61 protein-coding genes, 1 tRNA gene and 1 pseudogene are annotated in these 49181 nt (G+C 59.8%); 52 read left to right on the top strand and 11 right to left on the bottom strand.

All coding sequences use genetic code 11. The features are described 5' to 3' along the window. Positions 1 to 24: 24 nt before the first annotated feature. From HMPREF2716_RS25325 to HMPREF2716_RS25335, 3 genes are read right to left on the bottom strand one after another with little or no spacing between them, the layout of a single operon-like run. Positions 25 to 393 carry a hypothetical protein gene (locus HMPREF2716_RS25325; RefSeq protein ID WP_003453779.1) on the bottom strand — a complete coding sequence of 123 codons (369 nt, stop codon included), beginning with the start codon at positions 391 to 393 and terminating at the stop codon, positions 25 to 27. 11 nt (positions 394 to 404) lie between these two features. Continuing rightward, a complete protein-coding gene (gene holC / locus HMPREF2716_RS25330; RefSeq protein ID WP_003100593.1) occupies positions 405 to 833 on the bottom strand; it encodes a DNA polymerase III subunit chi in 429 nt (142 codons plus the stop codon). Further along, a complete protein-coding gene (locus HMPREF2716_RS25335) occupies positions 830 to 2317 on the bottom strand; it encodes a leucyl aminopeptidase (RefSeq protein ID WP_070622041.1) in 1488 nt (495 codons plus the stop codon). The genes holC and HMPREF2716_RS25335 overlap by 4 nt, the downstream gene beginning before the upstream one ends. A gap of 336 nt (positions 2318 to 2653) precedes the next feature. On the opposite strand from HMPREF2716_RS25335, the gene HMPREF2716_RS25340 reads away from it, so the two are divergent. From HMPREF2716_RS25340 to lptG, 4 genes are all read left to right on the top strand, one after another. Then, complete coding sequence (locus tag HMPREF2716_RS25340) at positions 2654 to 3466, top strand: AraC family transcriptional regulator (RefSeq protein WP_003119285.1); 813 nt, start codon at positions 2654 to 2656, stop codon at positions 3464 to 3466. An 83-nt stretch (positions 3467 to 3549) separates the two neighbouring features. Beyond that, positions 3550 to 4473, top strand: a complete 924-nt coding sequence (locus HMPREF2716_RS25345; protein ID WP_023517986.1) for an alpha/beta hydrolase — start codon at positions 3550 to 3552, stop codon at positions 4471 to 4473. Between the two features lie 191 nt (positions 4474 to 4664). Further along, the gene (gene lptF / locus HMPREF2716_RS25350) at positions 4665 to 5783 is read left to right on the top strand and encodes an LPS export ABC transporter permease LptF (RefSeq protein ID WP_003092864.1); all 1119 of its coding nucleotides are present in this window, start codon (positions 4665 to 4667) and stop codon (positions 5781 to 5783) included. Beyond that, the gene (gene lptG, locus HMPREF2716_RS25355; RefSeq protein ID WP_003092863.1) at positions 5776 to 6843 is read left to right on the top strand and encodes an LPS export ABC transporter permease LptG; all 1068 of its coding nucleotides are present in this window, start codon (positions 5776 to 5778) and stop codon (positions 6841 to 6843) included. The genes lptF and lptG overlap by 8 nt, the downstream gene beginning before the upstream one ends. Positions 6844 to 6974: 131 nt before the next feature. Here the strand turns inward: lptG and HMPREF2716_RS25360 are convergent, their stop codons facing one another. Then, entirely contained in the window at positions 6975 to 7472 is a 498-nt protein-coding gene (locus HMPREF2716_RS25360; protein WP_023517985.1) for an RDD family protein, read from the bottom strand. A gap of 129 nt (positions 7473 to 7601) precedes the next feature. Here HMPREF2716_RS25360 and HMPREF2716_RS25365 point away from each other — a divergent pair, with 129 nt between their 5' ends. The 3 genes from HMPREF2716_RS25365 (at position 7602) to HMPREF2716_RS25370 (ending at position 10912) form a co-directional block, all read left to right on the top strand. Beyond that, positions 7602 to 9182 (top strand): EAL domain-containing protein, encoded by a 1581-nt coding sequence (locus tag HMPREF2716_RS25365; RefSeq protein ID WP_023517984.1) that lies wholly within the window; start codon positions 7602 to 7604, stop codon positions 9180 to 9182. A 646-nt stretch (positions 9183 to 9828) separates the two neighbouring features. Next, complete coding sequence (locus HMPREF2716_RS29915) at positions 9829 to 10014, top strand: DUF4236 domain-containing protein (RefSeq protein ID WP_071534032.1); 186 nt, start codon at positions 9829 to 9831, stop codon at positions 10012 to 10014. Between the two features lie 499 nt (positions 10015 to 10513). Continuing rightward, entirely contained in the window at positions 10514 to 10912 is a 399-nt protein-coding gene (locus HMPREF2716_RS25370) for a hypothetical protein (RefSeq protein WP_049859420.1), read from the top strand. A 72-nt stretch (positions 10913 to 10984) separates the two neighbouring features. On the opposite strand, the gene HMPREF2716_RS29495 is transcribed toward HMPREF2716_RS25370, so the two are convergent. The 3 genes from HMPREF2716_RS29495 to HMPREF2716_RS29220 form a co-directional block, all read right to left on the bottom strand. Further along, entirely contained in the window at positions 10985 to 11404 is a 420-nt protein-coding gene (locus tag HMPREF2716_RS29495) for a hypothetical protein (RefSeq protein ID WP_128623418.1), read from the bottom strand. Positions 11405 to 11445: 41 nt separating this feature from the next. After that, positions 11446 to 11943 (bottom strand): hypothetical protein, encoded by a 498-nt coding sequence (locus HMPREF2716_RS25375; protein ID WP_236079805.1) that lies wholly within the window; start codon positions 11941 to 11943, stop codon positions 11446 to 11448. 218 nt (positions 11944 to 12161) lie between these two features. Further along, positions 12162 to 12368, bottom strand: a complete 207-nt coding sequence (locus tag HMPREF2716_RS29220; protein WP_023120244.1) for a DUF4224 domain-containing protein — start codon at positions 12366 to 12368, stop codon at positions 12162 to 12164. Positions 12369 to 12915: 547 nt separating this feature from the next. Between HMPREF2716_RS29220 and HMPREF2716_RS29500 the strand changes: the two genes are divergently transcribed. Both HMPREF2716_RS29500 and HMPREF2716_RS29230 read left to right on the top strand, forming a co-directional pair. Then, positions 12916 to 13965, top strand: a complete 1050-nt coding sequence (locus tag HMPREF2716_RS29500; protein WP_023120245.1) for a hypothetical protein — start codon at positions 12916 to 12918, stop codon at positions 13963 to 13965. A 111-nt stretch (positions 13966 to 14076) separates the two neighbouring features. Then, a complete protein-coding gene (locus HMPREF2716_RS29230; RefSeq protein ID WP_031657137.1) occupies positions 14077 to 14301 on the top strand; it encodes a helix-turn-helix transcriptional regulator in 225 nt (74 codons plus the stop codon). Between the two features lie 635 nt (positions 14302 to 14936). Here HMPREF2716_RS29230 and HMPREF2716_RS25385 read toward each other — a convergent pair. Next, entirely contained in the window at positions 14937 to 15662 is a 726-nt protein-coding gene (locus HMPREF2716_RS25385) for an XRE family transcriptional regulator (protein ID WP_023120246.1), read from the bottom strand. A 628-nt stretch (positions 15663 to 16290) separates the two neighbouring features. Between HMPREF2716_RS25385 and HMPREF2716_RS25390 the strand changes: the two genes are divergently transcribed. The 36 genes from HMPREF2716_RS25390 (at position 16291) to HMPREF2716_RS29515 (ending at position 43478) form a co-directional block, all read left to right on the top strand. Further along, complete coding sequence (locus HMPREF2716_RS25390; protein WP_023120247.1) at positions 16291 to 16635, top strand: hypothetical protein; 345 nt, start codon at positions 16291 to 16293, stop codon at positions 16633 to 16635. Beyond that, positions 16632 to 16880 carry a hypothetical protein gene (locus tag HMPREF2716_RS25395; RefSeq protein ID WP_050573016.1) on the top strand — a complete coding sequence of 83 codons (249 nt, stop codon included), beginning with the start codon at positions 16632 to 16634 and terminating at the stop codon, positions 16878 to 16880. Before HMPREF2716_RS25390 ends, HMPREF2716_RS25395 begins: the two co-directional genes overlap by 4 nt. Next, positions 16877 to 17155, top strand: a complete 279-nt coding sequence (locus tag HMPREF2716_RS25400; protein WP_023120249.1) for a hypothetical protein — start codon at positions 16877 to 16879, stop codon at positions 17153 to 17155. The genes HMPREF2716_RS25395 and HMPREF2716_RS25400 overlap by 4 nt, the downstream gene beginning before the upstream one ends. Beyond that, positions 17148 to 17870: a Rha family transcriptional regulator gene (locus HMPREF2716_RS25405; protein ID WP_043494836.1), complete on the top strand. Its 723-nt coding sequence runs from the start codon at positions 17148 to 17150 to the stop codon at positions 17868 to 17870. Before HMPREF2716_RS25400 ends, HMPREF2716_RS25405 begins: the two co-directional genes overlap by 8 nt. Positions 17871 to 17979: 109 nt before the next feature. After that, complete coding sequence (locus tag HMPREF2716_RS29925) at positions 17980 to 18213, top strand: hypothetical protein (protein WP_043494838.1); 234 nt, start codon at positions 17980 to 17982, stop codon at positions 18211 to 18213. Next, a complete protein-coding gene (locus HMPREF2716_RS29510) occupies positions 18210 to 18515 on the top strand; it encodes a hypothetical protein (protein ID WP_070622043.1) in 306 nt (101 codons plus the stop codon). Before HMPREF2716_RS29925 ends, HMPREF2716_RS29510 begins: the two co-directional genes overlap by 4 nt. Next, the gene (locus tag HMPREF2716_RS29240; RefSeq protein ID WP_023120254.1) at positions 18472 to 19410 is read left to right on the top strand and encodes a hypothetical protein; all 939 of its coding nucleotides are present in this window, start codon (positions 18472 to 18474) and stop codon (positions 19408 to 19410) included. Before HMPREF2716_RS29510 ends, HMPREF2716_RS29240 begins: the two co-directional genes overlap by 44 nt. 8 nt (positions 19411 to 19418) lie before the next feature. Then, positions 19419 to 20207: an ATP-binding protein gene (locus tag HMPREF2716_RS25420; protein ID WP_043494851.1), complete on the top strand. Its 789-nt coding sequence runs from the start codon at positions 19419 to 19421 to the stop codon at positions 20205 to 20207. After that, positions 20204 to 21634 carry a replicative DNA helicase gene (locus tag HMPREF2716_RS25425; protein ID WP_051428827.1) on the top strand — a complete coding sequence of 477 codons (1431 nt, stop codon included), beginning with the start codon at positions 20204 to 20206 and terminating at the stop codon, positions 21632 to 21634. Before HMPREF2716_RS25420 ends, HMPREF2716_RS25425 begins: the two co-directional genes overlap by 4 nt. Beyond that, complete coding sequence (locus tag HMPREF2716_RS25430) at positions 21631 to 21915, top strand: hypothetical protein (protein ID WP_043494841.1); 285 nt, start codon at positions 21631 to 21633, stop codon at positions 21913 to 21915. Before HMPREF2716_RS25425 ends, HMPREF2716_RS25430 begins: the two co-directional genes overlap by 4 nt. Next, the gene (locus HMPREF2716_RS25435; protein ID WP_043494845.1) at positions 21912 to 22469 is read left to right on the top strand and encodes a hypothetical protein; all 558 of its coding nucleotides are present in this window, start codon (positions 21912 to 21914) and stop codon (positions 22467 to 22469) included. Before HMPREF2716_RS25430 ends, HMPREF2716_RS25435 begins: the two co-directional genes overlap by 4 nt. Before the next feature lie 554 nt (positions 22470 to 23023). Next, positions 23024 to 23117: transfer RNA gene (locus tag HMPREF2716_RS29640), tRNA-OTHER, on the top strand. Positions 23118 to 23178: 61 nt separating this feature from the next. Next, positions 23179 to 23514 (top strand): phage holin, lambda family, encoded by a 336-nt coding sequence (locus tag HMPREF2716_RS25445; RefSeq protein ID WP_033867904.1) that lies wholly within the window; start codon positions 23179 to 23181, stop codon positions 23512 to 23514. 60 nt (positions 23515 to 23574) lie between these two features. Continuing rightward, the gene (locus HMPREF2716_RS29930) at positions 23575 to 23922 is read left to right on the top strand and encodes a hypothetical protein (protein WP_227343401.1); all 348 of its coding nucleotides are present in this window, start codon (positions 23575 to 23577) and stop codon (positions 23920 to 23922) included. Continuing rightward, positions 23915 to 24223, top strand: a complete 309-nt coding sequence (locus HMPREF2716_RS25455; RefSeq protein WP_033953336.1) for an HNH endonuclease — start codon at positions 23915 to 23917, stop codon at positions 24221 to 24223. The genes HMPREF2716_RS29930 and HMPREF2716_RS25455 overlap by 8 nt, the downstream gene beginning before the upstream one ends. A gap of 147 nt (positions 24224 to 24370) precedes the next feature. After that, complete coding sequence (locus HMPREF2716_RS25460) at positions 24371 to 24859, top strand: terminase small subunit (RefSeq protein ID WP_043493842.1); 489 nt, start codon at positions 24371 to 24373, stop codon at positions 24857 to 24859. Between the two features lie 3 nt (positions 24860 to 24862). Then, positions 24863 to 26557, top strand: a complete 1695-nt coding sequence (locus HMPREF2716_RS25465) for a terminase large subunit (protein WP_070622044.1) — start codon at positions 24863 to 24865, stop codon at positions 26555 to 26557. Further along, positions 26554 to 27786, top strand: a complete 1233-nt coding sequence (locus HMPREF2716_RS25470; RefSeq protein WP_043493837.1) for a phage portal protein — start codon at positions 26554 to 26556, stop codon at positions 27784 to 27786. Before HMPREF2716_RS25465 ends, HMPREF2716_RS25470 begins: the two co-directional genes overlap by 4 nt. A gap of 15 nt (positions 27787 to 27801) precedes the next feature. Next, positions 27802 to 28659 carry a head maturation protease, ClpP-related gene (locus HMPREF2716_RS25475; RefSeq protein WP_033867899.1) on the top strand — a complete coding sequence of 286 codons (858 nt, stop codon included), beginning with the start codon at positions 27802 to 27804 and terminating at the stop codon, positions 28657 to 28659. Between the two features lie 5 nt (positions 28660 to 28664). Beyond that, the gene (locus HMPREF2716_RS25480; protein ID WP_043493834.1) at positions 28665 to 29873 is read left to right on the top strand and encodes a phage major capsid protein; all 1209 of its coding nucleotides are present in this window, start codon (positions 28665 to 28667) and stop codon (positions 29871 to 29873) included. Between the two features lie 44 nt (positions 29874 to 29917). Beyond that, positions 29918 to 30169, top strand: coding sequence for a hypothetical protein (locus HMPREF2716_RS25485; protein ID WP_024099806.1), 252 nt, complete (start codon positions 29918 to 29920; stop codon positions 30167 to 30169). A 53-nt stretch (positions 30170 to 30222) separates the two neighbouring features. After that, complete coding sequence (locus tag HMPREF2716_RS25490) at positions 30223 to 30609, top strand: hypothetical protein (RefSeq protein WP_034027010.1); 387 nt, start codon at positions 30223 to 30225, stop codon at positions 30607 to 30609. Further along, positions 30606 to 30938, top strand: coding sequence for a head-tail connector protein (locus HMPREF2716_RS25495; RefSeq protein ID WP_043495154.1), 333 nt, complete (start codon positions 30606 to 30608; stop codon positions 30936 to 30938). The genes HMPREF2716_RS25490 and HMPREF2716_RS25495 overlap by 4 nt, the downstream gene beginning before the upstream one ends. 1 nt (position 30939) lies before the next feature. Next, entirely contained in the window at positions 30940 to 31296 is a 357-nt protein-coding gene (locus HMPREF2716_RS25500) for a phage head closure protein (RefSeq protein WP_024099808.1), read from the top strand. After that, a complete protein-coding gene (locus HMPREF2716_RS25505; protein WP_043495158.1) occupies positions 31296 to 32138 on the top strand; it encodes a glycosyltransferase family protein in 843 nt (280 codons plus the stop codon). Before HMPREF2716_RS25500 ends, HMPREF2716_RS25505 begins: the two co-directional genes overlap by 1 nt. 31 nt (positions 32139 to 32169) lie before the next feature. Then, complete coding sequence (locus tag HMPREF2716_RS25510; protein WP_070622878.1) at positions 32170 to 32703, top strand: methyltransferase domain-containing protein; 534 nt, start codon at positions 32170 to 32172, stop codon at positions 32701 to 32703. Next, entirely contained in the window at positions 32696 to 33193 is a 498-nt protein-coding gene (locus HMPREF2716_RS25515; protein WP_033867892.1) for an HK97-gp10 family putative phage morphogenesis protein, read from the top strand. The genes HMPREF2716_RS25510 and HMPREF2716_RS25515 overlap by 8 nt, the downstream gene beginning before the upstream one ends. Next, a complete protein-coding gene (locus HMPREF2716_RS25520) occupies positions 33193 to 33558 on the top strand; it encodes a DUF3168 domain-containing protein (RefSeq protein WP_043495152.1) in 366 nt (121 codons plus the stop codon). Before HMPREF2716_RS25515 ends, HMPREF2716_RS25520 begins: the two co-directional genes overlap by 1 nt. Positions 33559 to 33630: 72 nt before the next feature. Beyond that, positions 33631 to 34146, top strand: a complete 516-nt coding sequence (locus HMPREF2716_RS25525; protein WP_024099812.1) for a phage tail tube protein — start codon at positions 33631 to 33633, stop codon at positions 34144 to 34146. Between the two features lie 2 nt (positions 34147 to 34148). Beyond that, on the top strand, positions 34149 to 34508 hold the full coding sequence (locus HMPREF2716_RS25530) for a phage tail assembly chaperone family protein, TAC (protein ID WP_033867890.1): 360 nt from the start codon (positions 34149 to 34151) through the stop codon (positions 34506 to 34508). Positions 34509 to 34902: 394 nt separating this feature from the next. Continuing rightward, positions 34903 to 37362 (top strand): phage tail tape measure protein, encoded by a 2460-nt coding sequence (locus HMPREF2716_RS25540; RefSeq protein WP_236079806.1) that lies wholly within the window; start codon positions 34903 to 34905, stop codon positions 37360 to 37362. Further along, complete coding sequence (locus HMPREF2716_RS25545; protein ID WP_043495145.1) at positions 37359 to 37838, top strand: hypothetical protein; 480 nt, start codon at positions 37359 to 37361, stop codon at positions 37836 to 37838. Before HMPREF2716_RS25540 ends, HMPREF2716_RS25545 begins: the two co-directional genes overlap by 4 nt. Next, complete coding sequence (locus tag HMPREF2716_RS25550; RefSeq protein ID WP_043495142.1) at positions 37822 to 38313, top strand: DUF1833 family protein; 492 nt, start codon at positions 37822 to 37824, stop codon at positions 38311 to 38313. The genes HMPREF2716_RS25545 and HMPREF2716_RS25550 overlap by 17 nt, the downstream gene beginning before the upstream one ends. 4 nt (positions 38314 to 38317) lie before the next feature. Then, positions 38318 to 38725 carry a C40 family peptidase gene (locus tag HMPREF2716_RS25555; RefSeq protein ID WP_023082970.1) on the top strand — a complete coding sequence of 136 codons (408 nt, stop codon included), beginning with the start codon at positions 38318 to 38320 and terminating at the stop codon, positions 38723 to 38725. After that, the gene (locus tag HMPREF2716_RS25560; RefSeq protein WP_043495139.1) at positions 38697 to 41426 is read left to right on the top strand and encodes a host specificity factor TipJ family phage tail protein; all 2730 of its coding nucleotides are present in this window, start codon (positions 38697 to 38699) and stop codon (positions 41424 to 41426) included. Before HMPREF2716_RS25555 ends, HMPREF2716_RS25560 begins: the two co-directional genes overlap by 29 nt. A gap of 60 nt (positions 41427 to 41486) precedes the next feature. Further along, positions 41487 to 43478: an SGNH/GDSL hydrolase family protein gene (locus HMPREF2716_RS29515; protein ID WP_079867251.1), complete on the top strand. Its 1992-nt coding sequence runs from the start codon at positions 41487 to 41489 to the stop codon at positions 43476 to 43478. Between the two features lie 195 nt (positions 43479 to 43673). On the opposite strand, the gene HMPREF2716_RS25565 is transcribed toward HMPREF2716_RS29515, so the two are convergent. Both HMPREF2716_RS25565 and HMPREF2716_RS29935 read right to left on the bottom strand, forming a co-directional pair. Further along, complete coding sequence (locus tag HMPREF2716_RS25565; RefSeq protein WP_033940983.1) at positions 43674 to 43952, bottom strand: helix-turn-helix domain-containing protein; 279 nt, start codon at positions 43950 to 43952, stop codon at positions 43674 to 43676. Beyond that, a pseudogene (locus tag HMPREF2716_RS29935) lies at positions 43945 to 44254 on the bottom strand (transcriptional regulator). Before HMPREF2716_RS29935 ends, HMPREF2716_RS25565 begins: the two are co-directional and overlap by 8 nt. A gap of 215 nt (positions 44255 to 44469) precedes the next feature. On the opposite strand from HMPREF2716_RS29935, the gene HMPREF2716_RS29520 reads away from it, so the two are divergent. The 7 genes from HMPREF2716_RS29520 (at position 44470) to HMPREF2716_RS25590 (ending at position 47582) form a co-directional block, all read left to right on the top strand. Continuing rightward, a complete protein-coding gene (locus HMPREF2716_RS29520; protein ID WP_126584612.1) occupies positions 44470 to 44862 on the top strand; it encodes a hypothetical protein in 393 nt (130 codons plus the stop codon). 58 nt (positions 44863 to 44920) lie between these two features. Next, positions 44921 to 45550 carry a glycoside hydrolase family 19 protein gene (locus HMPREF2716_RS25570; protein WP_033971240.1) on the top strand — a complete coding sequence of 210 codons (630 nt, stop codon included), beginning with the start codon at positions 44921 to 44923 and terminating at the stop codon, positions 45548 to 45550. After that, positions 45547 to 45915 (top strand): hypothetical protein, encoded by a 369-nt coding sequence (locus HMPREF2716_RS25575; protein WP_043495132.1) that lies wholly within the window; start codon positions 45547 to 45549, stop codon positions 45913 to 45915. The genes HMPREF2716_RS25570 and HMPREF2716_RS25575 overlap by 4 nt, the downstream gene beginning before the upstream one ends. Then, the gene (locus HMPREF2716_RS25580; protein ID WP_043495129.1) at positions 45912 to 46175 is read left to right on the top strand and encodes a hypothetical protein; all 264 of its coding nucleotides are present in this window, start codon (positions 45912 to 45914) and stop codon (positions 46173 to 46175) included. Before HMPREF2716_RS25575 ends, HMPREF2716_RS25580 begins: the two co-directional genes overlap by 4 nt. A 35-nt stretch (positions 46176 to 46210) precedes the next feature. Beyond that, a complete protein-coding gene (locus HMPREF2716_RS25585) occupies positions 46211 to 46483 on the top strand; it encodes a hypothetical protein (RefSeq protein WP_070622045.1) in 273 nt (90 codons plus the stop codon). Between the two features lie 393 nt (positions 46484 to 46876). Beyond that, the gene (locus HMPREF2716_RS29525) at positions 46877 to 47086 is read left to right on the top strand and encodes an AbrB/MazE/SpoVT family DNA-binding domain-containing protein (protein WP_124131947.1); all 210 of its coding nucleotides are present in this window, start codon (positions 46877 to 46879) and stop codon (positions 47084 to 47086) included. Positions 47087 to 47108: 22 nt separating this feature from the next. After that, the gene (locus HMPREF2716_RS25590) at positions 47109 to 47582 is read left to right on the top strand and encodes a type II toxin-antitoxin system YhaV family toxin (RefSeq protein WP_236079802.1); all 474 of its coding nucleotides are present in this window, start codon (positions 47109 to 47111) and stop codon (positions 47580 to 47582) included. Positions 47583 to 47839: 257 nt separating this feature from the next. Here HMPREF2716_RS25590 and HMPREF2716_RS25595 read toward each other — a convergent pair whose 3' ends face one another. After that, the gene (locus HMPREF2716_RS25595; RefSeq protein WP_070622047.1) at positions 47840 to 49042 is read right to left on the bottom strand and encodes a tyrosine-type recombinase/integrase; all 1203 of its coding nucleotides are present in this window, start codon (positions 49040 to 49042) and stop codon (positions 47840 to 47842) included. Between the last annotated feature and the right edge of the window lie 139 nt (positions 49043 to 49181).

The raw sequence follows: 49181 nt of genomic DNA on the forward strand, positions 1-49181 counted from the left end.
CGGCGGGCGCCCGCCGCGTCCGGATCAGCCGTTGCGTTGGCCGAGCAGGCGACCCAGGCGGGCTTGCAGGCGGCGGCGCAGTTCGGCTTCGATCTGCGGGGCGAAGTCGTCGATGACTTCCTGCAGGATCAGTTCGGCGGACGCTCGCAACTCGTCGTCCAGGCGCTCCTGTTCGGCGGGCGCCAGCCCTGCCGTGGTGGGTGCCGCGGTCTGCGGCTCTGGCGCGCGCGGGGCGGTACCGGGGGAGACGACGTCGGAGAGCAGGGGAATGTTGTCCGGCTCGAAGGATTCGGTCAGCAAGGGCGGCTCGTTCCGTTCGTAGAGCAGGTCGTGGATCGACTCCAGGTCATCGAGCAACTGCTCCGGGGGTTGTGTCGGTTTGTGGCTGTCCATGGTCGTGCACTTCAGATACGCGGCAGGCGATGGTCCTGTAGAGGATAGCCCTGCTCCCGGTAGAAGCGGAATTTATCCCGTGCCGCCTGGCGGATCGCCGGCTCCTCGACCACCAGTTCGGCCACCCGCGAAAAGTTCGGGACGAAGCCGGGGGCCTCGAGGGTCAGGTTGATCAGCAGGTCGCGATGGTTCCCCGGGGGCTCGCCCAGGCCCAGGGCGACGGGCGCCTCGGCGTCTTCCTCGGCCAGGCTGTGAGGAATGAAGGCCTCGCCGCGGAAGCTCCACAGGCGGCCGTCCAACTCGCTGCGCTGCGCCTCGTCGGCGCAATGCAGGTAGACCTGCATGCCCTGCCGCCAGGCCTTCTCGGCCAGGCGGCAGGCGACCTGCAGGCGCGCCGACGGATCGGCGCTGGGGATCACGTAGAAATCGACCCGGGTCACTTGGCCCGTTCCAGCAGGTACTGGGTCAACAACGGAACCGGGCGGCCGGTGGCGCCTTTGTCCTTGCCGCCGCTGATCCAGGCGGTGCCGGCGATGTCCAGGTGCGCCCAGTGGTATTTCTTGGCGAAGCGCGAGAGGAAGCAGCCGGCGGTGATGGTGCCGGCCTTCGGCCCGCCGATGTTGGCGATGTCGGCGAACGGGCTGTCCAGCTGTTCCTGGTATTCGTCGAACAGCGGCAATTGCCAGGCGCGGTCGTCGGCGAACTCGCCGGCCTTGAGCAGTTGCCTGACCAGCGCTTCGTTGTTGCCCATAAGGCCCGAGGTGTTGCTGCCCAGGGCGACGATGCAGGCGCCGGTGAGGGTGGCGATGTCGATCACCGACTGCGGCTTGAAGCGCTCGGCGTAGGTCAGTGCATCGCACAGCACCAGGCGCCCTTCGGCGTCGGTGTTGAGGATCTCGACGGTCTGCCCGCTCATGGTGGTGACGATGTCGCCCGGACGGGTGGCTCCGCCGCTGGGCATGTTCTCGGCGCAGGCCAGCAGGCCGACCAGGTTGATCGGCAACTGCAGTTCGAGCACCGCGCGGAAGGTGCCGAAGACGCTGGCGGCGCCGCACATGTCGAACTTCATCTCGTCCATGCCCAGGCCCGGCTTGAGGCTGATGCCGCCGGTGTCGAAGGGGATGCCCTTGCCGACCAGCACGTGCGGGGCCTGGTCCTTCTTCGCGCCGTTGTATTGCAGGACGATCAGCCGCGGCGGCTGGTCGCTGCCCTGGGCGACGGCGAGGAACGAGCCCATGCCCAGCTCGCGCAGTTTCTTCTCGTCGAGGACCTCGACCTTCAGGCCCTTGAACTCCTTGGCCAGGCCCTTGGCCTGCTCGCCGAGGAACGTCGGATGGCAGACGTTCGGCGGCAGGTTACCGAGATCGCGGGTCAGGGCCATGCCATTGGCGATGGCCTGAGCTTCCTTGCTGCCTTGCTCGACGGCGGCGCTGTCGGCCTTGTCGGCGAGCAGGGTCAGCTTCTTCAGTTTCAGCGGCTCGGCTTTCTGGCTCTTGTAGCGATCGAACACGTACAGGCCATCGGCCAGGGTTTCCACCAGCAGACGCGCCTTCGCGTGGGCATCGCGGCCTTTCACCGCGAGATCGCCGAGGGCCAGCGCGGCATCGGCGCCGGCCAGGCCCTTGAGGGTCGACAGCACGGCGGAGGCCAGCTTGCGGTACTGGCGGTCGCCCAGTTCGCGCTCCTTGCCGGCGCCGACCAGCAGCACGCGCTCGGCCTTGAGATTGGGCAGGCTCTGCAGGAGCAGGGTCTGGCCGACCTTGCCGGCCAGGTCGCCACGCTTGAGCACTGCGCTGATGGCGCCGCCGGTGGCGTCGTCGACCGCCTTGGCGCTGGCGCCGAGCTTGCGGCCTTCGCCTACGGCGAGCACCAGGGTGGCGGTTTTCAGGGTTTCCGGGCGTACGCTTTTAACAAGGAATTCCATGGAAGAGGTCCCCAATACAGACAGTCGGGATGGCGCAAGGGGCGGCATCCGTTAGCGGTAAGCGATTGTTCCGAGCACGATTCGTCCCGAGGACTGACGGTCGCCGCCGGGGCGGTGACGCAGGCAGCGACAGCTTAGTCGTTGCGGCGGGGGTCGTTCCATGCCGAGGATGGCAACCGAGGTTCTACAGCGCCGGAGCCGGGTTGGCGGTGCCTCCCGGCCGTTGCCGCACATGGTCGCACAACTGCGGCGTGTCTGGCACGACTGTGTACGCATGGGAACCCGCGGCCATGCCGCGTCCCTATAATGAACGTTTCGTTCCGCAGGAGTCGCACCGTGCCCGCCAGCAAACCAGTCGCGGATCCCGCCCGGAGTACCGACCCACGCGATTACCAGCGAGTCGGCCGGCCGCTCGGGGTCATGGCCAAGACCTTTCCGGCGGGGTTCGTGGTCGCCGAGCACCGGCACGAGCGGGCGCAGTTGATCCATGCCCTGTCGGGCGTGATCGAACTGCATGTCGGTCGCACGCTATGGCTGGTCCCGCCGCAGCGCGCGGTATGGATGCCGGCGGGGATGGCGCACGCGATGCTGGCGCGCGGCGAGGTCCGCTTGCACACTGTCTATGTCCGGCCGCAGTCCTGCCCGCCGGAATTCCCCCGGGTGCCGCGCGGAGTGATGGTCAGCCCATTGTTGCGCGAGTTGATCGTGCGCGCCGCCGGCCTGCCGTTGTTGTACGACGAGCGCGGCCGGGAGGGGCGGTTGATGGCGGTGCTGCTGGACGAACTGGAGTGGTCGCGGGAACAGCCCCTGGCCTTGCCCGACCCCGCAGACCGACGCCTGGGAAGAATCTGCCAGGCGCTGCTGGAGAACCCGGCCGACCCTCGCGGGCTGGAGGAGTGGGCGCGCTGCGTGGGGGCGTCCTCGCGGACCCTGGCACGGCTGTTTCTCTCCGAACTGGGAGTGACCTTCGTCCATTGGCGCCACCAGGTGCGCCTGGCCGCCGCCCTGCCACGCCTGGCGGCTGGCGAAGCGGTGGCGCGGATCGCCGTGGATCTCGGCTACCAGACGCCCAGCGCATTCAGTGCCATGTTCCGACGCCTGACCGGGAGCACGCCGAGCCGCTACTTCGCCTTGTCCGATTCGGCGTAGCCTTCGTCCGTTGGCGGACGGCGTCGACGCGGCAGGATTCCTATGCTGGGCCCGTTTCCAGACGACCGCCCCGGGAGGCAAGCATGCAACGACTGAACGTGGAATTCCGCTCCGAGGGTGTCGCCCTGCGCGGCTGGCTGTATTTGCCGGAAGCGCGTGCCGAGCGGCCGGCGATCGTCATGACGCACGGTTTTTCCGGGGTGAAGGAGCAGTACCTGGGCCGTTACGCCGAGGTATTCGCCGCCGCCGGCTTCGTCGTGCTCCTCTACGATCATCCGAACTTCGGCGACAGCGACGGCGAGCCGCGCCAGGAAATCGATCCGGTGATGCAGCGTCGCGGCTATCGCGACGCGATCACCTGGTTGGGCGCCCAGGCACGGGTCGACGCGAGGCGCATCGGCATCTGGGGAACCAGCTACAGCGGCGGACATGTGCTGGAAGTGGCCGCACTGGATCGGCGGGTGAAATGCGTGGTGGCGCAGGTGCCGACCGTCAGTGGCCATGCCTCGGCGTTGCGCCGGACCCGCGCCGAGCAGTTGCCGGCATTGCTGGCAAGCTTCGACGCGGACCGCCAGCGGCGCTTCGAGGGCTTGCCGCCGGCGCTGTTGCCGGCGGTCGCCGCGAGCCCCGACGAGCCTTGCGCGATGGCCGGCGCGGACGCCCACCGGTTCTTCACCGACAGCGCGGCGCTGGCACCGAACTGGTGCAACCGGGTGACCCTGCGTAGCGCCGAGCTGGCGCGAGAGAACGAGCCGGGCATTCACATTGGGCGGATCAGCCCCACGCCGCTGCTGATGATCGTCGCCGACCGGGACCTGCTTACGCCCACGGACCTTTGCCTGGAGGCCTACCAGCGGGCGTTGCCGCCCAAGCGGCTGCTGATGCTCGCCGGCGGCCATTTCACGCCGTACATCGAGCATTTCGACGCCACCAGCCAGGCTGCGGCAGACTGGTTCGTCCGTCATCTCGGAGAGGGCGGCGAGCAGCCAGCGACAGTCGTCGAATAAATCGGCAAGCGCTGAACGAGCGTTCGCCTCGACGGTCTATCGGGCTCTTGGTTCGGCCTGCGCAGTGACAGGCCCGCCGAATCGCAGGATAATGCCGGCTATTTTCTCCGCGCCATGCCGCCATGGCCGGAAACGCGTGATGACGGGGCCGACGGGCCCCGTCAGAGCCTGGCAACCCAGGAGTGTCCGGATTGATCGTTTTCCGTTATTTGTCCCGTGAAGTGCTGGTCACCATGAGCGCCGTCAGCGCCGTGCTGCTGGTGATCATCATGAGTGGCCGTTTCATCAAGTACCTGGCGCAAGCGGCGCAGGGGTTGCTCGACCCCGGTTCGCTGTTCCTGATCATGGCGTTCCGGATTCCCGGCTTCCTGCAGCTGATCCTGCCGCTTGGCCTGTTCCTCGGCATCCTGCTGGCCTACGGGCGACTCTATCTGGAAAGCGAGATGACCGTGCTCTCGGCGACCGGCATGAGTCAGAAGCGCCTGCTCGGCTATACCATGGCCCCGGCGCTGCTGGTGGCGATCCTGGTGGCCTGGCTGAGCCTGTTCCTGGCGCCCCAGGGCATCAACCAGTTCGCCCTGCTGTTGAACAAGCAGGATACCCTGACCGAGTTCGACACCCTGGTCCCGGGCCGTTTCCAGGCAATGCGCGACGGTACCCGGGTGACCTATACCGAGGAACTGTCGAAGGATCGCGGCGAACTGGCCGGCATCTTCATTTCGCAGAAGGACCTCAACAGCAGCAACCAGGAACGCGGCATCTCCATCCTGGTGGCGGAGAAGGGCACCCAGAACATCCAGGCGGATGGCAGCCGTTACCTGATCCTGCACAACGGCTACCGCTACGACGGCAATCCCGGGCAGGCCAACTACCGGGCGATCCAGTACGACACCTATGGCGTGATGCTGCCCAAGCCCGAGGCCAGCAGCGAGGTGAGCGAGCGTGACGCGGTGCCCACCGCCGACCTGTTCGGCAGCGACAACCCACGCTACCAGGCCGAATTGCAGTGGCGCCTGTCGACACCGCTGCTGGTATTCGTGGTGACCCTGCTGGCGGTGCCGCTGTCGCGGGTCAACCCACGCCAGGGGCGCTTCCTCAAGCTGCTGCCGGCGATCCTCCTTTATATGGGCTACCTGGCCCTGCTGATCGCTGTCCGTGGCCAGCTGGACAAAGGCAAGATCCCCATGGCCATCGGCCTGTGGTGGGTCCACGGACTATTCCTGGCGATCGGTCTTCTTCTGTTCTACTGGGAACCCTTGCGCCTGAAGCTGGCGTCCTCCCGTGCCGGTCGCGAGGTGGCGCATGGTTAAGCTCGATCGTTACATCGGTGTCACCGTCTTCGTCGCGATCCTCGCGGTGCTCGGGGTGATCCTCGGCCTGGCGCTGCTGTTCGCCTTCATCGACGAACTCAACGACATCAGCGCCAGCTACGGCATCGGCGACGCCCTGCGCTTCATCTTCCTCACCGCGCCACGGCGCGCCTACGACATGCTGCCGATGGCGGCGCTGATCGGCTGCCTGGTCGGCCTCGGCACCCTGGCCAGCAACAGCGAACTGACCATCATGCGCGCGGCCGGGGTATCCCTGTCGCGGATCGTCTGGGCGGTGATGAAACCGATGCTGGTGCTGATGCTGGCCGGCATCCTGGTTGGCGAGTACGTCGCGCCCTGGACCGAGAACATCGCCCAGAGCGGCCGCGCCCTGGCCCAGGGCGGCGGCGATTCGCAAAGCTCCAAGCGCGGTCTGTGGCATCGCCAGGGGCGCGAGTACATCCACATCAACGCGGTGCAGCCCAATGGCGTGCTGTACGGCGTGACCCGCTACCGCTTCGACGAGCAGCGTGGCCTGGAATCGGCCAGTTTCGCCAAGCGCGCGCGCTTCGAGACCGATCACTGGCAACTGGAAGAGGTCACCACCACCTTGCTGCATCCGAGGGAAAAGCGTTCCGAGGTGGTCAAGCTACCGACCGAACGCTGGGATGCCCAGCTCAGCCCGCAACTGCTGAACACTGTGGTGATGGAGCCCGAGGCGCTGTCTATCAGCGGTCTCTGGCAGTACATCCACTATCTCGCCGACCAGGGCCTGAACAACAACCGCTACTGGCTGGCGTTCTGGACCAAGGTCCTGCAACCGCTGGTGACCGCCGCGCTGGTGCTGATGGCGATTTCCTTCATCTTCGGTCCGTTGCGCTCGGTGACCCTGGGCCAGCGGATCTTCACCGGCGTGCTGGTGGGCTTCGTCTTCCGCATCGCCCAGGACCTGCTCGGACCCTCCAGCCTGGTGTTCGACTTCCCGCCGCTGCTGGCGGTGGTGATCCCCGCCTCGATCTGCGCACTGGCGGGTGTCTGGCTGCTACGCCGGGCGGGCTGACAGGCCCGGCAGGCCGGGTATGAAAAAAGGCCACCCACGGGTGGTCTTTGTGCTTCCTTGTCGCGTCGGGCTGGAGCCTGGCCGTCGGCGCGACAAAGGCCAAAACAGCGCGTTCTGCGGACCTGTTTCGCTCACTTCTTGTGAGTGTTCTTCGGCAGCCTGACCACCTGGCTCTCCGAATAGCGGTCGTGCCAGGTACGCTTGTCCTTGTCCCAGAGCATCCAGAGGAAGCCGAGGCCGAGGCACAGCCAGGAGGCGATGGCGATCATGAAGCGCAGCAGCGCCTGGAGCAGGCTGATGGCGCTGCCGTCGCGGTTCTGCACGCGCAGTCCCCAGACCTGCATGCCCAGGGTCTGGCCGTTGTGGGTCCAGAATTTGGCGAAGAAGCCGAACAGGGCGAACACCAGCAAGGTCGAGAGCAGCGGGTCGCCGATCAGCGCGCCGCGGTCGGCCAGTTCGCGCAGATGGTCGCTGCCGTAGATCAGTCGAAGGATGCCTTGCTGGTAGACCAGGGTGACCACCATCATCAGCGCCACGCAGAGCAGGAAGTCATAGAACATCGCCGCCAGGCGGCGGATCAGACCGGCAGGGGCATAGACGCCCTGGGGAGAAAGCATGTGTTTCGGCATCGGCGTGTTCCGTGCGGGGCAAAGCCGGGGATTATACGTCCATCCGCAGCTTGCGCCGCCCACCCGGGCAACGCTTTTCCCCGGCTGTTCTAGTCTTTGCGCAGACCCCAATCATTACGAGTCTTTTCTATGCCGATTCCGGTGAAGCGAGCCAGGAGAAAGGCGCTCCGGCTGTCGTTGTCCGTGCTGGTCGGGGTGATGCCGATCGTCCTGGGGCTGCTCATCCTCTACTGGCAGGCCGAGCGAAGCCTCCAGGAGACGTCCGAGCAGGCAGCCGGGAATGCGGTGCGGCAGTTCGAACGGATGCTCGACAACGCTGCGTTGGCGGCGCGCAAGGTCATGCCGGTGGCGGGGCGTCCTTGTCCCGAGGCCGAGCTGGCGCTGCGCGAGCAAGTGGCGATCATGCCGTTCGTGCGCTCGGTCAATTTGACGCGCGACAATACGATCTATTGCACGTCGTTGTTCGGCGGCTTCGACGAGCCGGTGCGGATCGAGAACTATGTCGACGGACGCCTCCTGCTGATGCCCGGCAACCAGGTCACGCCGGACGCCGCGCTGCTGGTCCTGCGGGACTTCGACGGCAAGCGCGGGGTATTGGCGGCGATCGACGGGCGCTACTTGAGCTACGTACTGGACCTCGTTGACCGACGCAGCCGCCAGGTGCTGGTGGTCGGTCCCAATTGGCTGGATGCCGAGGGCCGCACTCACCGCGACGCGCCGCCCACCTATGAGGTCGCCGCCGTATCGCTCGCTTCGCAGCGTTATCCGTTGCGGGTGCTGTCGGGCTTCCCCGAGGGCGAGGAATGGCGATCGATCCGCTCGCAGAACCCGGCGATGTTCGGCCTGCTACTGTTCTTCGGACTGCTGGCCGGCACTCTGTGCTACTGGCTATCCAGGCGGGTCGCCTCGCCCAGCAGCGAACTGCGCCGGGCCCTGGAGGCCAACGAGTTCATTCCCTACTACCAGCCGCTGAGTCTCGGCCAGGGTGGACGCTGGATAGGCGTCGAGGTGCTCATGCGCTGGCGTCATCCGCGCGAGGGACTGATCCGGCCCGACCTGTTCATACCTTTCGCCGAGCGCTCGGGACTGATCGTACCGATGACGCGCGCGCTGATGCGCCAGGTCGCGGAAGACCTCGGCGGGCATGCCGGGAAGCTGGAGCCGGGCTTCCACATCGGTTTCAACATCAGCGCCACCCATTGCCACGATCTGGCCTTGGTGGACGACTGTCGCGAGCTGTTGGCGGCGTTTCCGCCCGGGCACATCACCCTGGTCCTGGAGCTGACCGAGCGCGAGCTGATCGAGTCGAGCGAAGTCACCGACCGCCTGTTCGACGAATTGCATGCCCTGGGAGTGAAGATCGCCATCGACGATTTCGGCACCGGACATTCCAGCCTGGCCTACCTGCGCAAGTTCCAGGTGGACTGCCTGAAGATCGACCAGAGCTTCGTCGCCCGCATCGGCATCGATACTCTTTCCGGGCATATTCTCGACAGCATCGTCGAGCTGTCCGCCAAGCTCGACCTGGATATCGTCGCCGAAGGCGTGGAGACCCCCGAGCAGCGTGACTACCTGGCCGCCCGCGGGGTGGATTACCTGCAGGGCTACCTGATCGGCCGGCCGATGCCGCTGGAGAGTCTGCTTTCCAGCCTGACTGTGCAGGAAGGGCAGGGGGCTTCCGTCGTCGCACTTCCGGCGGACCGAGGCTAGCGGCTGAAAGTCCCGCGCCAGGGGCGAGCTGCCAGCTTATTCGTCACGGATGAGCAAAAGACTCGCAGACCGAACAGGTGCAAACCGCCCCTGGCGCGACAAGAAGCCCGCATCCGCGGGGCTTCTTTTTGGCGTCGGCTGTGGTAGATTTTTTTCGCCGAGCTGGGAAGACAGCAGCTCGGGTAAAAGGCAGCGTCTCGACTCCAGCGCTGCCTTTTTTTATTTGCAGGCCGGATCAGCCAGATCGCGGACAACAAAAAACCGGCGCGAAGGCCGGTTTCTCTGCTGTCCTGTGCTCCCCTGGAAACGCTTGGGAAGTCAGGATGGTGCTCGGGAGGGACTTAAATTAGATTTATATCTATTTGAAAATAAAGGTATAAATATATTTATGTTTTTGTAATACCCCCATTCATACCCCCATGTCGAAAGTTGCTCGATCGCCAGGCTCACTTTGCTGGAGTGGTTGCGACTCCTACAGATTGAGCCGCGCCCGTATATCTACAGAAGCCTTGTCTCAGGCCGTTTGACTAGAGTCTTCGTTGGGCAATGTCTCACCATATCGGATAGGGACACCAATGTGAGCTACGCTCAGCAGCGCGCAGTTGGCTACAGGTGATAGCCGTCGGTAGGTGCAAAGGGGTCTGCAATGGCAATCAGGTTTAGGAAGTCAATCAAGGTAGTCCCAGGCGTCCGCCTGAACATCAGCAAAAGTGGGGTGAGTACGTCTGTTGGTGGTAAGGGGCTCACTGCCAACGTCAGTAAGAGCGGCGTGAGTACTTCGATTGGCAAGAAGGGGCTCACCGCTAACCTGAGCAAGAAAGGCCCCGGGTGACCGCTGGCATTCCCGGCAGCGGACTATCTGCTTCGAAGCTATATCCAAAGGCAAGCGGACAGCCGACCGCGGCGCCGAATCCTGGGTCGGCGGATGGCTGATCGTGATCTTGATCTCCGTCACGGTTGCGGCGTGGCTGGTGCTGCGATGACTTGCTGTACAGGCATCCACCATTGCAGTTGAACTGTATAGTAGCTATACAGGTGGTGACGCGTGTACAATCTCGCGCCCACGTCCAGAACCTCAGACAAGCTGAGGTGTCTGACATGGAGAGGCCTAGATTTTGGCCTTAGGAAAGGAGTCAGGAACCCATTGAGGGTCCAGATCATGCATTATCAGTTCGTAGGCCGTATGCCCCAGCGTGAACGACTCAGCAACGAAGATGTCACCTTTGACATTCATCGCATGCGCGCATCCGTACAAAGCGGACACGTTGTCGTTCCCAGCGGCCTCACTGCCGACGAGGTCGTAAAATGGATTTGCGAGCAGTCGGGAAAAAATGTCACTGATCGTCCAACTGAGTGACCACTTCAAACGGCTTTATGCGAATTTCCCTCGGCAGGATCAGCAGCTGATTGCGGAATTCATCGTCCACTGCCAAGTGCACGGATTGGTGAACCTCGAAGGCAAGCTTGCGCGAACGTCTAACGTGCCTGGGGTTGATCCCGATTATCACGCCAAGCGCCAGTTCGCGATCGATAACTACTTGTGGCATTACCACATCGGAATCCCCTATTACCAGGCGGCTCGGAATCAATTCATTAGCTATAAGACATCCGATTGGGTGGTGCATTTCCAACGGTTCCCGGGGAATAAGGAAATTCGGTTGGTGGATTATGGCTTCCACGATCCAATGCACATGCCTAAGCCTGAGTACTTCGTTTTTACCAACAGCTGAGCCCCGCACCCGCGGGGCTTTTCGTTTCTGAGATCCCTTCCCTCCCGGCTCAGTACTGAGCGGATGAGCGCCTCACCCCGGCGCTGAACTCGATACAGCGCCGTCTTTCCCTGCATGCTTCCTGTCGCCATCATAGCCCCGCCGCCAAACGGACTTTCGTTTCAGCTTAGAGCTTGTCCAGCCGCCTTTTCCTTTAGCCTTCATGACCTCGTAGTTTCTGCGAGCCCGATCAATGATTGCCGGTACTAGTGGATTACCGCCGTCGTCCATGAGCACCTCAGCGAAGGTGCATCTGCAGCCATCAGTGAAATCTGTGGTCTCCAGCCATTGCCTAACCTCATCGGTGGTGAACAATTTGCCGTGGCGTTGAGCATGAGAGGGCTGTGTGCCTGGCTTCAATGCTGAAAGGTGCAGAATCATCACCTTTGTACCGTAAGTGCGGCTATTCGCATCGACTTGGCCTAACCGTTCGAGCCAGTTCCTCTTATCCATACTCGTCCTCCAAGACGACTACCCACGTACTGTCCTATGACCTACAGCGAGGATGGGCTGATCCCGATTCGCTTTAGTGACTCTGCTAGCGATGGATCGATGAGCACTTCACCCGTGGTCGAGGCTGCCTGATTGATGCCTACCGTTCGGTATTTCAGCGTAGTTCCTGAGAGCATTTGCTTCAGGATCTTCTTAGCCTTGTCGCCGCTAGTTACGGTATAGGGGCTCATCGCTTGGGCCATGCTCGTCATAACCTGTGCTTGAGCATTTTTTACGATCTCAGCTTGGTCAGGAGGGAGATTCATAGAGTATTGAGGAGCTTCCGGCATCATGCTGACCGGGGTTTCTTGAGGAGTAATGGTCCAAGCCTCATTCTGGTCGACTCGGAGTTGAACGGTACCTACAGGTATCTTGTAACGGCCGCCGGACATGAGCCCTACATAGATTTCCTCGCCTTCTTTACGCACGACGGGATAGTAGTGCACTGACCTGGTGATCACTGAGTTGGATGTAGAGAAGTCGCCAGTTGTGACCATCATGGTCGTTTTGTCAGTGAATTCATCGGTTGTGCTAGTCGCTTGCCATATCGGGCCGGTAGAGCAACCGAACAAGAACAGCGCCGATGCTAAAGCAATGTCCGTTTCATCACCTTCTCCAGTAGCCTAGCGAAGGGATTGTAGCAGGGTGATATCATCCGGCTTGCCGTCAACTGACTGGTAGGGCAGCGGTTTATCTCCTGGTCAAGGCTGCGAACACCCTAACAAGCTTTGTTCGACACCCACCTCGGTCGCGCTTCTTCTACCTGTGGAGTGCCCGTGACGGCATAAACCGTTACTGCCGGCCAGCCGTTTTGCTTGATAGTGTGACGCACCCCATTTCTGCGGAGGTTCTCGATCTGACCGGCCTTCGTTTTGGCCCCCGTCAGTTCGCAGACCTCCTCGTGCGATAGAAACTCGATTGGCATTACTCCTCCCTCTGCTTGGATCATTTCCGTCCCTACTGGTCGTGGCGGTTCCTGCCGTGGCCTGCCGACCTTCGGAGGCTTATGCTCTCCCGCCTCATATTCGCGTAGGAACTCTCTCACCGTCTCCAGCCTCCAGCACACCCTAGTGCCCTGTTTGAAGAACGGCGGCAGCCAGTCAGGGCGAGACTGAATTGCGCTTCTGATTGATGATTCTGTGCGGCCCAGAAGCTGAGCAAGCTGGGGGACGTGGATGATTTCTGGCTCCATTGCGTACCTCCTTGTGACGAAACATGCCGGCACTGGTTGAGTGGGTTACACCTCCGAGAAGAGGAAGGCAGCTTTGGCTTGTCCGGGAAGAGATTCCGAAGGCCAGTGCCATACACGTCCACCCCTACGGCGGTGGCATGCCTTGACCTGTTCGCGAGAAGTCCAAGTGTATTCCCAACCATTCCCGACGATTCCCCTTTGCTCCGCTACCATTGGCCGCTAACATTGGGCCATTACTGTGGATTTATCCATTACTTTTGCAGATGAAGCAGGGGGCAGGATGCAATCGCGTTTCGGGCGCATTCCGCTGGATCGAATTATCACCGAATGGACTGAGGAGCACCCGATCAACCCGCGCTTGTTAGCCGGTGAGGTGGCCGGCCTGCTTCGCTCGATGTCACCTGTCGATCAACCTATTCAGGAGGCATTTGTTTCAACTCTCCTGATATCTCCTACTTCCAACGGTGGCACCGTTACGATTGGTGCGCTTGCTGATTACTTCGATAGTGCCAGCCAAGGAAAGCCACCCCAAAACATCATCACAAAGGCCGGTATTGCGCCCATTTCTGCTGTGTCCGTCTGGCGCCAGTGGATGAATAGCTTGGCTGTAGAGGCGACAGAGCGGGCCTTACAGGTAGCGGGATTTGCCGTTCCAGCTAATGACTCTCAGGCGGCCATTATGGCTGTTAACGCTTCGCCAAAAGTTCATCATGACAGCCAGTTACCTCCTCCTTCCGGTAGTGAGCCCGGCTATCTCAAGCTGCGTCAGGCTCAGCAGCGTCAGGAAGGCGAACGAAGTGCAGCCGAGCGGCTTGATGAGTGGCAACGTAAAGCTCGACGACTCGAGGCAGAGAATGCCACTCTCTCGGGGCGATTGGCTCTTTCTGAAGCGGACTTAGACGCCGAGCGGGAAGCGAGAGGTGCCGAACGTATAGCTCGTCTGGCCGCGGAAGAAAAGTTAGAATCAGCACAAGCTGCAGCAGCAACTGCTGTTGGGAAAGTAGCGGCGGATTTTGCAGATCTACAGCGTCCACTCAAAGAAGTGGCGGCGTTTCTCAAAAGTGTCAAAACGTCAAAGGATAGCGTTTCAAACTCAACAGATCTCTTGGTTATAGCTGGGCTGCTTGAGCTGCTGCTGGACCGAAACCGTCCTAACTATACTCAAGGTAGTGCCGCGGATGCTATTGCCATTAAAGGTTGGTACGGAGCGGGTAAACGAAATGTTAACGCAGCGTTTGCGGCTGCCAAAGTGGCTGCGAAAGAGGCTAGCAAAGAGGCCAGGTCTAAAGCGCTAGACATGCACGGAAGTAACGCCCCCCAATCTGATTGATCCTAAATTTTGCAATTGCAAAACTAGGGTTTGCAGTTGCAATGCCCCTCGAGGCGTCATCGCTTAGCATAGTCATCGTTGTTACCAGTATTGCCCCGGAGGGCGCAGACGATGGCAAGCACACTCAGTAGGGTCCAACCTGTTAGTCGTTTTATTAAGCGACGCGTTGTAGAAGAAATCACAGGCCTTTCGTGCTCTGAGATTTACCGTCGTATAGCGGCTGGATCCTTCCCTGGTCAAGTAACCCTAGGGCCAAGGTCCGTCGTTTGGATTGAGGCTGAGATACACGCGTGGTGTGACGCACGCATTGCCGAAAGTCGCGGTGAGGTTGCTTGATGGATGCTGAGAATGTCTATGGTGGAATATGTAATAGTGCCCCATACTTCTCTTACAGGCGGACGTGAAGATATGAGCTTTGTCGCTGATGAGTGTGTCTTATATTTCTGTATTCAGATTGAGGGAGGGGAATGTTTCCCATATGGTGTCTGTGGCCCGTTCAGGACTTATCTCGAGGCGCAGCAGGCCTTACTTTTCCTAGTTGATAGGAATTCTAGCGAACGGTTTCGTATATGTGAGGCAGGGTGGTTTGATTCGCCTCTTGAAATTAAGTGGGATCGTCGATTTGAATAGACTATGCTCTGCTCTGAGAAGTTGTGCTGAGTATTGTCAGGATCGCTACTTCGCTTGAATAGTAACTGTTGGTGGCGCTTTCCTAATTGGATAGCTTCTTGAGGAAGCATTTTTCGGGGCTCATCAAAATTTCGGTAACCATGTGAATACGAAGCTCATCAACTTTCCGATATTTTTGGCAGCTATATTGCCCGCTAAGTACACTGTTGTCTCTACCTCTCACGGGCAAGACCTCCTTACTAGCATTCATGTGTCTGACGGGGATCACATCACTTTTCAAGACGCCTTACGCTAACGATGGTGTAAGGGGTTAATCTATTGAAAAATACTCTTATGTATTTTTAGATGAATGACGCGAACCAGAACACCCTTCCGATGATCGAGAGTTCCTGGCTTGCCATTTCGGACGGAGTGTATTCCTCATCCGGATGCTCGTCTCGGTTGAAACTGCGGAGCCTAATCCCGCCACCAGGAAGGCGGTACAGAAGCTTCACTCTCAGCAAACCATCATGTAGGAGGGCATAGATCTTGCCATCGATCACCCCTTTCTCGGTAGTAGCCACCGCGACGGTGCTCCCATCCTTGAGGACTGGTTCCATACTGTTTCCCCTCACGACAATACACAGTGCTTCCTGTGCCTGGACTCCATGCCGTCTTAGGGTGCTTTTGCTAAAGCGAAGAGCTGGACGCGACTCGGAGCCCGCTGAGTGAGCGCCGTCATGGCCTGCTACTAACTCAACCTCGCGGAGGAAGGGAATGGTTACCTCATCACCTTCGCTTGAAGCCACGTCATCCCATTCTGTAACTCGCCCTATCTGCCCTGGTTCAGAGTAGAACTCCCTTTCCGCTGGGGATTGAGTATCTGAAGCCTTACCTGACCAAAGGTGTTCAGGGGGACAGCCAAGGACCTTTGCCAAGCTATCAATGGTTTCTCTTCGTGGGTTTCTAGAGGCGCCCGTGATGATCCGGTGCACTGTCGGTTGTGGCACCCCCGAGCGTCTGGCCAGTTCCGCCGGAGTCCATTCCTTCAGCCGCAGCATTTCTTTAAGGCGATCAGAGACTTGCATATCTACTCCTTAGCGAATTACGAAAGTGTATTGCGCCATTGTATGCGTTAGGGTATTTTAAAAATACATTTGCGTAAGTGAGGCGGTATGGATATCAAAAACATGCTTGAGGCCCTTATCGCTCAAGGGCTCTCACAGAGTGAGATCGCGATCACCATCGGAGTAAGCCAGCCGACGATTCACCGAGCGCTCCGCGGACGTCAGGTCATATACGAAACAGGTAAGGCTCTTGAACGGCTATACGCTTCAAGATGCATGGGTCGAAATAGCCAACCTTTCCGCCATGAACGCATTTCTTCTGAGTGTGGCCAAGCGATAGCGTTCACCGAGAGGGCCTCTTGAGGGCCTTCGTTTACGCAGGATTTTTGGATATCTCTAGAAGGGTGCAGGCGACCTGCACAGCATCGCCAGTGAATGGGAGCTTGCACTTGAAAATATCTGATACGCGCGTTCGCGCCCCTTCATTAGAGCCGCCCTGACCCAGGGGTTGCGCTTTTCAAAATGCATGGAGGATAGGGATTGTCCTGTCCCCATACAGCAAAAAGCCCCGCTTCCGCGAGGCCTTTGGTCGGTAGTCGTTGCAGCGACTGCCTAGCTATCAATTTGTCTTTCGAAGGACGAATTAACTATGTCACAGCAAAACACCACCACGCAACCCCTGAACACCATGACCATGGCTAGGGGTATCTACTTCAACCTCGACGACGCCGAGAGCCTCTTGTGCATCAGGGAGGGGCAGAAAGTTGATGAGGCTTTGAAGGTCGCTCAGACCCTTTCGTCCGGAGTGCATCAACTTGCACTTCGGCTGAGCGCTGCCGTTGATGATGGAAATTCGACTTTCATTGCGGAGCTTGAGGCTCTAGCTCTGCTCAGTTGCATCAGTTCCAGCTTGGTTTCTGCTTCCCGCTGCAGTGTCGCGGCCCAATCCGAACGTTACGAAAACGTGTCGCGACACAAAGGCGGTGAAGCATGAGCTCGCTCGGGTTGAAAGTGTCTCCGCTGCCTCCCATGGAGTTTTTCGAGGTCCTCCCTTCGCTGACTATCGAAGCCGCTCTGAGGCAGGCAAGCAATATCAATCACAGCGTTTCGGATCTGCTTAAAGCGTGCACCGAGCGCGGCGAGCTGATGAATTTAGCCGCTCTCGAGCTTTGCTCTCGGTTGGCTGCCGAACTGCTTGACGCCTCAGTCGAGGCTCTGCGGAAGGAGGCTCAGCAATGAGGGCCACACTGGGTATCAGATTCCGGGCGACTAGGCCGGTTGATCTTTCGAAGGGAGAACAGAAAACGAATGTCCTGTGCGTGATGGACGACATTGATGCCGACCTTGCACTGGACAGCGCGGTCGACCTGCTTGACGCGATTCAAGGAGGGCTTCTCGACATCCTCGACGAGCCGAGCGTTAGTAGTCGCGTAGCTCTACTGCTTCATGCGGCCGAGACAGCTACAGCCCTGGTCCGTGCTGCCTTGGAGGGTGGGGAGGTGGCCAATGATTAACCTAACCACCATCGGCGGCCAGCCCGTCACCATGAGCAGCCGCGAGATCACGGAGCTTACCGGGAAGCAGCACAAGCACGTGATCCGTGACATCCGGGAAATGCTTGATGCGCTGGAAAAAGATGGTCCAGTTTTGGGCCATGTCCGGGAGGACAAGGACAGCCGTGGTTACACGGAGAGTTTCCACCTCGACCGCGAGCTGACTGAAACCCTGGTCACCGGCTATAGCATCCCTCTGCGGCACAAAGTGATCCGCCGCCTACATGAGCTCGAAGAACAGGTAGCCCAACCAGCTATTCCACAAACCCTCCCCGAGGCACTGCGCCTCGCCGCTGACCTGGCAGAGGAATGCCAGCAGCTCGCCGCCGAGCGCGACCACGCTGTCAAGACCAAGGCGCAAATCGGCAGCCGCCGAGAGGCTCAGGCGATGGCCAAGGCTTCCTCGGCAGTGCGCCAGGTCCAGCGCCTGAACGACGAACTGGGACACGGCACTCGTTTCGCCACTGTCACGGCTGTCGAGATCGCTGCTGGCGAGAAATTCCCCATCAATGCTTACGTCCCCCTGCGCAAGTGGTGCCAGACCTATGGCATTCAGCCTGAGGACGTTCCTGACCGGCGTTATGGGAAGGTCAAGGCATGGCCGGCAGCTGCATGGCTGGCCGTTTACGGCATCGATCTGACGTTCCTCTTCGGCGCTTCTGGAGCACAAGCATGATCAAGCTAACCGACGAGCAGTCGCATCTTATTCAGTTCGCCGAGGCGGTGGTTGACTACAAGTGCAAGCTGCGGACCTTGGTGCCGCGCCTGGAGAGGGAGGGCAAGACATGAGTGTCGCCAAGACTCGCCCCGGGCTAAGTCTCCCCAGTCACGACGGCCGCCCGGTGATCGCCGGGCCCTGGCCTTCATACCGCCAATTCCGCGACCTGCCTGAGCGTGAGCGCTGGGTGCTCTACGGACACGCCAAAGCGTCCCGTGAATGTCTCGAGGAGCAGGGGCTAGTCATGGCGGAATCCTATGATGCCTTTGTAAGGCGTGTGACTGAGGAGCTCGACATATGAACAACGTAGTTCATCTGCCTGTTCAACCGCCGACGATCAGTCAGTTGGAGGCTATGTCCAGTGACACCTTGGCTTTTCGCTGCTGGATGGATGTTGCCATGGTGTTTGAGACCTTTTCGTACCTGGGGGCAAGCCGATCCGAGCTCGACGAGGCCTATCACCAACTGGGTGAGGCGTCACTTGCGTTGAGCGTTCTTGCCGCCAGGCTGAAGGGCGTCCAGCGGGGGCAACTGCCAGACCTAGTTAGGGGGGGGAGTAATGGCTCGCGCACGGAACATCAAACCCTCGTTCTTCAAAAATGAGGATCTGGCCGACCTAGAGCCATTCGACCGCTTGTTGTTCATTGGTTTGTGGTGCTTGGCAGACCGAGAGGGGCGACTGGAGGACCGGCCACGCCGGATCAAGATCGAACTGTTCCCCGGGGATAGCTATGACGTGGAGATCGGCCTGACCAACCTGCAAGGGAAGGGATTTATTGAGCGCTACCAGGCCACAGGTTTCTCGGTGATCTCGCTGCCGAACTTCACTCGCCACCAGTCCCCGCATAGCACTGAAAAGGACAGTGAGTTACCCGACTGTAACGGTTATCTCACTGTGAACGAGCGCGCGCGGGGGAAGGTTGTTCCCGGTAAGCAACGGTTGGTGCATGCGGAAACTGGCGCATGCGCGGATGCAAATAACAGTGCTTTAACAGTTAAAACACCAGAGCAGTCGCAGCCGGAACCTGTGGATGCATCAACCCATAACGCCCTGATTCCTGATTCTCTGAATCCTGATTACCTGAATCCTGAAGAAGATCAAGAGCAGGCGCCCCAACAGCGTCGCCACTCTCCTGAGCCAGGGAATGATCAATCGGCGGAAAAGCCCAAGCGAGGTTCCCGCTTACCGGAAGACTGGACCTTGCCTGTTGACTGGCTGACCTGGGCGCTGACTGAGCGGCCGGAGTTCGGCGAGGCAGCTATGCGCAGGGTCGGTGATAGCTTCGGTGATCACTGGCGATCCGTAACCGGGAAGAACGCGACGAAGCTCGACTGGTTCGCGACCTGGCGCAACTGGGTGCGAAACCAACGGCCTCCGTTCGGCGCGCAGCGCGCTGGGCCTCCTCCTGCTTCGCCCCATCTGGGCCTCGACCAGACCAACCACGAAGAGGGCCTGGAGCGCCAGGCCGACGGCACCTACCGAATTGCGAGACCATGACCATGACCATGACCATGACCAAAAACCAAGTGAAAACCAGGGACGAGACCTGCCCCGTTCATGGCGGCTTCGAGAGCAAGCAGCAGGAGCAGTTCGACGGCGGGTTCGTCTGGACGGGATGCTGGCGCTGCGAGTTCGAAGCTCGCAAATCATCCGATCCGGAGGTTCGCTCCAAGGCTCAGGCTGCGCGTGATGCGCGGATGGTCAATGCCGCGTTGCTGGAGAGCCAGATACCGCCGCGCTTCCGACCGGCGGCCCTGGAGAACTACCGCACCGACTTCGCACCGGACCAGCAGTCGCCAGTCCTGGCTCGCTGCAAGGCTTACGCAGACGACTTCGCCTCGAACTGGAAGGTTGGTCGCTCGCTGATGCTGCTGGGCACCATGGGAACCGGGAAGACCCACCTGGCCTGCGCGATCATCCAGCAGGTGCTGCGCACCGAAGGTCTGGCTGGCGCGACTGCGCGCTACATCACCGCACCCGACCTGATCCTGGGCGTGAAGGACACGTTTGGGCGGAAGGGTAAGAGCGAGTCCGAGGTCTACGAGAGTCTGCACGCTCCGGACCTGTTGGTGATCGACGAGGTAGGCGCCCAGCACGGCACCGACTTCGAGCGTCAGGTACTGTTCCAGGTCGTCAATGGCCGCTACGAGCGCCTGCTTCCGACCATCCTGATCAGCAACTTGAGTCTGGTCGATATCCGGCGGTTCATCGGGGATCGCGTGATTGATCGGCTCTGCGACGCTAACGGCGAGGTGGTGCTGTTGCGCTGGAAATCCGTGCGAGGTGCGGTATGACCGGATACCTCGACATGCACGATATCCCTGTGATGGGCTACGAGGTGCCAGAGTCGAAGCTCTACAGCCACGAAGCCGAGTATGCGGTGATCGGCGCCATGATCCAGAGGGGTGACCTGATCGAGGACATGGGCGCCAAGCTGGAGGCTTCGGACTTCCACCACCCCGCTTGCGCGGAACTGTTCGAGTTACTGCTGACTTGCCAGGCGAAAGGCATCGCGGTCGACATCGTGACCCTCTACGAGGCGCGGGCTCAACTGGCGGACGGGCAGAGCACCCTGCAGGTCGCCGCCCACCTGGTGAATAACACCCCAAGCATCGCGAACGCCGATGAATACGCCCGGATCATCAAGCAGCGGTCGGTGGCGCGCCGGGTGATCGCCGCGGCCGAGGTCATGAGCCAGCGTCTGCAGGATGGCGAACCGCTGGATGAGGTTCTGAGCCAGGGCCAGCAGGCATGGGTTGCCCTCGAGGCCGAGGGGCTCGACTCCCGGCGCCGGTACCGCTTCATCGGTGAGGTGCTGCCGGAGGCCATTGACGGCATCGACAGGCGATTCAACCGTGAGGTGAAGCTGGGGTACGACACCGGCCTGCCCTCGTTGGACTCCTTCATTCCGGGCATCTGTCCCGGCCATATGGTGGTTGTGGCCGGCGAGCCGGGCAGCGGCAAGACCACGCTTGGCCTTGGGTTCGCCGAACGGGTGGCGTTGGCGTGCAACGAGCCCGCGCTGGTGTTCAGCCTGGAGATGACCGATGTCGAGTTGGCCAACCGCGTGCTGTCATCGGTGGGCAGCGTTCCGCTCAAGCACATTGCTGAAGGACACTCGATGGCCGATTCAGACTGGCCGGGCCTGACTGGTGCGGTGAACAAGCTCAACCATGCCCCGCTGATCCTCTGTGATGACGCTTCACTGACGCTCCGGGATATCCGCCAGATCTGCCGGACGGTGAGGCGCGAGCATGGCCTGGGCTTGGTTGCCGTCGACTACATCGGCCTGATCAAGGGCGAGCAGCGGACCGCGAGCCGCTACGACGTGGTGACCGAGATCAGCAAGGGCCTGAAGCGCCTGGCCAAGGAGCTGGGCGTACCTGTGGTGGTGCTGGCGCAGCTCAACCGTGGGCCGAAGGCGCGGGGCAACAAGCGCCCGACCAAGAGCGACCTGCGCGACTCCGGGCAGATCGAGGCCGATGCCGATGTGGTTGTGCTGGTCCACCGGGATCAGGAAAGCGACGCCGGCAAGGCCGGCATTACCGAGCTGATCGTCGACAAGAACCGGCACGGGCAGGTTGGCGTGGCGCACGTTCAGCACCAGGGTCAGTTCCATCGGTTCGTGGAGATTATCGGCGGCTATCAGCCCAGCGATGAAGAAGTCGAGATGGCCAGACCCTACAAGGGCCGGCAGTACGGTAAGGGGAGAGCGGCATGAGCAACGTACAACCGATCGCACCTCGGAAGGCCATGACCAGGCTAGAGCGCGAGTTCCTCAAGCTGGCGGGTCGGGAACTGGCCCAGGCGAAGATCGGAGGCGCAGCCGCCCTTGCTGCCCTGGTGGTCATGATCGCCAACTGGCACGGCGACCGCGGCACTCTGGGCTTTCACGATTACGCCCGGCTCTGGCTACAGGACGGCAACGCAAAGGGCGCCGCTTCGGAAACGCTGCTGCGTGATCTGTTCGGCCTGAACGGCAAGCCGAAGGAGGGTGCATGACTGGGATCTACCGTGATGTGATGCCGGCGATCGTTCGTGTCCTAGCAGCCGATGCCATCGACAACACCGCGAAGATGAACTGGAACAGGCTGATTGATCGAAAGGTCGACGGCGGCTTTCGGGCGCTGCTTTCTGCTCAAGACCAGTTCGAGTTCGATTGCATTCTGCACGCACTGCTGCACCGGGAGCTTTCGCCGGGCGAGTGGGACGTGCTGCATGCTCGCTACTCGACGAATAACGGCCGTCGACTTCAGGCGATAGGGCGCTTGGTTCCGCGCATCCAGACCCCGGCGCCACACCTGTTCTTGACCAGGGCCGTCTCCGCCTGGGCAATTCCGAAGATGAAGGGGAAGGAGGGGAAGCGCTCCACTGATGTGCTGATCCTGTCCGATGAGTATTACGACATGAACCAGTGGGATACCGAGGCTCGTCCTGACTCGACCCGCAACAGGTGGCGCCGCGATATCCGCAAGCAACTCGAGCAGCTTGAGGAGGAGGCTCTGGTGCATGTGACCGAAATACTTGATCGAGAGAAACTGCTCGATGTGGCTTGACGGATGTGATCGGATGGGCGTAATTTACCCACATCTGTTGATCCGTGCGCGCTAAGCCAGATCGACACCGAAACCCGGCCTTCGCGCCGGGTTTTTTCATTCGAAGGTCGAAACTCGGTAGACGGCAGTCTCACCTGCCACATCGGGCTGTAAGCAAAGTGATGGGTTACCGACCCACAAGACCTTCACCCTTGCGATAATGACCATCTTGAGGCCGAGAGGTGGTCCAATGAGAAATCCTGATATCAAGGTCGTAAAGCTTGAGGGTGACAGCTTGCCGTACTCCGTGCGGTTGGCTGGCCACTCAGTCTGTTACGTAGTTATGCATGGTTTCGACCTGAGAAGTGATTTCCTCTATACGGCAGAAGAAGCTGAGGCTGTGGCTGACACCGTGCAGCAGGAGATCTTTGGCGAGTTGAGATCGATGCTGGGATCTGTCCGAGGGAAATGATCGCTCAATGCAGGTGGAGCGCAGGATGCGCACAGGGGTAGTGGCCCCTAACCACCCGCACCTATTCCGGAGCCCCGCCATCGAGCGGGGTTTTGCTTTCTGCGGAAGCTGTAGACCACCGGTAGGTTGCCAGCCTCACCAGCCTCACCAGCCTCATAAGCTGGAGATACGGGGTTCGACTCCCTGCGCTGCTACCACTCCCCAAGCCCCGCCGAGTGCGGGGCTTTTTCATTTCCGCCCCGCCGAGGGGATATCGAGATGTCAAACATGCCCGACAAACCGGAGACATGGGCGTTGGTGCTCGCCTGGTTGAGCCAACATGCTCCAGTGCTGTACGCCACTGGTCTCTCGTTCGTGATGGCTGCGATCCGGATCATCTATGGCGGCGGTACTCGTCGCCAGGCGATCCTCGAAGGCGCTATTTGCGGATGCCTCACGGTGACTTTGATCAGTGGCTTGGAGTTTTTTGGCTTGCCTCAGTCGCTTTCCACCTTCGTTGGTGGGTGGGTTGGGTTCCTGGGCGTTGAGAAGATCCGGGCGCTGGCCGACCGTTACGCCAACTTCAAGCTGCCTAGCAGCAAGGCGGGTGAGTGATGGCCTGCAAGCGCTGTGAGGAAACCCGTGCCTACATCCTGGCCAATCTGAGGATCATGTATGAGCGAGCGACCCTGCGAAAGAGAAAAGCCAGTGTTGGTGGTGAAGATGGATCGGCTACTGGACAAAGAGCAGCAAGCGGCGTTCGCAAAGGACGTTGAACGGGGAGCCGAGCGTCTTGGTATGAGTGCTCTGCTGCTGACTGGCGGGGCTGATGCGCACATTGATCGGGACCTGCGCCCTCTGCTGGTTGACATGGTTGCCGAGCAGCGCAAGACCAACGACCTGCTCACCGCGCTGATCACTGCGATGGCAGATGAAGGCGCTGTCGATGTCGAGGCCGAGAGCATCATCACGCATGACCTGTCAGGCAGGCCGCTGAAGAAGCCGGGCGGTCACCATGGCTAAGATCCCGACACTGGCGCCTCGGCTGCAGCAGGTCGGCTCCAAGCTGAAGGCAACGGCCAGCACCAGCGAGCGACGAATGACCGGAAGCAGGCTGCAGAAGCGCCGCTACCGGCTGTGGCTGGCTTCACCTCAGTGCGCCGAATGCGGCGTGATGGTGGCATACCCTGGCGGCTTCGAACTGGACCACAAGGTCCCGCTCTTCCAGGGCGGCGAGGACACGGAAGAGAACTGTCAGATCCTCTGCTGCGGTCCCGGAAGCTGCCACGACCGCAAGACGCGGACCGATGGGGGGGCAGCATGAGTCCGACGTCTCCCTGACTTCTGCACCAAATTGGTGCGAAAAATCGCCCCAGAGGGGAGGGGTGGGTCAAAACTCTGAAAAGTCATCGCACTGGAAACCGCGCCCCCTCTCATTCGCGGATTTTTCCCCCCTTTGAGGTTTTTGTTAATGGCGTTAACAGACAAACAGCGGCGGTTTGTTGACGCAAAGGCCAGAGGTGCGTCCAACAAGGAGGCAGCCGAGGCCGCGGGCTACGCGCCTTCCAGTGCTGCCGTCGCCGGATCTCGCCTGGCCAAACATCCCGATGTTGTTGCCGAACTGCAGAAGTTAACGGCGCCACGAAATGTTAATCCGCGCCCTCCGCCTAGCGCACATCCAGACGTTGCTGGCGATCTTTCCGATTCAAATGGCGAGTTCCTCGATTGCCTTCCGGTTACCGGCGATCCATTGGTGTGGTTGCTCGCGCTGATGAACGAGCCTCGTGCAAAGGTGTTCGATCGCCGGAGCGCTGCCCAGAAGGCTGTCGACTACTTCCACGGGAAGAAGGCTGACCAGGGGAAGAAGGAGCAGCGGGGTACCGCGGCTAAAGAAGCGAGCAAGGGCAAATTCGCAGCGCGTCCAGCGCCGAAACTTGCTGTCGACAACACCAAGGGGTGACGCATGCAGTGGACTACGGCCTGTCCTGATTGGCAGCGCCGGATCGTCGCTGGCCAGTCGCTTATCCCGTTCGCACCACTTTTCCCAAGCGAGGCCGAGGCCGCGCTGCAGGTCTTCCGCTCGCTGCGGGTAGTTGACCTTCCTGGCCAGCCGACCTTCGGCGAGTGCTGCGATCAGTGGGTCTTCGATTTCGTCGCTGCGATCTTCGGCGCCTACGACGCCGAGCACGGCAAGCAACTGATCCGAACCTTCTTCCTGCTCATCAGCAAGAAGAACACGAAGTCCACCATCGCCGCAGGCATCATGCTGACGGCGCTGATCCTCAATTGGCGACATGATGAGGAGCTCCTGATTATCGCTCCGACCATTGAGGTCGCGGCGAACAGCTATAAGCCGGCTGCCGCGATGGTGCGTGCAGATCCTGAGTTGGCTGAACTGCTCCACGTTCAGGATCACATCAGGACTATCACCCACCTGGTTACCAACGCGGCCCTGAAGGTCGTGGCGGCCGATACCGACACCGTGTCGGGTAAGAAGTCCGGCAAGATCCTGATCGACGAGCTTTGGGTGTTCGGCAAGCGCCCTAACGCAGACGCGATGCTGATGGAAGCCACCGGCGGCCAGATCTCTCGGGAAGAGGGGGTCGTCATCATGCTCTCCACGCAGAGCGACGAGCCGCCCGCCGGCGTCTTCAAGGAGCAGTTGGATTACTTCCGTGATGTCCGGGACGGCGTGGTCGATGACCGCAAGTCGCTGGGCGTACTGTACGAGTTCCCCGAGGACATGGTCGAGAACAAGACCTACCTCAACCCGGACAACTTCTACGTCACCAATCCCAACCTGGGCCGATCGGTCAGCAGGGAGTGGTTGGAGGATCACCTGGCCAAGGTGCTCCGGATGGACGAGGGGGCGCAGCGCAAGTTCTTCGCCAAGCACCTCAACATCCAGATAGGCATGAACCTGCGGGCAAACCGCTGGGCCGGCGCCGATCACTGGGAGAAGAGGACGGACAAGTCGCTGACGTTGGATCAGCTGATTCTCCGCTCCGAGGTGATCGTGGCCGGAATCGACGGCGGCGGCCTCGATGACTTGCTCGGCCTGACGCTTCTCGGTCGCGAGAAGGATTCCCGTCGCTGGTTGCATTGGGCGCATGCCTGGGCGCACGAGATCGTGCTGGAGCGGCGCAAGGACATCGCTACCAAGCTCCTGGACTTCAAGGCCGATGGCGACCTGACCATTGTTGCCCTCCCCGGAGACGATGTGAACGAACTCGCCGACATCCTCTGTCGAGTGAAGACAGCCGGGCTGTTCCCCGAGAAGCAGGCGATCGGTGTCGACCAGGCCGGTATCGGCGACATCGTCGACGAGCTCACCACCGAGGAGCGAGGTTTCACGATGGAGCACATCGTGGGCATCGGCCAAGGCTGGAAGCTCAATGGGGCGATCAAGACCACCGAGCGGAAGGTCGCCGGCGGCGAGCTCGTCCACGGCGGCCAGCCGCTGATGGCCTGGTGCGTCGGCAACGCGCGGACCGTCCAGGTCGGCAACGCCCTCGCCATCAACAAGCAGGTCAGCGGCACCGCCAAGATCGACCCGCTGATGGCCACCTTCGATGCGGCAACGCTCATGGCGCTCAACCCCTCGGCTTGTGATGAGGGAGATTTCAATGAATTCCTGAAGGCACCGATCATCGTATGAAGCCCAAGACGAAGAAGCCGAGCCGGCTAAAGGCTGCCGTTCTGGGCTGGCTGGGTGTACCGGTCGGCCTGACGGATGAGACGTTCTGGCATGAGTTCGGCACGAATGTCGCTGGCCAATCGGTCAACGAGTGTTCGGTCCTCAAGCTGTCTGCTGTGTGGGCCTGCGCGCGCTTGATCGCCGAGACAATCTCCACTCTGCCCTTGGGCCTCTATGAGAAGACCGCCAGAGGCCGGCTGGCGCTGACCGATCACCCGCTCTACAGCATCATTCACTCCCGTCCCAACCCGGACTCCACCGCGGTGGTGTTCTGGGAGGCGATGATCGTCTCCATGTTGTTGCGGGGGAACGGATTCGCGGAGAAGAACTACATCGGCAAGCGCATGGTGTCGATGGACTTCCTGGCGCCTGGCCGCCTTTCCATCACCCGCGACATCTACGGGAACAGGAAGTACCGGTACACCGAGAAGAATGGGACGCAGCGCGATATCCCCGCGAAGAACATCTTCCGTATCCCGGGCTTCACCATCGACGGTGATTGGGGGCTGTCCGCTATCGAGTACGGGTCGCAAGTTTTCGGATCAGCCCTGGCGGCCGGAAACGCTGCCAACAGCACATTCGAGAAAGGCCTGGCGCCGACCGTTGCGTTCACCATGCAGCGGGTCCTGAACAAGGAGCAGCGAACCGAGTTTCGCGAGAGACTGGCCGAGGTCAGCGGCGCCATCAATGCCGGGAAGTCGCCTCTGCTCGAGGGCGGCATGGATGCCAAGACCATTGGAATCAACCCCAAGGATGCCCAGCTTCTGGAGTCTCGCGCGTTCAGCGTGGAAGAAATCTGCCGCTGGTTCAGGGTGCCCCCCTTCATGGTCGGCCAGTCGGAGAAGTCCAGCTCCTGGGGGACCGGGATCGAGCAACAGATGATCGGTTTCCTGACCTTCACGCTGCGGCCTTGGCTGACTCGCATCGAGCAGGCCATCAACAAGGACCTGCTATCGCTGGCCGACCAGATGACTACCTACGCGGAGTTTTCCGTGGAAGGCCTGCTGCGAGCTGACAGCAAAGGCCGCGCGGAATACCTGGCGAGCATGGTGAACAACGGCCTGATGACCCGCGATGAAGGTCGCGCCAAGGACAATCTGCCGCTAATGGGTGGCAATGCCGACGTGCTCACAGTGCAGACCGCACTGATCCCCCTCGACCAGCTGGGCAAGGCCCCTGCCGGCAACTGATCCAGAGGAACCAACATGTCCAGAAAAACACTGCCCGCCGCGCGTGTGGGCGCGCCCGCGGCTGGCCTGCGTTTTGACCTGTCGGCCCGCGCCATGGAGCGCTGGAACCCAGCAGTGCAGGCAGCCTCCGAGAAAGACAACAGCATCAGCATCTTCGACATCATCGGTCAGGACTACTGGACCGGCGATGGTGTTACCGCCAAGCGCATTGCCGGCGCACTCCGTACGATCGGCGACGGTGACGTGGTGGTGAATATCAACAGCCCAGGCGGCGACATGTTCGAGGGGCTGGCTATCTACAACCTGCTCCGCGAGCACCCGGGGAACGTGACCATCAAGGTGCTCGGCATGGCCGCATCGGCCGCCTCCATCATCGCGATGGCAGGCGACGAGGTGCAGGTGGCTCGTGCGGGCTTCCTGATGATTCACAACGCCTGGACCTTGGCCGCCGGCAACCGGCACGACTTCCGGGAATTTGCGGATTACCTGGAGCCCTTCGACGCAGCGATGGCTGACGTCTATGTGGCTCGCACCGGCCTGGATGCAAAGACCGTCGCCACGATGATGGACGGCGAGACCTGGATCGGGGGAAGCAAGGCGGTAGAGCAGGGCTTTGCTGATTCTTTGCTCGACTCCGACGAGGTCGCCGGCGGCAACGAGAAACCATCAGCCCAGACGGTGCGCCGCATCGAGAACGCGCTGCGCGCGTCTGGCATGCCTCGCTCCGAGGCCATGCGCCTGATCTCCGATTTCAAAGCCAGCCTGAGCGACTCGGCTGGCGATGGTGAGCGCGACGCCACCAACCCTGCAGACCCTTCCACAGGGGCTGCGCGAAACATCAGCTCCACCATCACCAGCATTTTCGCGAGGTAACTCAAATGCCCACGGCAATCGAACAGGAATACCAACAGGTCCAGGCCGATCTGAAGAAGGTTGGCGACGATCTGCGAACTTACGCCGAGCGGTCCGAAAAGGAACTGAAGGCGCACTCCAAGCTCTCCGAAGAAACCAAGGCCAGCGTCGATAAGCTCCTGGTTTCCCAGGGGGAACTTCAGGCCCGCCTGCAGGCTGCTGAGCAGCTGATGGCCAAGCTGGAAAAAGGTGGCGGCCGTATCGTTGCGCCCGAGAGCATGGGTGAGACTTTCATCGCTGCTGAAGGCTACGACGCCTGGGCTGCCCGCGCCGCGGGCGGTGCGAAGGGCAGCTTTACCGTTCCGGTGAAGGCTGCGATCACCAGCCTGACCGGCTCTGCTGGCGACCTGATCCAGCCGCAGCGCGTCGGAATGGTCCTCCCCACTCAGCAGCGCCTCTTCGTACGCGACCTGCTGGCTTGGGGGCGCACTACCTCGAACTCCATCGAGTATGTGCGCGAGACCGGCTTCACCAACAACGCCGCGCCGGTGTCGGAGAACCCGCAGAACCCGAAGCCGGAATCGGACATCACCTTCGAGCTGGATACCGATCCGGTGGCCACGATCGCCCACTGGGTTCGTGCGTCCCGCCAGGTTCTGTCGGACGCTCCAATGCTGGCCAGCTACATCGACGGCCGCCTGCGCTATGGCCTGAAGCTCAAGGAGGAGATGCAGCTGCTCAAGGGCTCCGGCGTCGGCCTCAACCTGAACGGCCTCTACACTCAGGCGAGCATCTACGCGAACCCTGGCGTCGTCGTTCAGGCTGAGACCGCCATCGACCGCCTACGCCTCGCGCTGCTGCAGGTCACCCTGGCCGAGTACGACGCCGACGGCATCGTGCTGAGCCCAGTGGACTGGGCCGCGATCGAGCTGACCAAGGACAAGAACAACAACTATGTCTTCGCCACCCCGACCGGCCTGGCCGTTCCGGGTCTGTGGGGTCGCCCGGTTGTTGCTTCCAAGTCCATGGATATCGGTGATTTCCTGACTGGCTCATTCCAGCAAGGCGCTGAAGGTTGGGATCGCGAGGACGTCAGCGTCACCGTCTCCACCGAGGACCGCGACAACCTCGTGAAGAACATGGTCACCATCCTCTGCGAGGAGCGCGTGGGCCTGTCGGTGTTCCGTCCGGAAGCCTTCGTGAAGGGCGACTTCGACGGCCTGCCGGCGTCCTGATCTACTGGCGGGGCTTCGGCCCCGCCATCTCCTGAGGAAAGACCATGGTCCTGGTAACAGCACTTACGGGTTTCGACCACGGCGGCCGTCGCCGGCGCGATGAGCAATTCGACGTCAGCCCGCAGCATGCCGCCGCGCTGAAGCGCAACGGGCTCGTCACCTACGACGAGAACCAGGCGGACCCCGATCCAGCCGCTGGCGAGAAGTCGTCTGCATCGCAAGTGGCCCCAGTCTCACCGCAGACGACTGCGAAACAGTCCGGGCGTGGCGTGAAGAAGAAGCCGGCCGCGGAGTAATCGTCACCAACACCACATTCCGGCTCTGTCCATGGGCTGACGTTCTGTACGCGATGGATGCGGCATGGTGGAGGGTTCACGGCGAAGAGGCTGCCAATGCTTTCGGCGGCGAGCTCTGCGCGCCACTGACCTTCCCTGGCGTGAAGAAGATTCGCTTCCATCATTTCCAGAATAGCGGGGCCGGGGCTGCGTCGCTCGCCTCCTTCTGGGGCGCTCGGCGCATCATTCTGCTGGGCTACGACTGCCAGAAAACCGGCGGCCGCGCTCACTGGCACGGTGACCACCCGGCCGTCCTGGGAAATGCCGGCAGCGTCGACAAGTGGCCCGCGCAGTTCCGCCAACTGGCGGACCATCTCGCTGGCCTTGATGTCATCAACTGCAGTCGAGAGACGGCCCTCGAGGCCTTCCCGCGGCGCCCCCTTGAAGAGGTTCTCTCGTGAGCGTCATCAACCTTCAGGACGTGAAGCAGGCCCTGCGCGTTATCCACAGCGCCGACGATGCCCTGATCCAGCAGCTGATCGACAGCGCCGAAGATGAGGCTGTGCGCTTCTGCGGCCGCACGCAGTTGCCGACCTTACCGCTGGACAACCCCTGCTCACCGAGTAGCGAGGATGTCCCGTCCAGCGAGGACCCGGTGGCGCCCAGCGTGTTCACCGCTGTGGCGGCGCTGGTGAAGGCCGACTACGAGGCGACGGTCGACGAGGCGAAGAAGTTGCGCGAACTGGCCGAGGTCAAGCTGATGCCGTACCGCATCGGCCTGGGGGTGTGAGGTGCTGACCAATCGATTGCGGCACCGGATCACCTTCCAGGCGCAGGAGCAGCAGCAGGACTCGGAGTCGGGTGACGTGCTGCTGGTCTGGGTGGACGCCTCGCTGTCGGACGGCACGCTGCTGGTGGACGTCCCGGCCGAAGTGCTCACTGGCGCCGGCCGAGAGTTCATGGCGGCGAACACCAAGCAGAACGAGACAGACGCCAGGGTCAACCTGCGTTGGTTCCCTGATCTGGACATGACCTGGCGCCTCCTCTGGCAGGGCCAGCCCTTCACCATTACCGGCGCCGACACGGATGCCACGGGGCGCAAGGAATGGCGCCTGCGCTGCGCGACAGGAGTCACCGACGGTCGATGATGATCATCAACGGCATGAAGGGGCTGGGGGACAACATCTACCAGCGGGCATTCATCAAGCAGCTTCCGTGCGGCGTGTGGCTGGAGACTCCCTGGCCCGAGCTCTACAAGGACATCCCAGACATCAACCTGATCCTGCCGGTAACCAGGCTGCGCACGCAGATGAAGAACATCTGCCGGCAACCGAAGGGCACCTGGCAACGGCGTCCGCGCGGAACTGTCGTTCAGGTTGGCTACGGCCGAGAGGGCATCTTCCCCGGGATGATGCGCAGCTTCGCTCGAACACCCGGAGAGATGGACCTGCCCGATTTCGGACCATCGCCGGTCGATGGCCGCTACGTGGTGATCAGGCCGGCGACGGTTCGCTCCGAATGGCGGGCCGACACCCGAAACCCGCTGCCCGAGTACATCGCCCAGGCGGCCACCGAGATGCGTCGTCGCGGCTACAAGGTGGTCTCGGTAGCCGACCTGGTCGAAGGCCGTGAGTGGGCGCTTGATCCCCTGCCGGTCGCTGACCTGCAGTTCCACCGCGGTGAGCTACCAGTCGACCAGCTTCTGGCCTTGGTGCAGGGCGCCGCGGCGGTGATCGGTGGAATCGGCTGGCTCCTACCGGCAGCGATCGCCGCCAAGGTGCAGGCGCTGATTATCTGCGGCGGCCAAGGCGGCTACAACGCGCCGGAGCTCATCACCTCCAAGGCGATGGACGTCTCTCGAATCGAATTTGTGGTGCCCGACAATTTCTGTCGCTGCACCCAAAAAGAACACAACTGCGACAAGAGGATCTCGAACTATGCAGAGCGCCTTACCGCCTGGGCTAGCCGACTGCCTGCTGTGGTCGGCTGAGCTGGGCATGGGGTACCACCCACGCAAGCCGATGGACTACTCCGGTCCTTACTTCGAGAAGTACCAGGCGATGGACGCCACCCCGATGGGGGGAGCTTTGACCAAGGCCCGCGTGCGCATGGTTCGACGTCACCACGGTGGCGACCTGATCGACATTGGCATTGGCGGCGGTCGCTTCCTCGAAGAGTCTGGCGCCTTCGGCTTTGACGTAAATGCCGACGCTGTGCGCTGGCTCAAGGAGCGCGGCCGCTTCCTGGACCCCTACGCTGGAAAGATCCCGGCGATCACCTGTTGGGACAGTCTCGAGCACATCCCGAACCCTGAAGGGTTGCTGGCTCAGGTGGTGGACTGGGTGTTCGTCTCGATGCCGATTTACCAGGATCAGGCCGACTGCCTGGCAAGCAAGCACTTCAAGCCCGGTGAGCATCTCTGGTACTGGACTCAGAACGGTCTCATCAGCTGGTTTGCGCGGCTCGGCTTCGGCTGTGTCGAGATCAACCAGGAAGAGTCCGACATCGGCCGCGAGGGGATCACCAGCTTCGCTTTCCGGAGGTTCCATGGCTGACGGCGTCGAGTTCAGCATCACCGGCTTGGAGTCCCTGCTGGGCAAGCTGGATGCTCTGAGCGTCGACATTCGCCGAAAGGGTGGCCGCGCCGCTTTGCGAAAAGCGGCCATGGTGGCGCTCAATGCCGCGAAGGCTGGCGCCGAGAAGATCGATGACCCGGGTACCGGCCGAAGCATTTCCGACAACATCGTCCTGCGGTGGAACGGTCGTCTCTTCAAGCAGTCCGGCGACCTTGGCTTCCGTATTGGCGTGCTCCATGGGGCTGTTTTGCCGGCGAGGGGCGACCGCGTCGACAAGCAGAAGAATGCGCCGACTCCGCACTGGCGTCTCTGGGAATTTGGAACCTCGAAGATGAAGGCATCACCTTTCATGCGCAGTGCGCTGGCCGACAACATCGCCGAGGTCACGAGCACTTTCGTCAGCGAGTACGAGAAAGCCATCGACCGCGCAATCAAGCGCGCCCAGAAGATGGCCGCTGGGAGCAACTGATGTACGCACCGATTTTCAAAGTCTGCTCGCAGGACCCAGGCGTTGTCGCCTTGCTTGGTGCGAAGCCGACCCGACTCTATCTGTTCGCTGAAGCACCAAACCAGCCTGGTCGCCCCTATGCCACATGGCAGACCTTTGGTGGCGAGCCTGAGAGCTACCTGGCCCACCGCCCTGACATCGACTCTTTCAGCCTGCAGGTGGACGTCTTCGCGGACACGGCCGCCCAGGTTCGCGCCGTCGCGACGGCGATCCGTAACGCGATCGAACTGCGCGCCACGATCACCCGCTGGAGCGGGGAAGAGCGGGACGATCCAACAGACCTATACCGTATCAGTTTCGACGTTGACTGGTGGGTTAACCGCTAGTCACCGACCTAAGTAACGACCCGCATCTGCGGGTTTTTTTGTGCCTCAAGAAACCCGCGACAGGAGACACCCATGTCCATCTTGGCTCAAGGAACTCAGTTCTTCGTAATCGATCCGAATCTCGACAGCAATGGCCCCGGTGTGCTGGAGATCGATTGCATCACCGCTTTCAATCCTGGCGGAAACCCGTCCGACCAGATCGAAGACACCTGCCTGAAATACAACTCGCGAACCTACAAGAAGGGCCTGCGCACTCCCGGGCAGGCAACCGGGACGCTGAATGCTGACCCGGAAAATGACAGTCACTACCGCTTTTGGCAGTTCGCGGAGGACCCCGAATTCGATCAGATCGAAATGGATATGGTCATCGGCTGGTCAGACGGTCCGCTTGACCAGAGTGGGGAGCCAATCTCTATCCCGACGGTTGCGAGTGATGGCGGCTTCAATCTGCCCGCCAATCGCACCTGGTACCGTTTCCGGGGCTACGTGTCTGACTTCCCGTTCGATTTCCAGAGCAACGCTGTGGTTGCTACGAACTTCACTATTCAGCGGTCTGGCCGTGGTTACTGGATCAGAAAGGCGGTTTAAACATGCAGCTGAGTATTTCAAATCTTGCAACGATCGGTGCTTTCACGGGTGCGCCAGTGGAAAGGGAAATCACATGGAAGCAAGGCGATAAGGAAGTCACCGCTACCGTCTACGTCAAGCCTCTGTCGTACAGCACCGCCGTCTCCGACCTCCTTGCGATGAATGGCAAGGTCGATGGCGTAGCGGGACGTATCGCTGCGTCAATCGTGGACGAAGAGGGCAAGCCGGTATTCACGCCGGCAGATATCACCGGCGAGGCCGACCCCAGTCGCGGCGCGCTCGATGGAAACCTGACCATCGCCCTGCTCACCGTTATCGCCGAGGTGAACAACCTGGGAAAGACGACCAGCTCAGCGAACTAGATGAGGTCTGGCATGAGCTGGTGATGTGTGGGATTGGCGGAAGAACCATTGCAGAAGCCAAATCTCGTCTCAGCTACCGGGAGTTCATGAGCTGGTGCAAGTTCAGGGACAAGCGCGGCAGTCTTCATCTTGGTATGAGAATAGAGCGTGGCACGGCCTTATTGTCTGCGCTCTACGCCAATGCTCATAGCAAGGAGCCTTACAAGATATACGACTTCATGCCTCACGAGGATGAGCCCGTCCTGAGCTTAGAAGCTGCCCTCGATTCCTGGGGGTAGCAATCTGATCCGCCCGCAACTAAACGGGCATTTTTTTGGAGTCCATGATGGCCACGCGAAGTCTAGGGACGCTCACGCTAGATATTATCGCCAAGGTTGGCGGGTTCGTGTCCGGCATGGACGCTGCTGAGCGCCGCTCGGAAAAGTGGCGCAAGGAAGTCGAGAAGAATGCGGCAAAGGTCGGTGCCGCAATTGGCGCCGCCACTGCGGCAGGTATTACCGCGCTTGCTGCCCTCACTGTTTCGACAGTTCGCAATGCCAATGAAATCGCAAACCTTGCTAGCGTTGCCAATGCGAGCACGACCGAGTTTCAGAAATATGCGGCCGGCGCAAAGATGGTTGGCATTGAGCAAGAGAAGCTTGCTGACATCTTCAAGGATGTGAACGACAAGGTAGGCGACTTCCTCAATACCGACGGTGGCGCGCTTGCTGACTTTTTCGAGAACGTAGCGCCGAAAATTGGCGTGACCGCAGACCAGTTCCGGAATCTGAGCGGCCCCCAGGCCCTTGGCTTGTATGTCTCAAGCCTGGAAAAGGCCAAGGTCAGCCAGTCGGACATGACCTTCTATCTGGAGGCTATCGCGAGCGATGCGACTGCGCTGCTCCCGTTGCTTCGCAATAACGCTGAAGGATTCAAGACCTTTGGTGACGCCGCCCAGGCCGCTGGCGCGATTCTCGACGAGAAGACGATTAAGTCGGCGAATGAGCTTCAGGCCGCAACCTGGCTGGTTGAGCAGAGCGCATCGGGCCTAAAAAACCAACTAAGCACAGCGCTGATACCAATTCTGAGCGATCTCGCTGACTCTATATTCGACGTGACCAAGGAAGGCACGGCGATGGTGAGTGTTGGCGAATTCGTTGCCGATTCGTTCCGTTGGATAGCGAAGACAGCAATTGGCGCTGTCGCAGCATTCGAGCTGGTGGGGAAATCGATTGCTGGCGCCGCAGCAACGGCCAGGGCTGGTTTTGATGGAGTGACGTGGCTGGAACTCGCGTCCGGCCCCGCCGGGCTTGCTAAACGCCTTGCGCAAAACTGGGACGGAATCAAGGCCAGCGCCGGTGTGGCAGCAGAAGACCTGTCCAATACGGTCTCCAAGTATGCCGGCATTATGGACAGTATCGACCGCGCCGGAACGGGTGGAACCAATGGGCAGGTAGCCAAGCTGGCCGAAACGCTAGCTTCGCTTCGTGAGCAGGCGAATAAGCCTGGAGCTTTCAAGGCTCTTACCAAGGAGCAGAAGGAAGCTGGGAAAGAAGCCGAGGCTGCTGCTAAGAAGCTGCAAAGCGCCTACGAAACGGTTGAGCAGTCGTATCAGCGACAGATAGCGCTGATCAACACGGAAGTCGACAAGCGCAAGGATGCCACCGAGGTAGCAAAGCTTCAGTTCGAAATCGAGTCGGGCAAGCTGGTTGGAATCAATGCCGAGCAGCAGAAACGCTTGCATGGCTTGGTGGAAGAGCTTGACCGCCTGAAGCAGCTAAAGCAGGCGAACGAGGATGCGGCGAAAGCTCAGGCTTTCCGTGCAACGCTCAATGAATCGAACGCAACTGCTCGGGCAGGTTTTGCGATTGAACTGGCCGGATCGGGCAGCGGCGACAAGCTGAGAGAGCGACTGCGCGCAGACCTGGAGATCCAGCAGGACTACAACAAACAGCTTGCCGATCTCCAGAAGCAGTTCAACAGCGCAGAAATCAGCAAGGAACTCTACGACCAAGAAACTGACCTCCTGCGCCAGGCTCTGGCCGAGCGCCTGGAAATCCAGCATGAGTACTACGCAGCTCAGGATGAGGCTCAGAGCAACTGGTTGGATGGCGTCACGTCTGCCTGGGAGAACTATCGCGACACAGCCACGGACTATCAACAGCAAGCTGCCGACTTCACCACGCAGACACTGGACGGGCTCACATCTGCTGTAGGAGACGGCATCGCTTCGATGATCATGGACGGCGAGAGTCTTGCCGATGTTTTCAAGAACATCGCGCAGACGATGGCCACAAGCATCATCAATGCCCTCGCGCAGATGGCCGCCCAATGGCTGGTCTATCAGGCGGTGCAACTGGTGAGCGGGAAAGCTGCTCAGGCTAGCGCCGCCTCTACTCTCATCGCGAACGCACAAGCAACTGCCTTCCAGGCTCAACTGGCGGCATTTGCGAGCACCGCTGCAATCCCAATCGTAGGCCCGCTGTTGGCTCCGGCGGCGGCTGCTTCGGCTGCCGGCATCACCGCTCCAATGGTTGCCGGAGTTGCTGCGTCCGCCCTTGCTGGCATGGCTCACGATGGCATTGATGCTGTTCCGGAGACCGGCACCTGGTTACTCCAGAAGGGCGAGAGGGTGACGACGGCAGAGACGAGCGCAAAGCTCGACAGGACGCTTGATGACGTTCGGTCAAACCAGGGACAGAGCGGGAATACCACCGTCAACATCGTGGAGAACAAAGCCCGTGCAGGCCAGGTGGAGCGCCGGAGAGATGGGCGACAAGAGTTCCTGGAAGTGTTCGTGGCTGACATCAATGGCGACGGCCCGGCATCCAGAGCGATTGCCCAGGCATTCGGAATTCGAAGGAGCGGGACATGAAGCAGTACCCAAATATCTGCCCGCCTCAGCGGGAGGGCTATGGGCTTACCCCTGTTAGCCCTCTAATCCGCACGGAGATGCAGACGGGGAGGGCGAGGCAGAGGCGTCACTTCACCGCTACTCCAACTATGGCAAGCGTCAGGTGGAGGCTCAGCGACAGCGAGGCAATGCTGTTTGAGGCATGGTTTCGTGATGTTCTAGTGGATGGTTACCACTGGTTCGAATGCCCGCTAAAGACGCCGGAGACTCCTGATGGTTTGCGTGCGTATGCCGCCAGATTCACCGACATCTATGACGGTCCAAAGTTGGTCAGCGGCAGTATCTCGCTCTGGGATTTCACCGCCACACTGGAGTTGCGTGAGCGCCCCGTCATCGATGCTGGGTGGGCCGAGATTCTGCCCGAGTACATCCTCCTCGCGGATATCTTCGACATCGCAATGAACATGGAGTGGCCTCGCCATGTCGACGGCTCTTGAGCGGTTCTATGCATCGGATGGGCCGGATCTTCCGATTGCAACGATCGAGATTACTCGGCCCTCCAGGCCCGATCCGATCCTCATCTGTCAGGGGTTCAAAGACCTGACCTGCATGACAGAAGACGGACGGCTACTGACATTCATCGCTGGCGCTATCGACGTTTCGATCCCGAAGCGCGACAACAGCGGGAACCAGAACGTTGGCTTTGCGATCGACAACGTGACTGGCTTTGCTCAGCAATATATTGCCGAGGCCATCGACGCCGGAGAGCCGGTCACGCTTGTCCTGCGAATCTACCTCAAAAGCGACCTGACTGCGCCGGCCGAGCGGCCGTATCGGATGCGCGTGAAAGGGGTCGACTTCGAAAGCCTCACTGTCCAGGTAGAAGCCGGCTACTACGACCTCATCAACACCGCCGCGCTGCGCCACATCTACAACGTTAGCGAGTTCCCTGGCCTCAAATACTGGCCCTGACCCCATGCCGAACAGATACCTCACCGCCATCTATACCGAGGGCGGACGGGCCCTGCCGTGCCTTGACTGCTGGGGCCTGACGCTCATCGCGCGGGTTGAGTTGTTCGGGCTGCCGATGCTGACCGACTTCGGCGGTGTCACGCGGCGCACCCCGGTTTCGATGCAAAGGGCGTGCGATACGGAGATCCAGCGCGCGCTCGAGCAATGCGAGCCAGGACCTGGGGTCATCGCCGCGGCCTACAGAGGGCGGCTGCTCGATCACGTAGGTCTGCTGGTTGAGGTGGATGGACGCCTCCGGGTTCTCGAAATCAACCCGGGAAGCGGGGTTTCACTCACCCCGCTCCAGAAGTTCTCCGACAAATACTCCAAGGTGGTCTTCTACCGTGATCGAAATCTACCCATCGCTCCTTGACGGAGAACCGCTGGAGCGGCATCCGATCGGCCGCAGGATGACGATTCATTCCTGGCTGACCGCGAATTCGCCTGGGTACCGCTGCCACGACGTCCACCCGTTCTCTATCGGTGTTGTCCCCGCTGAGGTTGCGCTCTGCGATGACCTCACCGACAAGCAGAAAAAGGCCCATGAGGAGTTCATCCATCCCGGTGAGTGGGCCGAGCGCATCATCGACCGCGGCGACATTGTGAGGATCTACAAGCTCCCGCGCGGGACTGATCCGTTCACGATTACTGCGGCCCTTTTCAAGGGGGCGCAATCGGTTTTTCGGATGCTCATGCCTCAATTGCCCGGCATGCCGACGAACCCCGGGCAGGGCGCGTCGCTCTCTGAAACTAGCGCGCGCGGGAACAAGGTAAAACTCGGCGATGCGATCCGCGAAGTCGCTGGCCGTCGTCTGATTTATCCAGACTACATCCTGCCGCCCCGGAAGTATTTCGCCGGTCCGCGTGAGCAGTGGACCGAAATGCTCCTGTGTATTGGCCGTGGTCGGTTCCAGATCGCCGAAGGGGCAGCGAAAATCGGTGACACGTCGTTCCTGGCACTGCGCGCTGATGCCTCTTTCCAAATTTTCGAACCAGGGCAGAACGTCAGCGGGCACCCGGCATCGGTCTGGTGGCACCTGGTTGAGGAAGTTGGTGCGAGCTCGACTGGTAATGCCGGCCTGGACCTGACCGAGAGTTCCAATCTCACCCCGAACCCGTCGGCAACTACGTTCACGTTTTCCGGAACGAACATCATCATTTCTGCCGGAGCCGGGTCGTTCCCCTCTGACTGGGTTGCGGGGACGATCCTCCGGGTTGAGGCGATGTACCCCTATTCGGTGAACGATGGCGGCGGGACGAATCGCGACGTCGTGACGGGGGATATCGCTCAGCTCGGGCTGGATGTTGGCGATGAGATCGAGGTGGTCGGCACCAACGGCGGCCTCTACCTGGTGAACGACATCACCTCAACGTCGATGACGCTCAACTACAGCAACGGTTCGCCGGCCAATGCGTTGCAGACCGGCTCCGGAAATGCAGCAATCGGCCCGCGTGGGCTGCGCTATCGGATCACGGCGTACAGCGCGCAGCAACTCACCGTCGAGCGGCTGACCAGTGCGGGCGGTGTCGATGTTGACTGGCCAGGATTCACCGCTCTCAACTCGTCTACGTCCCGAGTCACCATTGATCCGACCAGCCTAGAAGGGGGCTGGCGCGGTCCCTTCCCGGCGTGCCCAGTATCGGAGAAGACCAACTTCGTCGAGATCGACGTATTTTGCCCGGAAGGGCTTTGCGGTGTAGGCAGGGAAGGGCAGATCTACCAGATCCGCACCTATTACGACATCCAGTGGCGAGACATGGCCATCGGCGGCGCATGGACGACGGTCAGCAAGAACCATGCTGGCAGTTCTCTCGACCAGCAGGGTTTTACGGACGGCATCTCGCTGCCGTACATGATGCGGCCCGAGTTTCGCATCAGAAAAGTGTTCGTCAACCAGGGCGGCAACTCAACATCCGAGTACCGGGACCGCACCCAGTGGTACGGGATGCGCGCGCGCCTCCAGGCTCCATCGTCCTACGCCGGCGTCACAACAATGGCCGTCAGGTATCGGTCGTCTGACCGTATCGCAGCGCAGACCGAAAGCCGCGTTTCGGTGGAAGCTACTCGCATGCTACCGACTCGGCAGAACGGTGCATGGACGAGCGAGATCGCTACGCGAGACATCGTCCCGTTCCTCTGCTACATCGCCAAAGAGCGCGGCTACACAGACGCCGACCTCGACCTAGAAGAGCTCGATCGGCTTGACGCCATCTGGAAGGACCGCGGCGACACGTTCGACATGATCTACGAGGACGGTAAGGTCACGGTCGCGCAGGTCATGGACGATGTGCTTGCCGCCGGGTATGCGGAGAAGACGATCAAGCGCGGCGTGATCTCCGCAGCCCGAGACGAACCAAGGACCACATTCGGGCACATGTACTCGCCGCAGAACATGGATGGTCCGCTGAGGATCAGCATCAGCGCTCCGTCTGAGGACGACTATGACGGAGTCGATGTTGAGTTCGTCAATGCCAACGGCTGGATAGAAGATACCGTCCAGTGCCGCTTGCCCGGGGATGTCGGCAGGAAGGTCGAGAAGATCACGGCTGTCGGTGTCACAAACCGCGATCGCGCCTGGCGCTACGGGATGCGCCGCCGGATGGCTCAGCGATACCGGAGAACAGAGTATTCGTTCGATACCGGCCTGGACTCGCTGAACAGCGAGTTCTGGGACTACGATGCCCTTGCCGGCGATGTTCCCGGCCCTGGCCTGGCACAGAGCGCATACCTGAAATCGTTCGTGATCTCTGGAAGCTCGGTCCTGATCGAGTCCAGCGAGCCGCTCGACTGGTCACTGCTGAACTCGCCAGCGCTCTACCTGCGGCGCCCAGACGGAACGGTTTCCGGTGGATATCCGGCGTCGAGGATCGACGACTACCGGCTGAGCATTCCCAGCATCGATTTCATCCCTGATGTTTCTTGGGAGATCGAACCTCCACACCTGCTGCTGGGAAACCCATACCCGGCCCTGATCAGTTCCATCGATCCCAACGGCAATACCTCGGCATCCGTTCGTGCGGTGAACTACGACCCCAGGGTCTACACCTACGACAACGCCAGCGCCCCAAACTGACCGCACACGAAAAACCATAGCCCGCCATAGAGCGGGCTTTTTCATGCCCGGAGAATTTGCATGACGACCTACGCCACCGGTAACCCGCTAGGCTCTAAAGACCCGCGTGATCTGTACGATAACGCCGAGAACCTAGACGCGGCGATGAATGACCGCGCGAACGCTGCATGGAGTGACCGATTCGGCGTTTCGAGAAAAAACTGGTTTGGACTGGAACAACAGGTCAACGACTTCCTGATCGGCACGGCATTCGAGCCTGTTCCGCTGATCTACGTCGACGGAACTCCGCTGACTGTCGATCGTTCGAGCCAACTGATCCAGCGTGGGGGGAATCTTTACAGCGTTCGCCTTCCCGCAAGCTTCCCCTTCACACTGAGCGGGTCGTGGGCAGCCGATGAGCCTCTACTGACTGTTCGGTCAGACCAGGCTCTGCGCCAGCAATTAAGTCTGAGCCCTGGGGGGGGCATGGTTGGCTATAGCGCATCGGTGGAATACCCTGCTAGCACCGTTGGCTATGCAATAAATGAGATTGATGGAAAGGCTGAGGAAGCATCTAACTTAGCGACGACTGGCGCATTTGGTAACGCGCAGATGCTAACAAGAGTAAGAGCACGAATCTCAGGTGCCCCAACTATGTATGTGCTTGGTGATTCTATTTCTCACGGAGCTTTTGCCGGGAGAATATACCGGAATGGCTGGGTTAATCTCCTGCGAAGAATGCTATACAACGAGATCGGTACTCTAACTTATGGATTCACGCCGCTGATGTCTCTCGTTGACGGTGCTGGGAATACATCTAATGAAATTCACTCTATCGACTTCGCAAAAACATCAGGAACCCACTCTTGGGTTTATAGATCGAATGAAAGCGGATCATATGTTCCTCAAGGGTTGTCGTGGGTGTCAAATGAGGTTGGCAACATCATAAGGTCGACAATCCCAACATTTCAGGACGCATGCACGGTTTACTACGTCGCAAGGCCTGGTGGGGGAACGTTTGACATAAAAGTTAACGGATCGGTAGTAGCTAGTGTGAATACACAGGCCTCAGTTGTAAACGCTTTGCAAGGCCAAGCTGTAACACTGAAGGATAATGGGTTTGGGAAATGTGTAATCGAGGTTGTTACTACATCTGCCGCAACTGTTGAATTTTCTGGTTTTTCATATGCGAACGCCTATAGTCAGTCGGCTCTGCATAATTTTTCAAACTCTGGCCGTAGGCTTCGCTGGGTTGATGAGTCTGTCATCAGTTCGATGATGACAGGAACCTCTCTATTCATCATGGCACTGGGTATCAATGATGCGTCAGACAATGAGTCTGATACGGCGTACTATGATGAGTTCGTAAAAAGAATTGATTGGCTGATAATCTATTCAAATCAAAATGGCGTACCCGTAGTGGTACCTGATTTTTTGTGGAGCTACCCAGATACAAACAATACAAGACAGCAGCTAAAGCGCCTAGCTGACGAAACGCAGGGCCTATACATCCCGTTTGCTGATTTCTTTAGAAAAGGATCGCAGCCAGCAGATGCAAATTATCTTGTAAATACCATTAAACTCTTTTCGGATGGCTCCCATCCAAACGTTCATGGACATAAGTATATTGCTGAGACTATTGCTAAGAAGCTTGGCCTTTCAGTTAGTTCGAAAAAGCAAGCGCTAGACTATCATGATTGGTGGATGCCGATATCAATTACAAGCACGACAATAAAGAATGCTGACTTTGGTTCGATACCTCCGAGTCGAGTGATAACTGCAACTCGAAACAATGGCGCGAATGTTCTTTTTAGGTTTTATATCTCTGGTGTCTCTGGGACTTCCGCTGTTGCGTTCTCTGGAACATACTCTTCTGACTCTGGCGTGTTCGTTGACTTTCCAGTAACTGGACAGATGGAGCTTGAGGCAAATGGGGCAAATTCAGGAGTTGTAAATATATCTCAGGCAGGAGTAACAATAACGCCGAATTCATCGAACACTAAAAGCACTCATCGGTTTGCGGTTAGCGTTGCACGTGGGGAGCGACCGTTTGTTGATGGTGTGATTTACTAGGCTCGCTAAAATACTCGGATGCCATTGCGATAGCGATAAAAAAGGCCGTGCCGATGAGCAGACTGATTATCTCTTTTGATATTTTTTCTGTCTCATCGGTGCGGAGATTGAACATGGAGTTCGTATACTCGTCTATAGTTCTTGCTGATTTGTTTTTCATTTTAACTATCCGGTTGAGTTTTCGACGTAACCAAGCTAGAGCAGTTCGCGAAGCGTTTCCGGGTGCTTGCTTGCAACCTTAATTAAGGTCTTCGCTGCTCCAGAAGGAGACCTTCTACCCTGCTCCCATTCCTGTAGCGTACGAACGCTAACTCCCAGGAGGAGTGCGAACTCAGATTGCGCCATTCCGACCTTTGCACGAATCTCTGCAATCGGAGAAAGTTCGACCTGCGTCGAACGGGCAGCCTTCCCCTTCTTCATTTCGTCAATCGAGGCGAGGAGATCGGCCTCGAAAGTTTCAAGTTCCTTATCCATTCATGGCCTCTTTCAATTTGCTCAAGGTGGATGCTGGTAGGTTATCGAACTTTGATTTTGTGTACGCTATCAGTAGCCAGATGGCTTGCGCCTCTTCGGCGTTGTAATAAATCACGCGCGCCTCCGCGCTTTCCCATGCCAGGACGAGACCAACGCACCTTGCGAAGCCCGCCTGATCCTGGGATTACATCTCCGGCTAGGGGGTTGGTGGCAATCCACGTTATGAACTCCTCCCGTTCGGGGTCGCTCCAGATGTTGTCTGCATAGCGCTTGAAAATCTCAGTTTCGATGACTGTTCGCATTCCTTGAATATACGTCATTGACGTATATTTAGCAAGCCGGAGGATGGAGTGGTCGGGAGCAGGTGATCCTGGCTCTTGCGCCTAGCGTGCCGGTTTCGGCAGATCGAGCGGTCATGGAATATCGGGCGCAATCCATTCCACTTCGTTTGATTTCGCCTTTCTGTGTCCATGATTGGTATGATGAAACCTTCCATCAACTTAACTCATGGTGAATTATGGGCGGACTTGCTGAGTCATTTTCCTTCACTCCTAGCGACTGGGGCGTTTCTGTGAGAGACGGGGTAATTGAAGGAAGATATTCATTGGATAACGGCATATGCCATGTTCAAATGTTCTTTGAGGCAGGAGAGCGCACAGAGTTTCTTGACTCTTCTGCATGGGGATTTCTCCTTCCAGTCAATGAGGTAGGTAATGATCCACAGGGCGGATTCATGGCTAGGCTGTATGACAGTAGCTCGGAAAAGGACTTCATCGGGTATGGATTTATCGATGTTGAGAAGAAAATGCTTTTGATTGAGGTGGACGGAAAGCCAATTTCATCTGACTATCCGTTCAATTGGGATAAGGGATGCTCATTGACTATAAACTTTAGCTATATGACGAATTAATTTTTCAGATAAATAAAAGCCCGCCTAAGAAGCGGGCTTTTTTATTTCAGGAGAGCGTATGCCTATCACTGAGCAGCAGTTGCTGCATGTCCTCCCGAACGCCGGCCCTCGAGCCGGCGTTTTTGTTGGTGCGCTGAACCGCGGGATGACGCGCTTCGGTATCACTTCGCCGGTGCGCGCGGCGGCGTTCCTGGCGCAGATCGGGCACGAGAGCGCCCAGTTGACCCGGCTGGTGGAGAACCTCAACTACAGCGCCCGCGGCCTGGCTGCGACCTGGCCGAGCCGGTACCTCGGCGCCGACGGCCAGCCCAACGCCCTGGCGCAGCGCCTGGCGCGCAACCCCCGAGCCATCGCCAACAACGCCTACGCCTCGCGCAACGGCAATGGCGACGAGGCGTCCGGCGATGGCTGGTGCTACCGCGGGCGCGGGCTGCTGCAGATCACCGGCCGGGCGAACTACCGCGCCGCCGGCGCCGGGCTGGGCCAGCCGCTGGAGCAGGAACCCGAGCTTCTCGAGCAACCGGAGTGGGCGGCGATCTCGGCGGCCTGGTGGTGGGCCAGTCACGGCTTGAACGACCTGGCCGACCGCGGCGAGTTCGCCGCCATCACTCGGCGCATCAACGGCGGCACGAACGGCCAGGCGGAGCGCCTGGCGCTGTGGGAGCGGGCGAAGAGGGTGCTGTCGTGATCTCCGCCCGCGTTCTATCGGTCGCGCTGGCCTGCCTGCTTCTGGTCGGCCTCGGCGCCGCCGGCGGTGTCTGGCTCGGCGCGCGTCACTACCGGCCGCAGCTCGGTGCTGCGCTGGCGGATCTGGTCGCCTGCCGCGCCGCCCGGGGCAGCCTGGAGGCCACAGTGGCGGAGCAGGTCCGGCAGGTTGCCGCGCTGCGCGTGGCCGGCGAACAGCGCGCCCGGGATGCCGCGCAGGCTGTGGATCGGGGACGGCAGCAGGCCGCGGAGCAGTATGCCGAAGCCCAGCGCCTGGTACGTGAGCGAACCGCCGGTGAGCAGTGTGCGGCCGCCGAGGCGGTCATCGATCAGGAGTTGGGCCTATGAGGATGGTGCTGATGCTGGTGGTGTTCGCGCTGGCGGGATGCGCCGGCCAGGTCGAGCCTGAGCCGCGCACGGTGCGCGTAGAAGTACCGGTGGCGGTGCCATGCCGGGTGCCAGCGGTCGAGGTGCCGGCCTGGGCAACTGCTGGGCTGCGAAAAGGCGACGATCTACAGACCAAGGTCAGAGCGCTGCTGGCCGAGCGCCGGCAGAGGATCGGTTACGAGGCGCAGCTCCTGGCTGCGAATCAGGCCTGTCAGGATTAGGAGTAGACTACGGCCTTTTCCTACGGAGCTAGGTGATGCTGGTGATTCGATTGGCCGGGAAGTGGACGCTGAAGCTTGATCGGAAAGTGAGCGACACGAACAAGGCGGGGGTTTGGTCGTTCCATTGCTCCGAGAGCACGTTCGTGCCAGGCATGGATAGCTTGCTGCGGCATGCTGCCATTCGTCCGGCTGAGCCGGCAGAAGGGAAGAGCACCGAGGTAGAGGTGGCCATCTGTCGGCCTGGTGATCCGGAGGAGAAGTGGATTCCGGTGGGGAAGGGTATGGCAGTGTTCGAGGCAGAGCGATAGAGGTCAGGCGGCTAACGCCGAATCGAGGCATTGAGTGCGAAAAACGCAGGTTTCTGCCCGGGGAACGGCACAATCAAAAAAAATCATCGAAACGCAAGCGACTGAGGAATCTCGTTTTTTTGACGTGTCGCGACACGTTTTACAAAATGACCGTAGCGTGTCGCGGCGCTTTTGAGGTTTAATCCGCACCTGTCAGCGAGCTGTGGAATCCCGGCCAAAGCCTAAAGCAACTGAATTTTTTGGGCGAACTGACGTCAAAATGTGAGAGAAGAAGAAACCACGTAGCAACGTGGTTTTTTGCGCCCTGATGAAAACTGTTCTAGTTTTTGATCAAGGGACACTGCCCAGCGGTGCTGAGGCGGGTTGCAGGCTGGTAGCCTGAGGAGAATGACCATGAAAAAGACGTGTGAAATACATTCGCTCGAGAATGCTCGGGCGGATATCGCCGCAGATGGTGCGTTCCTTGGCCTCCTCCAACAGGATATCGATCGGAATCCTGATTGCATCGAACCGATTCCTTCGTCTCTGCTGAGTCGTATGGCTCGTCTTCGGGCCAAAGCAGAGAAAAACCGGAGCAATTCGGTCGAGCTTCTAGAAGGCTGAGACGCCAGTGCACACAGGGAACGTGACCGTCATCAATGGGTGGCAATTGTTCGGCCACCCGCTATTCATTGAGCGATTAGATGCGCTTGTGGCTGAAGCAGAGGCTTTGGCCGAAGTGTCGCCAGACGATTTTCACAAGCACTCGCTCTACAAATTGTATGAGAAGGTCGAGGGCGCAGTCTTGCAGCGTGTTCCTGCCGACCCGTGCTCCGCAACCTACCACCTGGGCAATACTCTTGGCGAAGACTTCCGACATTGGAAACGGGTCAAGAGTGGGCTTCCTGATCGGTATCGTCTCTTCTTTCAATATCGCAGCGATGCTCCCAAAAGCATCATCTACGCATGGCTGAATGACAACCTGACGCTCCGGAAGGCTGGCGCTCGAACGGATGTGTACAGGGTCTTTCGGGCGATGCTGGAGGGTGGCCGCATGCCAAATTCGTTCCAAGAGCTTATGCGCGCCGCAACTCCTATGGAGGCTGGTGGCGAAGAGTAGACCGGATTTTCGTATCGAAGGGCGCATCCGCGCCCTTTTTTGTGCCCTGCGCATATTCAGCGATGTACCATTTTTTGTACCAATCTGTTGGGGCTGCTCGGGAATCTATGGGGATTTATACAGTTATAGATAGGCTGAAAGCTCCAATTTAGCGTCGATAACTCCCCATTCGCCCCCCAATGCAACCTCATATGATAGTGAGCGGTTCAGTAATGAGGCAGCTAAGCAGGAGGTGGTAGCGGCCTTCAACCTAATTATCACTGGCGAGCTGTGATTAGGCTTATCGTTGAATTGGATTGTTCAATGGAGTCAGCCCAGTATTGCATCATCCCTCGACGTTGCTCGAGGTAGCTGGCGTGGTTGTAGGTGTCGCGGATCTCGTCTCTATCTCCATGCGCTAGCTGGCGCTCAATCCAGTCACGATTGAAGCCTCGGTTGTTCATCTCCGTGCTGAACAGATGCCGGAAACCGTGCCCGGTCTGGCGTCCTTTGTAGCCAGCCTCGGCCAGAGCCTTGTTAATGGTGTTCTCACTCATCGGCCGATTGGCATGGTTGCGGCCTGCGAAAACCAACTCATACCGGCCGGTAATTTCGTGGATCTGGCGCAGGATGGTGATGGCTTGATGGGGAAGGGGAACGATGTGCGGGCGGCGTGCCTTCATACGCTCCCTTGGGATCGTCCAGGTAGCATTTTTCAGATCGAACTCTGACCAGGGCGCTGCCCGTAACTCTCCGGGCCGGACTACCGTGAGAATCAGTAGTTGGATAGCTGCGCGTGTCAGTGTATTGATCCGTGCTCCATCAACTCTATGTAGCAGTTCAGGAAGCTCTGCCATCGTGACGTGAGGATGGTGACGCGCAACCGGAGCGTGCGCAGCGATGACGTCAAGATCGGTTGCCGGGTTGCCTTCCACCACTCCCTTGGCGAGGCCGTAGCGGAATATCTGGCTCAGCCACTGTCGTGCCTTCCTGGCAACGTTGTGTGCGCCGCGTTGTTCAATCCTGCGGATGAGTTCGACCAGTTCCGGGCGGCTGATGGCTCTGACTGGGCGTTTGCCTAACGCAGGCAACAGATCCGACTTCATATATGCCGCGGCTTTGTCGGCAGTCGACTTCGCCCAGCGGGGTGAGCGGTAAGCATGCCATTCCCTTGCCAAGGATTCGAAGGTAAGGCTTTCGTTCTGCTTATTTATTCTCTCTGCCTGGCGCTCGACACTTGGGTCTTTCCCTTCGGACAGAAGAAGCTTGGCTTCGTCCCGTCGTCTGCGCGCCTGAAGGAGTGTGACAGTGGGGTAGGTGCCGAAAGACAGGAGTTTCTCTTTCCCTGCCATGCGGTACTTGAGGCGCCACAGCTTGGAGCCGTTTGGGTTGATCAGCAGGTACAGCCCTTGAGAGTCGCTCAGCTTATAGGGTTTCGCTGCGGGCTTTGCGGCCTTGATGGCGCTATCCGTGAGGGGCATTGAACGGGCTCATCTGGGGGTATCGTTCGTGACCGAACTAAGATGCCCCCAGATATACCCCCAACGAGTTGGGCTTACAAGGGTTCGCTTGGGAACTGTAGACATCAAAAAACCGGCGCGAAGGCCGGTTTCTCTGCTG

Origin of the sequence: Pseudomonas sp. HMSC076A11 (assembly GCF_001810205.1) — a bacterium.
In the GTDB taxonomy this organism is placed as follows: domain Bacteria; phylum Pseudomonadota; class Gammaproteobacteria; order Pseudomonadales; family Pseudomonadaceae; genus Pseudomonas; species Pseudomonas aeruginosa.

What these genes read in the sequence shown, in the direction of transcription:
- HMPREF2716_RS25325 (WP_003453779.1), bottom strand. Translation starts at nt 393, where the DNA reads ATGGACAGCCACAAACCGACACAACCCCCGGAGCAGTTGCTCGATGAC.
- HMPREF2716_RS25335 (WP_070622041.1), bottom strand. Translation starts at nt 2,317, where the DNA reads ATGGAATTCCTTGTTAAAAGCGTACGCCCGGAAACCCTGAAAACCGCC.
- HMPREF2716_RS25345 (WP_023517986.1), top strand. Translation starts at nt 3,550, where the DNA reads ATGCAACGACTGAACGTGGAATTCCGCTCCGAGGGTGTCGCCCTGCGC.
- lptG (WP_003092863.1), top strand. Translation starts at nt 5,776, where the DNA reads ATGGTTAAGCTCGATCGTTACATCGGTGTCACCGTCTTCGTCGCGATC.
- HMPREF2716_RS25360 (WP_023517985.1), bottom strand. Translation starts at nt 7,472, where the DNA reads ATGCCGAAACACATGCTTTCTCCCCAGGGCGTCTATGCCCCTGCCGGT.
- HMPREF2716_RS25365 (WP_023517984.1), top strand. Translation starts at nt 7,602, where the DNA reads ATGCCGATTCCGGTGAAGCGAGCCAGGAGAAAGGCGCTCCGGCTGTCG.
- HMPREF2716_RS29915 (WP_071534032.1), top strand. Translation starts at nt 9,829, where the DNA reads ATGGCAATCAGGTTTAGGAAGTCAATCAAGGTAGTCCCAGGCGTCCGC.
- HMPREF2716_RS25370 (WP_049859420.1), top strand. Translation starts at nt 10,514, where the DNA reads ATGTCACTGATCGTCCAACTGAGTGACCACTTCAAACGGCTTTATGCG.
- HMPREF2716_RS29495 (WP_128623418.1), bottom strand. Translation starts at nt 11,404, where the DNA reads ATGGATAAGAGGAACTGGCTCGAACGGTTAGGCCAAGTCGATGCGAAT.
- HMPREF2716_RS25375 (WP_236079805.1), bottom strand. Translation starts at nt 11,943, where the DNA reads ATGATGGTCACAACTGGCGACTTCTCTACATCCAACTCAGTGATCACC.
- HMPREF2716_RS29220 (WP_023120244.1), bottom strand. Translation starts at nt 12,368, where the DNA reads ATGCCAATCGAGTTTCTATCGCACGAGGAGGTCTGCGAACTGACGGGG.
- HMPREF2716_RS29500 (WP_023120245.1), top strand. Translation starts at nt 12,916, where the DNA reads ATGCAATCGCGTTTCGGGCGCATTCCGCTGGATCGAATTATCACCGAA.
- HMPREF2716_RS29230 (WP_031657137.1), top strand. Translation starts at nt 14,077, where the DNA reads ATGGCAAGCACACTCAGTAGGGTCCAACCTGTTAGTCGTTTTATTAAG.
- HMPREF2716_RS25385 (WP_023120246.1), bottom strand. Translation starts at nt 15,662, where the DNA reads ATGCAAGTCTCTGATCGCCTTAAAGAAATGCTGCGGCTGAAGGAATGG.
- HMPREF2716_RS25390 (WP_023120247.1), top strand. Translation starts at nt 16,291, where the DNA reads ATGTCACAGCAAAACACCACCACGCAACCCCTGAACACCATGACCATG.
- HMPREF2716_RS25395 (WP_050573016.1), top strand. Translation starts at nt 16,632, where the DNA reads ATGAGCTCGCTCGGGTTGAAAGTGTCTCCGCTGCCTCCCATGGAGTTT.
- HMPREF2716_RS25400 (WP_023120249.1), top strand. Translation starts at nt 16,877, where the DNA reads ATGAGGGCCACACTGGGTATCAGATTCCGGGCGACTAGGCCGGTTGAT.
- HMPREF2716_RS25405 (WP_043494836.1), top strand. Translation starts at nt 17,148, where the DNA reads ATGATTAACCTAACCACCATCGGCGGCCAGCCCGTCACCATGAGCAGC.
- HMPREF2716_RS29925 (WP_043494838.1), top strand. Translation starts at nt 17,980, where the DNA reads ATGAGTGTCGCCAAGACTCGCCCCGGGCTAAGTCTCCCCAGTCACGAC.
- HMPREF2716_RS29510 (WP_070622043.1), top strand. Translation starts at nt 18,210, where the DNA reads ATGAACAACGTAGTTCATCTGCCTGTTCAACCGCCGACGATCAGTCAG.
- HMPREF2716_RS29240 (WP_023120254.1), top strand. Translation starts at nt 18,472, where the DNA reads ATGGCTCGCGCACGGAACATCAAACCCTCGTTCTTCAAAAATGAGGAT.
- HMPREF2716_RS25420 (WP_043494851.1), top strand. Translation starts at nt 19,419, where the DNA reads ATGACCATGACCAAAAACCAAGTGAAAACCAGGGACGAGACCTGCCCC.
- HMPREF2716_RS25425 (WP_051428827.1), top strand. Translation starts at nt 20,204, where the DNA reads ATGACCGGATACCTCGACATGCACGATATCCCTGTGATGGGCTACGAG.
- HMPREF2716_RS25430 (WP_043494841.1), top strand. Translation starts at nt 21,631, where the DNA reads ATGAGCAACGTACAACCGATCGCACCTCGGAAGGCCATGACCAGGCTA.
- HMPREF2716_RS25435 (WP_043494845.1), top strand. Translation starts at nt 21,912, where the DNA reads ATGACTGGGATCTACCGTGATGTGATGCCGGCGATCGTTCGTGTCCTA.
- HMPREF2716_RS25445 (WP_033867904.1), top strand. Translation starts at nt 23,179, where the DNA reads ATGTCAAACATGCCCGACAAACCGGAGACATGGGCGTTGGTGCTCGCC.
- HMPREF2716_RS29930 (WP_227343401.1), top strand. Translation starts at nt 23,575, where the DNA reads ATGAGCGAGCGACCCTGCGAAAGAGAAAAGCCAGTGTTGGTGGTGAAG.
- HMPREF2716_RS25455 (WP_033953336.1), top strand. Translation starts at nt 23,915, where the DNA reads ATGGCTAAGATCCCGACACTGGCGCCTCGGCTGCAGCAGGTCGGCTCC.
- HMPREF2716_RS25460 (WP_043493842.1), top strand. Translation starts at nt 24,371, where the DNA reads ATGGCGTTAACAGACAAACAGCGGCGGTTTGTTGACGCAAAGGCCAGA.
- HMPREF2716_RS25465 (WP_070622044.1), top strand. Translation starts at nt 24,863, where the DNA reads ATGCAGTGGACTACGGCCTGTCCTGATTGGCAGCGCCGGATCGTCGCT.
- HMPREF2716_RS25470 (WP_043493837.1), top strand. Translation starts at nt 26,554, where the DNA reads ATGAAGCCCAAGACGAAGAAGCCGAGCCGGCTAAAGGCTGCCGTTCTG.
- HMPREF2716_RS25475 (WP_033867899.1), top strand. Translation starts at nt 27,802, where the DNA reads ATGTCCAGAAAAACACTGCCCGCCGCGCGTGTGGGCGCGCCCGCGGCT.
- HMPREF2716_RS25480 (WP_043493834.1), top strand. Translation starts at nt 28,665, where the DNA reads ATGCCCACGGCAATCGAACAGGAATACCAACAGGTCCAGGCCGATCTG.
- HMPREF2716_RS25485 (WP_024099806.1), top strand. Translation starts at nt 29,918, where the DNA reads ATGGTCCTGGTAACAGCACTTACGGGTTTCGACCACGGCGGCCGTCGC.
- HMPREF2716_RS25490 (WP_034027010.1), top strand. Translation starts at nt 30,223, where the DNA reads ATGGATGCGGCATGGTGGAGGGTTCACGGCGAAGAGGCTGCCAATGCT.
- HMPREF2716_RS25505 (WP_043495158.1), top strand. Translation starts at nt 31,296, where the DNA reads ATGATCATCAACGGCATGAAGGGGCTGGGGGACAACATCTACCAGCGG.
- HMPREF2716_RS25510 (WP_070622878.1), top strand. Translation starts at nt 32,170, where the DNA reads ATGGACTACTCCGGTCCTTACTTCGAGAAGTACCAGGCGATGGACGCC.
- HMPREF2716_RS25515 (WP_033867892.1), top strand. Translation starts at nt 32,696, where the DNA reads ATGGCTGACGGCGTCGAGTTCAGCATCACCGGCTTGGAGTCCCTGCTG.
- HMPREF2716_RS25520 (WP_043495152.1), top strand. Translation starts at nt 33,193, where the DNA reads ATGTACGCACCGATTTTCAAAGTCTGCTCGCAGGACCCAGGCGTTGTC.
- HMPREF2716_RS25525 (WP_024099812.1), top strand. Translation starts at nt 33,631, where the DNA reads ATGTCCATCTTGGCTCAAGGAACTCAGTTCTTCGTAATCGATCCGAAT.
- HMPREF2716_RS25530 (WP_033867890.1), top strand. Translation starts at nt 34,149, where the DNA reads ATGCAGCTGAGTATTTCAAATCTTGCAACGATCGGTGCTTTCACGGGT.
- HMPREF2716_RS25540 (WP_236079806.1), top strand. Translation starts at nt 34,903, where the DNA reads ATGGACGCTGCTGAGCGCCGCTCGGAAAAGTGGCGCAAGGAAGTCGAG.
- HMPREF2716_RS25545 (WP_043495145.1), top strand. Translation starts at nt 37,359, where the DNA reads ATGAAGCAGTACCCAAATATCTGCCCGCCTCAGCGGGAGGGCTATGGG.
- HMPREF2716_RS25550 (WP_043495142.1), top strand. Translation starts at nt 37,822, where the DNA reads ATGTCGACGGCTCTTGAGCGGTTCTATGCATCGGATGGGCCGGATCTT.
- HMPREF2716_RS25555 (WP_023082970.1), top strand. Translation starts at nt 38,318, where the DNA reads ATGCCGAACAGATACCTCACCGCCATCTATACCGAGGGCGGACGGGCC.
- HMPREF2716_RS29515 (WP_079867251.1), top strand. Translation starts at nt 41,487, where the DNA reads ATGACGACCTACGCCACCGGTAACCCGCTAGGCTCTAAAGACCCGCGT.
- HMPREF2716_RS25565 (WP_033940983.1), bottom strand. Translation starts at nt 43,952, where the DNA reads ATGGATAAGGAACTTGAAACTTTCGAGGCCGATCTCCTCGCCTCGATT.
- HMPREF2716_RS29520 (WP_126584612.1), top strand. Translation starts at nt 44,470, where the DNA reads ATGGGCGGACTTGCTGAGTCATTTTCCTTCACTCCTAGCGACTGGGGC.
- HMPREF2716_RS25570 (WP_033971240.1), top strand. Translation starts at nt 44,921, where the DNA reads ATGCCTATCACTGAGCAGCAGTTGCTGCATGTCCTCCCGAACGCCGGC.
- HMPREF2716_RS25580 (WP_043495129.1), top strand. Translation starts at nt 45,912, where the DNA reads ATGAGGATGGTGCTGATGCTGGTGGTGTTCGCGCTGGCGGGATGCGCC.
- HMPREF2716_RS25585 (WP_070622045.1), top strand. Translation starts at nt 46,211, where the DNA reads ATGCTGGTGATTCGATTGGCCGGGAAGTGGACGCTGAAGCTTGATCGG.
- HMPREF2716_RS29525 (WP_124131947.1), top strand. Translation starts at nt 46,877, where the DNA reads ATGAAAAAGACGTGTGAAATACATTCGCTCGAGAATGCTCGGGCGGAT.
- HMPREF2716_RS25595 (WP_070622047.1), bottom strand. Translation starts at nt 49,042, where the DNA reads ATGCCCCTCACGGATAGCGCCATCAAGGCCGCAAAGCCCGCAGCGAAA.